Annotated in this window: 45 protein-coding genes and 1 pseudogene (2 of these 46 cut by a window edge); 37 read left to right on the forward strand and 9 right to left on the reverse strand. The window is 31.5% G+C overall.

The features are described from left to right. The 6 genes from CLOCEL_RS07555 to fucO all read left to right on the forward strand — a co-directional run. On the forward strand, nucleotides 1-645 hold the end of the coding sequence (locus tag CLOCEL_RS07555) for an L-fucose isomerase (RefSeq protein WP_010077550.1). The gene continues 1,149 nt to the left of window position 1, outside the view; the window shows 645 of its 1,794 coding nt (coding positions 1,150-1,794); the start codon falls outside the window, past its left edge; its stop codon occupies nucleotides 643-645. Between the two features lie 17 nt (nucleotides 646-662). After that, nucleotides 663-2,144 (forward strand): rhamnulokinase, encoded by a 1,482-nt coding sequence (locus CLOCEL_RS07560; protein ID WP_010077549.1) that lies wholly within the window; start codon nucleotides 663-665, stop codon nucleotides 2,142-2,144. 128 nt (nucleotides 2,145-2,272) lie between these two features. Then, nucleotides 2,273-2,710 carry an RbsD/FucU family protein gene (locus CLOCEL_RS07565; protein ID WP_010077548.1) on the forward strand — a complete coding sequence of 146 codons (438 nt, stop codon included), beginning with the start codon at nucleotides 2,273-2,275 and terminating at the stop codon, nucleotides 2,708-2,710. 396 nt (nucleotides 2,711-3,106) lie between these two features. Further along, nucleotides 3,107-3,793, forward strand: coding sequence for a class II aldolase/adducin family protein (locus tag CLOCEL_RS07570; RefSeq protein ID WP_010077546.1), 687 nt, complete (start codon nucleotides 3,107-3,109; stop codon nucleotides 3,791-3,793). 879 nt (nucleotides 3,794-4,672) lie between these two features. Next, nucleotides 4,673-5,287, forward strand: coding sequence for a response regulator (locus CLOCEL_RS07575; protein ID WP_010077545.1), 615 nt, complete (start codon nucleotides 4,673-4,675; stop codon nucleotides 5,285-5,287). Between the two features lie 935 nt (nucleotides 5,288-6,222). After that, complete coding sequence (gene fucO / locus CLOCEL_RS07580) at nucleotides 6,223-7,383, forward strand: lactaldehyde reductase (protein WP_010077544.1); 1,161 nt, start codon at nucleotides 6,223-6,225, stop codon at nucleotides 7,381-7,383. A 576-nt stretch (nucleotides 7,384-7,959) separates the two neighbouring features. Here fucO and CLOCEL_RS07585 read toward each other — a convergent pair. Then, nucleotides 7,960-9,012 carry an acyltransferase family protein gene (locus tag CLOCEL_RS07585; protein WP_010077542.1) on the reverse strand — a complete coding sequence of 351 codons (1,053 nt, stop codon included), beginning with the start codon at nucleotides 9,010-9,012 and terminating at the stop codon, nucleotides 7,960-7,962. Between the two features lie 327 nt (nucleotides 9,013-9,339). Here CLOCEL_RS07585 and CLOCEL_RS07590 point away from each other — a divergent pair, with 327 nt between their 5' ends. The 9 genes from CLOCEL_RS07590 to CLOCEL_RS07630 all read left to right on the forward strand — a co-directional run bounded on the left by CLOCEL_RS07590 (nucleotide 9,340) and on the right by CLOCEL_RS07630 (nucleotide 19,334). Further along, nucleotides 9,340-9,702, forward strand: a complete 363-nt coding sequence (locus tag CLOCEL_RS07590; RefSeq protein WP_010077541.1) for a hypothetical protein — start codon at nucleotides 9,340-9,342, stop codon at nucleotides 9,700-9,702. 349 nt (nucleotides 9,703-10,051) lie between these two features. Continuing rightward, entirely contained in the window at nucleotides 10,052-10,756 is a 705-nt protein-coding gene (locus CLOCEL_RS07595; RefSeq protein WP_010077540.1) for a response regulator transcription factor, read from the forward strand. Then, a complete protein-coding gene (locus CLOCEL_RS07600; protein WP_010077539.1) occupies nucleotides 10,740-12,131 on the forward strand; it encodes a HAMP domain-containing sensor histidine kinase in 1,392 nt (463 codons plus the stop codon). Before CLOCEL_RS07595 ends, CLOCEL_RS07600 begins: the two co-directional genes overlap by 17 nt. A 189-nt stretch (nucleotides 12,132-12,320) precedes the next feature. After that, the gene (locus tag CLOCEL_RS07605) at nucleotides 12,321-13,238 is read left to right on the forward strand and encodes an ABC transporter ATP-binding protein (RefSeq protein WP_010077538.1); all 918 of its coding nucleotides are present in this window, start codon (nucleotides 12,321-12,323) and stop codon (nucleotides 13,236-13,238) included. Beyond that, nucleotides 13,228-13,965: an ABC transporter permease gene (locus tag CLOCEL_RS07610; protein ID WP_010077537.1), complete on the forward strand. Its 738-nt coding sequence runs from the start codon at nucleotides 13,228-13,230 to the stop codon at nucleotides 13,963-13,965. Before CLOCEL_RS07605 ends, CLOCEL_RS07610 begins: the two co-directional genes overlap by 11 nt. 295 nt (nucleotides 13,966-14,260) lie before the next feature. Continuing rightward, nucleotides 14,261-14,875 (forward strand): HD domain-containing protein, encoded by a 615-nt coding sequence (locus CLOCEL_RS07615; RefSeq protein ID WP_010077536.1) that lies wholly within the window; start codon nucleotides 14,261-14,263, stop codon nucleotides 14,873-14,875. Nucleotides 14,876-15,123: 248 nt separating this feature from the next. Further along, nucleotides 15,124-16,122 carry a LacI family DNA-binding transcriptional regulator gene (locus tag CLOCEL_RS07620; protein WP_242655237.1) on the forward strand — a complete coding sequence of 333 codons (999 nt, stop codon included), beginning with the start codon at nucleotides 15,124-15,126 and terminating at the stop codon, nucleotides 16,120-16,122. A 159-nt stretch (nucleotides 16,123-16,281) separates the two neighbouring features. After that, complete coding sequence (gene kduI, locus CLOCEL_RS07625; protein ID WP_010077534.1) at nucleotides 16,282-17,112, forward strand: 5-dehydro-4-deoxy-D-glucuronate isomerase; 831 nt, start codon at nucleotides 16,282-16,284, stop codon at nucleotides 17,110-17,112. 317 nt (nucleotides 17,113-17,429) lie between these two features. Beyond that, nucleotides 17,430-19,334, forward strand: coding sequence for a heparinase II/III domain-containing protein (locus tag CLOCEL_RS07630; protein WP_010077533.1), 1,905 nt, complete (start codon nucleotides 17,430-17,432; stop codon nucleotides 19,332-19,334). 239 nt (nucleotides 19,335-19,573) lie between these two features. On the opposite strand, the gene cooS is transcribed toward CLOCEL_RS07630, so the two are convergent. Beyond that, on the reverse strand, nucleotides 19,574-21,493 hold the full coding sequence (gene cooS / locus CLOCEL_RS07635; RefSeq protein WP_010077532.1) for an anaerobic carbon-monoxide dehydrogenase catalytic subunit: 1,920 nt from the start codon (nucleotides 21,491-21,493) through the stop codon (nucleotides 19,574-19,576). 835 nt (nucleotides 21,494-22,328) lie between these two features. On the opposite strand from cooS, the gene CLOCEL_RS07640 reads away from it, so the two are divergent. The 8 genes from CLOCEL_RS07640 to CLOCEL_RS07675 all read left to right on the forward strand — a co-directional run bounded on the left by CLOCEL_RS07640 (nucleotide 22,329) and on the right by CLOCEL_RS07675 (nucleotide 31,696). Beyond that, nucleotides 22,329-23,225, forward strand: a complete 897-nt coding sequence (locus tag CLOCEL_RS07640; protein ID WP_010077529.1) for a ribokinase — start codon at nucleotides 22,329-22,331, stop codon at nucleotides 23,223-23,225. A 73-nt stretch (nucleotides 23,226-23,298) separates the two neighbouring features. Next, nucleotides 23,299-23,712, forward strand: coding sequence for a YgaP family membrane protein (locus CLOCEL_RS07645; protein ID WP_010077528.1), 414 nt, complete (start codon nucleotides 23,299-23,301; stop codon nucleotides 23,710-23,712). Nucleotides 23,713-24,232: 520 nt separating this feature from the next. Then, complete coding sequence (locus tag CLOCEL_RS07650; RefSeq protein WP_010077527.1) at nucleotides 24,233-24,916, forward strand: response regulator transcription factor; 684 nt, start codon at nucleotides 24,233-24,235, stop codon at nucleotides 24,914-24,916. Beyond that, complete coding sequence (locus CLOCEL_RS07655) at nucleotides 24,916-26,277, forward strand: sensor histidine kinase (protein ID WP_010077526.1); 1,362 nt, start codon at nucleotides 24,916-24,918, stop codon at nucleotides 26,275-26,277. The genes CLOCEL_RS07650 and CLOCEL_RS07655 overlap by 1 nt, the downstream gene beginning before the upstream one ends. 123 nt (nucleotides 26,278-26,400) lie before the next feature. Next, a complete protein-coding gene (locus CLOCEL_RS07660) occupies nucleotides 26,401-27,207 on the forward strand; it encodes a phosphotransferase (RefSeq protein ID WP_010077525.1) in 807 nt (268 codons plus the stop codon). Nucleotides 27,208-27,480: 273 nt separating this feature from the next. After that, on the forward strand, nucleotides 27,481-28,200 hold the full coding sequence (locus tag CLOCEL_RS07665) for a hypothetical protein (RefSeq protein WP_010077524.1): 720 nt from the start codon (nucleotides 27,481-27,483) through the stop codon (nucleotides 28,198-28,200). 187 nt (nucleotides 28,201-28,387) lie between these two features. Next, nucleotides 28,388-30,844 carry a heavy metal translocating P-type ATPase gene (locus CLOCEL_RS07670; RefSeq protein WP_010077523.1) on the forward strand — a complete coding sequence of 819 codons (2,457 nt, stop codon included), beginning with the start codon at nucleotides 28,388-28,390 and terminating at the stop codon, nucleotides 30,842-30,844. A 477-nt stretch (nucleotides 30,845-31,321) separates the two neighbouring features. Further along, nucleotides 31,322-31,696, forward strand: a complete 375-nt coding sequence (locus CLOCEL_RS07675) for a four-helix bundle copper-binding protein (RefSeq protein WP_010077522.1) — start codon at nucleotides 31,322-31,324, stop codon at nucleotides 31,694-31,696. A 266-nt stretch (nucleotides 31,697-31,962) separates the two neighbouring features. Here CLOCEL_RS07675 and CLOCEL_RS07680 read toward each other — a convergent pair. Then, a pseudogene (locus tag CLOCEL_RS07680) lies at nucleotides 31,963-33,393 on the reverse strand (urease accessory protein UreH domain-containing protein); the annotation flags it as partial. A 260-nt stretch (nucleotides 33,394-33,653) separates the two neighbouring features. On the opposite strand from CLOCEL_RS07680, the gene CLOCEL_RS07685 reads away from it, so the two are divergent. Further along, nucleotides 33,654-34,427, forward strand: a complete 774-nt coding sequence (locus CLOCEL_RS07685; protein WP_010077520.1) for a sirohydrochlorin cobaltochelatase — start codon at nucleotides 33,654-33,656, stop codon at nucleotides 34,425-34,427. Here CLOCEL_RS07685 and CLOCEL_RS22255 read toward each other — a convergent pair. The 3 genes from CLOCEL_RS22255 to CLOCEL_RS07695 all read right to left on the reverse strand — a co-directional run bounded on the left by CLOCEL_RS22255 (nucleotide 34,420) and on the right by CLOCEL_RS07695 (nucleotide 37,985). Continuing rightward, nucleotides 34,420-34,587: a methyl-accepting chemotaxis protein gene (locus CLOCEL_RS22255; protein WP_081446474.1), complete on the reverse strand. Its 168-nt coding sequence runs from the start codon at nucleotides 34,585-34,587 to the stop codon at nucleotides 34,420-34,422. The genes CLOCEL_RS07685 and CLOCEL_RS22255 overlap by 8 nt on opposite strands. A gap of 291 nt (nucleotides 34,588-34,878) precedes the next feature. Next, nucleotides 34,879-35,199, reverse strand: coding sequence for an MCP four helix bundle domain-containing protein (locus CLOCEL_RS07690; protein WP_081446449.1), 321 nt, complete (start codon nucleotides 35,197-35,199; stop codon nucleotides 34,879-34,881). Nucleotides 35,200-35,414: 215 nt separating this feature from the next. Further along, entirely contained in the window at nucleotides 35,415-37,985 is a 2,571-nt protein-coding gene (locus CLOCEL_RS07695; RefSeq protein ID WP_010077518.1) for a SpoIID/LytB domain-containing protein, read from the reverse strand. Nucleotides 37,986-38,666: 681 nt separating this feature from the next. On the opposite strand from CLOCEL_RS07695, the gene modA reads away from it, so the two are divergent. The 3 genes from modA (at nucleotide 38,667) to CLOCEL_RS07710 (ending at nucleotide 41,563) form a co-directional block, all read left to right on the forward strand. Beyond that, nucleotides 38,667-39,488, forward strand: a complete 822-nt coding sequence (modA, locus tag CLOCEL_RS07700; RefSeq protein ID WP_010077517.1) for a molybdate ABC transporter substrate-binding protein — start codon at nucleotides 38,667-38,669, stop codon at nucleotides 39,486-39,488. A 125-nt stretch (nucleotides 39,489-39,613) separates the two neighbouring features. Further along, nucleotides 39,614-40,276, forward strand: coding sequence for a molybdate ABC transporter permease subunit (modB, locus tag CLOCEL_RS07705; protein WP_013291675.1), 663 nt, complete (start codon nucleotides 39,614-39,616; stop codon nucleotides 40,274-40,276). Nucleotides 40,277-40,498: 222 nt separating this feature from the next. Continuing rightward, nucleotides 40,499-41,563: a sulfate/molybdate ABC transporter ATP-binding protein gene (locus CLOCEL_RS07710; protein WP_010077515.1), complete on the forward strand. Its 1,065-nt coding sequence runs from the start codon at nucleotides 40,499-40,501 to the stop codon at nucleotides 41,561-41,563. 236 nt (nucleotides 41,564-41,799) lie between these two features. On the opposite strand, the gene CLOCEL_RS07715 is transcribed toward CLOCEL_RS07710, so the two are convergent. Next, nucleotides 41,800-42,234, reverse strand: a complete 435-nt coding sequence (locus CLOCEL_RS07715; protein ID WP_010077514.1) for a MarR family winged helix-turn-helix transcriptional regulator — start codon at nucleotides 42,232-42,234, stop codon at nucleotides 41,800-41,802. Between the two features lie 442 nt (nucleotides 42,235-42,676). Between CLOCEL_RS07715 and CLOCEL_RS07720 the strand changes: the two genes are divergently transcribed. From CLOCEL_RS07720 to CLOCEL_RS07735, 4 genes are all read left to right on the forward strand, one after another. After that, a complete protein-coding gene (locus CLOCEL_RS07720) occupies nucleotides 42,677-43,630 on the forward strand; it encodes an L-lactate dehydrogenase (protein ID WP_013291676.1) in 954 nt (317 codons plus the stop codon). Nucleotides 43,631-43,817: 187 nt separating this feature from the next. Continuing rightward, entirely contained in the window at nucleotides 43,818-44,942 is a 1,125-nt protein-coding gene (locus tag CLOCEL_RS07725) for a ribose-phosphate pyrophosphokinase (protein WP_010077511.1), read from the forward strand. 328 nt (nucleotides 44,943-45,270) lie between these two features. Then, nucleotides 45,271-46,389, forward strand: coding sequence for a glutamate 5-kinase (gene proB / locus CLOCEL_RS07730; protein ID WP_010077510.1), 1,119 nt, complete (start codon nucleotides 45,271-45,273; stop codon nucleotides 46,387-46,389). A gap of 11 nt (nucleotides 46,390-46,400) precedes the next feature. After that, nucleotides 46,401-47,657: a glutamate-5-semialdehyde dehydrogenase gene (locus CLOCEL_RS07735; protein ID WP_013291677.1), complete on the forward strand. Its 1,257-nt coding sequence runs from the start codon at nucleotides 46,401-46,403 to the stop codon at nucleotides 47,655-47,657. An 87-nt stretch (nucleotides 47,658-47,744) separates the two neighbouring features. Here the strand turns inward: CLOCEL_RS07735 and CLOCEL_RS07740 are convergent, their stop codons facing one another. Beyond that, nucleotides 47,745-49,109: a D-alanyl-D-alanine carboxypeptidase family protein gene (locus tag CLOCEL_RS07740; RefSeq protein WP_010077508.1), complete on the reverse strand. Its 1,365-nt coding sequence runs from the start codon at nucleotides 49,107-49,109 to the stop codon at nucleotides 47,745-47,747. Nucleotides 49,110-49,255: 146 nt separating this feature from the next. Next, nucleotides 49,256-50,590, reverse strand: coding sequence for a D-alanyl-D-alanine carboxypeptidase family protein (locus CLOCEL_RS07745; RefSeq protein ID WP_010077507.1), 1,335 nt, complete (start codon nucleotides 50,588-50,590; stop codon nucleotides 49,256-49,258). Between the two features lie 361 nt (nucleotides 50,591-50,951). Here CLOCEL_RS07745 and CLOCEL_RS07750 point away from each other — a divergent pair, with 361 nt between their 5' ends. From CLOCEL_RS07750 to CLOCEL_RS07775, 6 genes are all read left to right on the forward strand, one after another. Then, nucleotides 50,952-51,878 (forward strand): S1 RNA-binding domain-containing protein, encoded by a 927-nt coding sequence (locus CLOCEL_RS07750; RefSeq protein ID WP_010077506.1) that lies wholly within the window; start codon nucleotides 50,952-50,954, stop codon nucleotides 51,876-51,878. Nucleotides 51,879-52,054: 176 nt separating this feature from the next. Then, a complete protein-coding gene (locus tag CLOCEL_RS07755; protein WP_010077505.1) occupies nucleotides 52,055-53,527 on the forward strand; it encodes a glycosyltransferase family 39 protein in 1,473 nt (490 codons plus the stop codon). Further along, a complete protein-coding gene (locus CLOCEL_RS07760) occupies nucleotides 53,524-53,886 on the forward strand; it encodes a GtrA family protein (RefSeq protein ID WP_242655238.1) in 363 nt (120 codons plus the stop codon). The genes CLOCEL_RS07755 and CLOCEL_RS07760 overlap by 4 nt, the downstream gene beginning before the upstream one ends. A gap of 1 nt (nucleotide 53,887) precedes the next feature. Further along, the gene (locus CLOCEL_RS07765; RefSeq protein WP_010077503.1) at nucleotides 53,888-54,835 is read left to right on the forward strand and encodes a glycosyltransferase family 2 protein; all 948 of its coding nucleotides are present in this window, start codon (nucleotides 53,888-53,890) and stop codon (nucleotides 54,833-54,835) included. A 182-nt stretch (nucleotides 54,836-55,017) separates the two neighbouring features. Beyond that, nucleotides 55,018-56,076, forward strand: a complete 1,059-nt coding sequence (locus CLOCEL_RS07770) for a glycoside hydrolase family 25 protein (protein WP_010077502.1) — start codon at nucleotides 55,018-55,020, stop codon at nucleotides 56,074-56,076. Between the two features lie 123 nt (nucleotides 56,077-56,199). After that, nucleotides 56,200-57,671, forward strand: partial view of a S8 family peptidase gene (locus CLOCEL_RS07775; protein ID WP_010077501.1) — the 5' portion only. The gene runs 409 nt beyond the window's last position; 1,472 of the gene's 1,881 nt are visible here — the first part of the coding sequence; the start codon lies at nucleotides 56,200-56,202; the stop codon falls past the right edge of the window.

A 57,671-nucleotide genomic window follows, 5' to 3' on the forward strand; every position in this document is an offset into this window, starting at 1 on the left:
CTTGAAGGTGTTGCAAAGGAATCAGATGGGTTCATTCATTTAATCAATTCAGGGGCTGCTTGTCTTGATGCTTGTGGAGAAGCTAAGGACGAAAACGGAAACGGAATAATGAAACCTTGGTATGACATTACAGATAAAGATCAAGATGCTATCTTAAAGGCAACTACTTGGAATGCAGCTGATAATGGTTACTTTAGAGGCGGTGGATATTCTTCAAGATTCTTAACAAACGCAGAAATGCCTGTAACAATGATGAGATTAAACCTAGTTAAAGGTTTAGGACCAGTGCTTCAATTAGTAGAAGGACACACTGTAAATCTTCCAGAAGAAGTTTCAGATAAACTTTGGAAGAGAACTGATTATACATGGCCATGTACATGGTTTGCGCCAAGATTAACAGGAACTGGAGCATTTAAATCAGCTTATGATGTTATGAATAACTGGGGAGCAAATCACGGAGCAATCTGTTATGGACACATTGGAGCAGATATTATAACTTTATGTTCTATCTTAAGAATACCAGTATCAATGCATAATGTACCAGAAGAAAAAGTATTTAGACCAGCAGCTTGGAATGCTTTTGGAATGGATAAAGAAGGACAAGATTACAGAGCTTGTGCAGCATACGGTCCAATGTATAAATAGGAGCAGTAGGTGTTGATATGAATGTAGCTAATTCAGAAAAAAAAGTATTGGCTTTTGACTTTGGAGCTTCCAGTGGAAGAGCTATTCTTGGAACCTTTAATGGAAAAACTATAGAAACAGAGGAGATTCATAGATTTTCCAATGATCCTGTAACGGTAAATGGTACTATGTATTGGGATATATTAAGGTTATTATTTGAGATAAAGCAAAGTCTAATAAAAGCAAAGCAATATGGAAGAATTCATAGCATAGGAATAGATACCTGGGGTGTTGATTTTGGACTTCTAGATAAAGAAGGAATGCTTTTAGAAAATCCTGTACATTACAGGGATAGTAGAACTAATGGAATGCTGGAAAAGAGCTTTGAAAAAATAAATAAAGAGGAATTTTATTCTATAACCGGCAATCAGTTTATGGAGATAAATACAGCTTTCCAACTTTTAGCCTTAAAGGAGAAGCGAGAGCATCTTCTTGAAAGAACTGAGACTATGCTTTTAACTCCAGACTTACTTAATTATTTCTTAACTGGAGAAAAGGTAACAGAATATTCCATTGCAACAACAACTCAACTTTTTGATGCAAAGGAAAGAACTTGGTCAAAGAAGGTTATAAAAGACTTAAACTTACCAGAAAAGATATTCACTAAAGTTGTGCCAAGTGGGACTGTGATTGGAACTTTGTCAGAAGCAATAAGAGAAGAACTTCAAATAGAAAATACAGATGTTGTTGCCGTTGCAGGTCATGACACACAATGTGCTTTAGTATCTGTACCAACAAATGAAAAGGATTTTGTATTCCTAAGCTGTGGAACTTGGTCTCTTCTCGGTACAGAACTGGATGAACCAATTATCGATGAAAAATCCAGTTCTTACAATATCACTAACGAAGGTGGATATGGCAATAAAATATCTTTTCTAAAAAATATCATTGGCTTATGGTTGGTACAAGAAAGTAGAAGACAGTGGATAAGAGAAGGAAAAGAGTTTAGCTTTGGAGAACTTGAAAAAATGGCTCAAGGCGCTAAGGCATTCCAATGCTTTATCGATCCTGATGATCCAATATTTGTACCAGCAGGAAACATACCAAAGAGAATTCAAGAATACTGCTTAAGGACTAATCAATATGTGCCAAAGAATGAAGCAGAAATAGTAAGGTGTATCAATGAAAGTCTTGCTTTTAAATATAGATATTCTTTAGAGGAATTAAAAGCCTGTACCCAAAAAGAATATAACACCATTTACATGGTTGGCGGTGGCATACAAAGTAAGTTATTATGTCAGTTAACTGCCAACGCATGTCAATGTAATGTTTCAGCAGGACCAATTGAGGCAACAGTCCTTGGTAATATGGCTATTCAATTAATGGCTAAGGGTGAGATAACGGATTTACAAGAAGCAAGAGAAGTTATAAAAACTTCTCAGGATATAGCTTATTACTCTTATGAAGAGTCAGAACTTTGGAATGAAATGTACAAAAAATTTAAGAGTTATTTAGAATGAAGTGTCAATGAATTTGAGAAGTATTTGGAATCAAGGATACAATGAATTTAAGAAATATAGTGTAGAAAAATAAATAAATTAACTCAGTGTACAAGTAAGTACACTAGATATTCTAAGGAGGTAATAGGATGTTAAAAGGAATACCACAAATTCTATCACCAGAACTATTAAAGGTTTTATGCGAAATGGGGCACAGCGACAGAATAGTTTTATCAGATGGTAACTTCCCTGCTGAGACTATGGGAAAAAACTCAATAGTGATTCGTTGTGATGGACATAATATACCAGACTTATTAGATGCAATTTTAACGGTCTTTCCACTGGATACCTATATAGATAAGCCAGTTAATCTAATGGAAGTTGTACCAGGAGATCATGTAGAAACACCTATTTGGGACACTTATAAAGAAATCGTTAAAAAACATGATTCTCGTGGGGCAGAGGCTGTAGGAAATATAGAAAGATTTGCTTTCTATGAGGAAGCTAAGACAGCTTATGCAATCATAGCAACAGGAGAAAAAGCATTGTATGGAAACATAATGCTTCAAAAGGGCGTTGTAGTTTAAAGATTGGAGTATGGAAACAGGTGATAGACTTTTTATTTAATTTTTTTATAGAAACATTCTCACCGTGGTTAGCAGGCACTATATTTGGTACTTTCTTTAAAAAAGATAGATGATAAAATTAATAATAAGTTATTAAGAATGGTATTTCGCTGTACTATGCTTGTACTTTTGCTAATTTTTGCTTTGATAGTAGCAGTTGTTATTGTTTTGTTAGTTTGTTTTATTTTAATAAAATTAAATATTGTATAGAAAAAAAGTCAAACGCACAATTTTCTTATTTTGAGAATTACGCAATAGTTATTAGTAAGATATATGTATAAATAGTATACGAAGAAAGGAAGTGAATTTTAGTGAGGGGTTGGTGTTTGTAATACACTCGCTCACTAAAGATAATTTATGAATTATATGGAGATAAGAGAACAAATCTGTGACATATGCCATAAGATGTGGCAATTAGGCTGGGTAGCAGCTAACGATGGTAATGTATCTGTAAAACTTGAGGATGGTACATTTTTAGCAACACCAACAGGAATAAGTAAATGCTTTATAACACCAGAAAAGTTAGTTCATATAAATGCTGATGGAGAAGTTCTTGATGGGCCAGAAGGAGCAAAACCTTCTTCAGAAATAAAAATGCATTTAAGATGTTACAAAGAAAGAGAAGATGTAGGAGCAGTTGTACACGCTCATCCACCAACAGCAACTGGATATGCAGTAGCTCACGTGGACTTAGATCGTTACACTATGATTGAAACTGTAATAGCAATTGGTTCTATTCCAGTAACACCATATGGAACACCATCAACTTATGAAGTTCCAGATTCAATAGCGCCATATTTGCAAGAGCATGACGTATTGCTATTAGCTAACCATGGAGCTTTAACCGTTGGTTCTGACTTAATCACTGCATATTACAGAATGGAAACTCTAGAATTGTATGCAAAGATAAGCTTAACTGCTCATCTACTAGGTGGGGAAAAAGAAATTTCAAAGGAAAACATAGATACTCTAGTTGGTATGAGACCTAAGTATGGAGTAACTGGAAAACACCCAGGATTTAAACGTTACAGAAAAGAAAAATAATTTGATTTCTGTTATGGAATGAAAAACGATATTAGGTCAGTGGTATAAAATAAATAGAAAAATTACAAAAAACAGCTTCTCAACTTATGAGACTTTCTAACTATAATATAGAATTTTAAATGTAATTTCCTCATAAAAACTTCTTCTTAGTGATAATAAGGATAATGATTATCACAAGAAGAAGTTTTTTTCATATGTAACATGTTAAAAGAATTATTTAAATGATAAAAATTTCCCTCTCAAAATGGAAAAGTCAAAAAAATTCTCAGCAATTACAAATATATGGGAATGACATATCTAATATAATGAGAGTACATAAGTAACTTTACTATCAACTTAAGTTAAATTTAAATTTTTTTAATAAATCAGAACAGGAATTGAAAAATCCATATAAAAAACAGTAGAATTGTATCGACATTTAAAGGGAATATACGTTGTAGAATTTTTAACTGATTTTGAACCTTTGTGAAAACAAGTTTTTTTAATTATATTTAAGAACATTTTTTCTAAAAGCACATAGTATAATTAAAGAGATAGTAGATATTAAAAAATAGTAAGAAGAAAAAGCAAGTATGTTTTATCGTTGGTAGCTAAATCATGCTAAATTGGTGGTAAAATGAAAAAATCTACAAAAAAATTTCTAGTGTAGATTATTTTTTGTTAGAAGGTTGTATACGTTTACTTAATTTGCATAAGTCCAAATTTAACTTGGTTTATCTATATAATGTCACTACATTAAACTATATCTCTTTATAATGATTTGACTTATTTTAGTAATTTTATTTAATTTATACTTTCAAGGAGAATTTGAAGTAAATTACTTTAGAAGTCTTAGAAACAAATTAACGGTAGTAACAATAAAGAGTAAGGGGGAGCCAAATGAATATAGTTATTGTAGATGATCATCCTGTGGTAAGGAAAGGGATTAAATTTATATTGGCCAATGAAAAAAATATTGAAGAAGTTAAAGAGGCTTCAAATATTGAAGAAGCGTTAAACATAATAAAAAATGAAGAGATAGAGATAGCTATAATTGATTTAGTCTTAAATAAGGAAGATGGTTTGGATATTATTGCAAAAGCAAAAGAACTTGGTTTAGGAACTAAGTTTATATTATTAAGTTCTTCTATTTCACAAGAGGATTTTAAAAGAGCATCCAAGTTAGGAGTAGATGGATATATACTAAAGGAAGCTTTTGTTGAAGATATTTTATATGCAATAAGTATAATCAGTAGAGGAATGAAGTATTATTATTCAGAAGTTCTAAAACAAAATGGTCAATTGGATCAAAATAGCATGATTAATCAATTAACCGAAAGAGAAAAGGATGTATTAACGGAAATTAGAAAAGGCTTGAGTAATGAAGAAATAGCTAAGGTTCTATATATATCAGAGCACACGGTAAAAAAACATGTCAGCAATATTTTATCTAAATTTAACCTAAGTAATCGAACTCAAGTAGCTTTTATGGTAAATAATAAGCTCAGTGGGTAGCAAATATGGGAATGTTAAGAATCAGGGCTTGCAGGCCCTTTTTTTTATGCTTTTAACCTTTAAAATACACATCTATGGTACAAAAGGAGTAGATGCTATGTAAAAAAGTATTAGATGAAATAAACAAAACTTATCAATTGAAACTAAACTTTTGAGGTGCGTAAATAACCTAAGTTGTAAGTATAATTAGTATATAGAAAGTATTAGTGATATTATTTCATCACAGTTTAATACAGGAAGTATTGTAAATATGAAAATATAAGCTCAGGATAAATAAATGTAAGATACTGCTACATTTAAGCTCTGAAGGGTAACAATGCTCTGTTTTAAGTATATTATAAGTTTTAAATAGACTATTTCACAAGTTTTTAAAGATACATAATTATTACTATAAAGGAGGGCTGAGAATTTGAGAAAGAAGTTATTAGGTTCACCAGCTGATAGAACTTAGGATTCTTCAGCTGACAGAATATAGCCTTCTACACAAGTAAAATTGCAAATGGAATAATACTCTAAATTTATTATTTTAGTAAAAGTGTGTAAAGAATCAAATTAATAATAAGAAGCGAAACTTATCTATATTATTATAATACTCTAATTTATTAATAAAGTTCGAGAAAAGATAAATTCTTTTTTCGAGCTTTATTATTTTAGTAAGGCTATATTGCTACATATATATTAGGAAGAAAAATTATGAGAAAATGTATTATCCAATAGATAATGGTAAACGTTTGTAGTATAATAATCTTAGGCTAAAGTGTTACAGTTTCTTTTGAAGCTGGAGTACTTTAGCCTAAATAATATATATATTGCAATAAAGAAACTACTTTAATTTTAACTATGCTATAGAAACTTGAGGTAGGGACTTAAATGAAATTTATATATAAAGATTTTTAATTTTTATTATAATACATATATTAAGGAGTGTTTTTATTATGGCAAACCGTATCGTATTAAATGAAACTTCATACTTTGGCGCAGGAGCTATCAGTGTAATTCCACAAGAGGTTACTGACAGACAATTTAAGAAAGCTTTTGTAGTAACTGATAAGGAATTACTAAAATTCAATGTAGCTCAAAAGGTTACAAATGTACTTGGAGATGCAGGGATTCCTTATGAAATATATGACAATGTAAAACCAAATCCAACTATTGAAAATGTACTTACAGGTGTTAAAGCTTACGCAGTATCTGGAGCAGATTTTATTCTTGCAATAGGTGGAGGGTCTTCTATCGATACTGCAAAGGGTATCGGAATCGTTACAAACAATCCTGATTTTGCAGATGTTAAATCTTTAGAAGGTGTAGCAGCAACAAAAAATAAATCAGTTCCAATAATAGCAGTTCCAACAACAGCAGGGACTGCAGCTGAAGTTACTATAAACTATGTAATAACTGATGAAGATGCAGTTAAGAAGATGGTTTGCGTAGATCCTAAGGATATTCCAGTTTTAGCTATAGTAGATCCAGAAATGATGACTTCAATGCCAAAGGGCTTAACAGCAGCAACTGGTATGGATGCTTTAACTCACGCTATTGAAGGTTACATAACTAAAGGTGCTTGGGTTATGACTGATATGTTTGAATTAAAGGCTATCGAACTTATAGCTAAGAATCTTCCAACAGCAGTTTTTGAACCAAATAACATAGAAGCAAGAGATGGAATGGCAACAGCTCAATACATAGCAGGAATGGGCTTCTCAAATGTTGGTCTTGGAATAGTTCACTCAATGGCTCATCAATTAGGTGCAGTTTATGATACACCTCATGGAGTTGCTAATGCGCTTTTATTACCATATGTTATGGAATATAATGCACCAGCTACAGGGGAAAAATACAAAGAAATCGCTCGCCAAATGGGTGTAGCAAATGTAGATAATATGTCTGCAGAAGAATATAGACAAGCAGCTGTAGATGCAGTTGTTACTTTATCAAAGAACATTGGAATACCACAAAAGCTAGTTGAAATTGGAGCAAAGGAAGAAGACTTACAAAGACTTGCTGAAATGGCATATGCAGATGTATGTACTCCAGGAAATCCAAGAGATACTAGTGTTGAAGAAATATTAGAAATATACAAAAAAGCTTTTAAATAAATCTAATAATGAAAAAGTTTATGCTTTAAAACCATCTTCTATTGGGATAAGTTATTCTAGAATAAGTTTAGATCCTCAAGAAATAGCAGTTGGATTTCTTGAAGATTATTCTAAATGGAGTTTTAAAAAAGGTGATTCTTATTTAAACTGTGACACAATAGTCATTGACGGTAATTTTAATGATCATTATAAAGAAAAATTTAAAGCAGATAAATTTCAACTTATCATAGACAATAATACAGGAATTCTATTAAACCTTAGAAAATATAATAGTGCAACAAATGAAGATTTTTCAACTATGGAAGTTACAGAATTAAACTTTAAAGATAAAATAGATGATTCTGAATTTGTTAAAAATAAAGATGGTTTTACAGAAATTAAAATGCAGGCAAATTAAATTGTAAATTTTAAAACTCAAGGTAATAAAACATAACTAGTTCTTATTTAGGTTATATTAATGGTAGCTTGCTGTCATAAAGGATAAAAACTAAATATCAACTATAAAGAGAAGTTGACGAAGAAAGAAGAAAATAGAACAGTTAAAAAAAATAATTGCATTGGTGAAAACCGGTGCAATTATTTTTTATTGCTGCCTTTAAAGATCCATTGTAAAGTATTTCTTTCTATAAACAGAAATGTAACTAATAAAGGTAATAGGACACCGCTGAGTATATAAATGTAAATAAACCAACTATAAAATATCTCTTTGAAGTTATAATTAGTGATATGCAATATATTACGCATAATATATGCAAGAGTTTTTGTAGAAACAGAAAATGACCAAGGATGTAATAAAAGTATCATTAGTGAATTAGCTCCAGCATATTTAAAAATCCTAGTAAATATCGGAACATTTTTATAACTTAAAAGCTGTGCTATTTGAATTGTAATATAAATCCCGCTTATTGCAGTAGGGTAAAAAATAAGTATATTATTAAAATAACGGCCCATCATATCTATCCGACCATTGAAATGTAAACCTGAGATGAAGATTAAAATTGACAATACTAATAATATAATATTCTTTTTAGCTGAAATGTAGTTTTCAATTTTTCTATAATAAAAACCTAAAAAGCAAAAGAACATAGTTATTGGGATCAGATCTATGCCCCATGGTAAATTTAATGGGATATAGTGTTTTTTAATAATGATACTGCCTACCATTGCGAGAAACGTGAAAACCAAAAGTTGCTTATGGATAGAAAACTTATGAAGCCTAGAAAGAATAAAAGAAAACACTACTAGAGTAGCAAATAAACACGGTAAGAACCACATTGGAGTATTAAATGTATTGAAGCCTTTACCATTAGATTTAAGTATTGCTATAATACTTGCTTTAGGAGAAGTTGGTATAGCAGCAAATTTTGAACCATACCAGAACGCAAATAAACATCCAGCAATATAAGGAATGACAATACTTTTAAATCTTGAAATAATAAAAATCCTTTGGTTGGATTTATACTTGGAATAGTTGTATAAATATCCAGAAGTAAAAAAGAAAAGTGGCATATGGAAAGAATATATTGTTTTAATTAACAATGGATTTTTTAAGGAAGCATGCCCAATAACCACCAATATAATGCCTAATGCTTTAAGCATATCGATATAGGAAATTCTTGTATTATTCAAAGTAAACACCTCAATCTAAATATGGTAAATATTATGATGATATTATAGCAAAATTATTAAATTTTTTAAATAACATTAAATGAAAGAGGTTATGATAAGCACTGATGTATTTAATACTCTAAAAACTAGTATTTCTTAATTTAGTACAAAAAATAGATGGAAGTTACAGAAGTAAACTTTAAAGATAAAATAGATCATGCTGGTTTTGTTAGAAATAAAACTGGTTTTACAGAAATTGAAACGTAGAAACGTTAAGGTTATATATATAATAAAGAACAATTGTATTATAATACAATTTAGATAACGATGAATTGGAGGTGAAATGCTATGAATGAATATACAATAGAAGAATTGGGAGAAGCACTACAAGTTGTAGCTTCAACTATCAGTAACTGTGAAAAAATGCAGCTAAAATTTGCTGAGGGTACCTCACAGCACACACTCCTTAAGAACAGGATAAAGGCATTGTATATTTCAAAGGCATTGATAACAGATGAAGGTATTACTAGTAAATACACAAAAGAAGAATTAACAGAAGCGTTACCCCCAGTATCTTCAATTATAAGTAAAAGTGAAAAGGCACAGCTAAAGTTTGCCGAGGGTACTTCTCATCATACTCGCCTTAAGAAGATAATAAAGGCTATGTATATTTCAAAAGCATTGATAGAAGATGAAATTAACTTGTTTTGAGAAATGAACAAGTTGAAATTTTAAGTCAAAGGAAATAAATGTTGACGCACTGCGTCAAAAATTAACTTGGACTCATTATAGGTTGTTAATTTAAGTTTGTCATAAGGCAAAAAGAGAATTCTATATAAAATAATGTATAAAATATTCATAGTCACTCATTGCGTGACCAATTGAGTTGGACTCACTATAGAATGTTTATAGTACCGAAAAAGAGAATGTTGAAATACAGTTAGTTAAATACATAGGAATAAGATAAATATAAACGAATTATTCAGAGCATAATCGGTAGTATATAATAATGTCATAGAAATTTTGTATTACTCTAAGTGAGAGGAATGAAAACATAAATATGAACTACAAAATTTTAATTGCAGAAGACGATAAAGATATTATAGATCTTTTAAAATTATATCTTGAAAATGAAAAATTTCAGGTTTTGTCTGCCATTAACGGGGAAGAGGCCTTAGAAATTGTTGAAAATAATGAAATTCATCTAGCTATTCTTGACATAATGATGCCAAAATTAAACGGTTTTGAATTAACAAAAAAAATTAGAGAGATAAGTAATATGCCTATTCTAATCCTATCGGCTAAAAATTTGGACAGTGATAAGATTTTAGGACTTGATTTAGGTGCCGATGATTATCTTACAAAGCCATTTAATCCTTTGGAAATTATTGCAAGAGTAAAGTCGTCTATTAGAAGATGCTATAATCTTAAAGCTGATGAAGTAGCATCGGAAAAAGAAAATATTTTAACAGTAGGTGAATTATCGCTTAATACAGAATCCTTTATGTTAACAAAAGGTGGCAATGAAATATCAATTACGCCTACGGAATATCGAATATTAGCGCTATTAATGAAATCTCCAGGGAGAGTATATACAAAAATGCAGATTTACGAATTAATTAAAGGCGAATATTTTGAAAGTGATGAAAATACAATTATGGTACATATATCAAAATTAAGAGATAAAATAGAGGATGATTCTAAAAACCCGTTATATATTAAAACTATAAGGGGGTTAGGATATAAAATTGAAAAACAAAAATAAGAACAAGAGAGGTAGCTTATTTTCACTTTTATTAAAGAATTATTTGGCATTTTCTGTTATGAATATAGCAATCTTTGTCTTAGTAATTATTTTTGAGGTGATAATTGTATATGAAGATAATATAATAATTCAACCTAAAATATCTGAGCAGCAAGCATTACTTGAAAATCTTGAGTTTGATAAAATAAATATTAATACACTTGTTGGAAATGATGGATGGATTGAGATACTAGATAGCAATAATAAAGTTATTTATCAAAAAGGTAATGATGTGCAACAATTACCAATTCATACTGATAAAGAACTGAAAACTATTCCTAATGAATCTGATAACTATGAGGTGAAAAAGCATTCCTTTGTGGATAAAAAAGGTGATACATACACGTTAATTTTACATATAAAGAAATTAAGTGACCAAGAAGCAACGTACTTATTACGAAAATATTTTATAATTTTCATTTCTTTGTTGCTAGCTTTATATATAACCTGTATAAATATCTTTGTACTATTATTAAATAAGAAGGTTAAAAAACCCCTTAGTAAGTTAGAAGATGCTATGCAAGCTTTTGCAAATGGAGAACGGAATCAAATAATCATGTATAAAGGACCAGCTGAGTTTGTGAAGATATGTGACAGCTTTAATTTAATGGCTACTGAACTGAAAGAAAGCGAAGAAGCACAAAAAAGGCTTGCTATTGAAAAGCAAAAAATGCTTGCAGATATCTCCCATGATTTAAAAACACCAATCACAAATATTCAAGGCTATGCAAAGGCATTATCTGATGGAATCATTCCAAAGGATGATTATGATAAATATCTCAAAATAATTTATCAAAAATCTAATACCTTAACTGAATTAATTAATATTTTCTATGAATACAGCAAAATAGAACATCCGGATTTTAAAATGATTATGGAGCAAGAAAGCTTCAGTGAATTTTTAAGAACATATATAGCTGAAAAATATGAACATATATGCGATCTTGGTTTTGAACTAGAAATTCTTATACCAGAAGATAAAATGTATTATTCTTTTGATGCAATACAACTTCAAAGAGCTTTTGATAATATCATTTCAAATTCACTAAAACACAATCCTAGTGGTACTGTAATTAATATTGCGTTGGAAGAACAAGGGGAATGTTACAAAATTAACATTGCGGATAATGGTATCGGAATAAGTGATGAAATTGCTAAAAATATATTTGAACCTTTTGTGGTAGGGGATGAATCAAGAAATTCAAAACAAGGCTCTGGGCTTGGGCTTGCAATAACAAAAAAAATAATTGAAAAGCACGGTGGGAATATACGTATCATACCATCTTCAGAAACAAAGTTCAAAACTGAATTTGAAATATTGCTTCCGAAAAATTAAATATAGTAACTATGCTGTAGCCTATAAACTGGCTGCAGTATTTTTTTAGGAAGTTTCAAGAAATAATTAATCAAAATGCTCGTCTGTTTTTTTACTTTCTTAACAAATCTTAAGGTTATATAAAGATGAAATTAAGGTGTGTATATTATTATAAGGCTATGAAAGACATAACATTAGGGAGGAAAATCAATGGAATATGCATTAGAGCTTAAAGGGCTTACTAAAAAAATTAAGGATAAAACAATTGTAAATAAATTATCCTTTGGAGTCAAAAAAGGTGAAGTGTTTGGGTTTTTAGGACCCAATGGTGCAGGAAAGACAACAACAATACGTATGATAGTAGGGCTTATAGGTATAACAGAAGGAGATGTACTAGTTGAAGGCAAAAGCATGAAAACTAATAAGATAGAAGGGCTTAAACAGATAGGTGCAATAGTTGAAAATCCAGAACTCTACCCATACTTAACAGCAATACAAAATCTAAGATATTTTTCTAGGATGTATGATAATGTTAGTGAAGAGAGAATTATGAAAGTAGTAAAACTAGTAAAGCTTGAAAATGCTTTAAATCAGAAGGTTGGAACATATTCACTAGGTATGAGACAACGACTAGGAATTGCAGTAGCCTTGCTTCATAATCCGAAGATTCTTATCCTAGATGAACCTACAAATGGACTAGATCCAGCAGGGATAAAAGAATTAAGGGAATATTTAAAAGAACTGGCACACAAAGATAATATAGCGGTAGTGGTGTCAAGTCACATGCTTTCGGAAGTAGAACTTATGTGTGATAGGGTTGGAATTGTCCAAAAGGGAGAACTTGTTAAAACAGTAGACCTTAATAATAGAGAAACATCATATACTTGGCTTAAAATAGAAGCAGATAATTTAGAAGTTGCAAAAGTTTTGTTAAAAGAAAAGATAAAAGGGATAGACGTAGAAATAGAGGATCAGATTTTAAAGGTTAAGACTGAAAAGAAAGACGTACCTATGATTCTAAAAGTATTGCTTTATAATGACATAGAGGTTTATAACGCAAGCTTTGGTAAGGAATCATTAGAAAATATATTTTTAGATCTTACAGGAGGTGCAGTTTATGGTCGTTAAATTAATAGGGAATGAATTTAGAAAATATCTATATGAAAAGAAAATTTATATATTCTTAGGTATAAATACTTTCATAACAATTATGATGTATATAGTGAATGCTTTTTATAGCCAAACAAAACCAGAAAGTGGAGTAGATTTTGCATTTAGCGCTTTAAATGGATTGAGACTGTTAATACTCATATTTAGTATAATTTATGCAGGAGAAATACTTCCACGAGAGTTTTCACAGGGAACCATAAAGCAATTAATGATAAAGCCTCATAGCAGAACAAAAATTTTATTTTCAAAATATATCACAGTATTTCTTTTAGCAATTGCACAATATCTAGGAGTGTTTATAGCTGCTTTAGCACTGGGAACAGCTAGTTTTGGGTTTTATGATAAGGGCACACAATTAGCACATTTGATTTCTACATTTGTAAATGGGTCTATATTACCTTTAGTATTTTTAGTAACAATAGCATTTATGCTATCGGTGTTAACAAAATCATCAGCAATAGCTATATCATTTGGAATAGGTCTTCAAACCATAGGCCAGCTGATAGGAGCGTTAATTCAAAGTAAAATACAATGGTTTTCAAAATTTTATTTATTTTCTGTTATGGATTTTAATAATTTACCAGCTCATGCTACAAAAGCTTCTTCTACAATAGTACTAATAACTTATTTTATTATTTTCATGATAATTACATTTACTTATTTCAATAAAAAAGATATTGTATAATATCAATAAGTTCAGTCTGACTAAGGTGTCATAAGTATAATGGCAGTAAAAAATAAGCTATTAATTTAAAAAAATCCTATTCCTACTATTCACATATAGGTAGAAATAGGATCTTTTTTTAGTTGATTCAGATTCATGTATTTCTTCAGAAATTTCAGAGCAGTTTTGAAGCTAAAGAGAAAATATAATAAATAAGGGTTATAATATAGTTATAAAATTTTAATATTAATGTAAAATTATCTATAAGAATAATCAAGTAGGGTGATTTAATGAAAATACAAAAAGGAGTGATATCATGAGCAACAAATACCCAAGCAAAGCCATAGCCCAAGAAACTTTAAAGGAAGCAGAAAAACTAAACAAAGGACAATGGGTACAACACGCAGAATACGTAGCCTTAGCTTGCAAAAATATAGCAGAGCACTGTGAAGGTTTAGACAGCGAAAAAGCCTATGTGTTAGGATTACTACACGATATTGGTAGACGAGTTGGAATAGTAAAAGAAAAACACACAATTGCAGGCTATGATTATTGCATCAGCCAAGGTTGGGATGATGTAGCTAAAATATGCATCACCCATTCATATAGTATACAGGATATAAAATCCGTTGTTGGGGAAATGGATATGAGTAAAGAAGAATACGATTTTATCGAAAATTATCTAGATTCTATAGTTTACGATGATTATGATTTACTGGTTCAACTTTGTGATGCCTTAGCTTTGCCAACAGGATTTTGCTTAATGGAACAAAGGTTAGTAGATATAGCTCGCAGATATGGTTTTAACCAATACACTCTTCTAAGATGGGAAGAGCTTTTTAAGATAAAAGAATATTTTGAAGATAAAATAGGAAGTTCAATTTATCAAGTATTACCTGGTGCAGCTGAGAATACCTTTGGATTAAAATAGAATGAAAATATAGTCACTATATTATATTTTTGGATTATAAGATTTGTAGTTGCTACAAGGGGATTAGCATTAAAAAGCTGATTGATTGAATATACTATATATTTTTGGTATGATTTTATCATATATAAGTTAAGCTAATGAAACTTCATCAAAACTTTATGGACATATGACAAAATTAATATAAACTATGAAGAATCTTTGTGAAAATTTATATATAGCTACAAAAAAATCAATAAAAGCAGTAAAGGGTGAAGTATTTGGCTACTATAAAGGATGTTGCGAAATATTGTGGTGTCTCTGCAATGACTGTTTCAAGAGCACTAAATAATAGCACTGAGATATCCCAAGAAACGAAAGAGAGAATATTAAAGGCTTGCCAAGAACTTGGCTACAAGCCTAATAATGCTGCGAGAAGCTTGATTACGAAGAAAACAAAGATGGTTGGACTAATAATTCCTGATATCACAAATCAGTACTACGCTAATATAAGCAAGGGTGTCAGTTCTTATATTGAAGCCCTTGGATATGGATTGGTATTATGTAATAGCGACAGAAAAAAAACTAATGAACAAGGGTATTTAGATTTTCTTACTGAAGGAAGATGTGATGGGATAATAATTCTGCCTGTTAATCCACAAAAGGAAGATTATGAGCAGATAGCAAAGATAACTCCAATGGTTATGGCGGACAATTATGCTGAAGGTCTAGATGTGAGTTTTATTTCTAGCGATAACTATTATGGAGGTACAAAGATTGTTGAACATCTTATAAAGCAAGGATATAGAAGGATAGGTATTATACTCGGTGGAGAAAGGTCAACAGCTTCTAACGAAAGGTTTAGGGCATATAAAACAGTTCTTAAAAATAATAATATAGAATTTGATGAGAATATTGTGATATACAGCAATGCTACCTTTGAAGAGGGCTTTATTTTAGCAGAAAAGTTACTTGAAAAAGGGGTTGATTGTATTTTTGCAATTAATGATACTGTGGCAATGGGAGTAATTAAATATTGCTATCTAAAGGGCATTAAAATCTCTGAGGACGTGGGTATAGCTGGCTATGATAATATTGAACAAAGTTCGATGCTTCCAATTCCCTTAACTACTGTTGATCAAAATGGGAAGTTATTAGGGCAAATGGCAGCAGGGCTGTTGATGGATCAACTTAATGGAGAAACGGTGAAAAATAAAGTTATAACTCTTGAACCAAAGCTTGTAATAAGAAAATCTTGCAGGGAAATATAATGTGGTTGACTACTAGGTATATACAATATATAATGGAATCAAAAATTGTTAGCGTTAACGACAAAATATAAAATTCCGTTAATGTTAACAATATATTTTTTTGAGAATGTGTTAACGTTAACGATATTATAAAGTATATTGGAAAGAGTGGGGAAAAGTATGGATGTTAGGTATTCAAGTCATTATGAAGATGTAAAAAAATATGATACATCAGATTTAAGAAGGCATTTTTTAATTGAAGACCTTTTTGTAAAAGGTGAAATGAAAATGGTGTATAGCCATATTGATAGAATAATTATTGCGGGTGCAACTCCAACGGATAAAGCGATTTCTTTAGCAGCAAGTAAAGAACTAGGTTGTGATTATTTCCTTGAAAGAAGAGAAATGGGTGTTATCAATATAGGAGGACCTGGAGTTGTAATTCTTGATGGAGAAAAATATCAGTTAAATTCAAGGGATGGTCTTTATGTTGGTATGGGAATCAAAGAAGTGAGCTTTGAAAGTCTTGATTCTAATAAGCCAGCTAAATTTTATATAAATAGTGGTACTGCACATAAAGCTTATCCAACAGTTAAGATTGATTTAGAGAAAGCTAACAAGGTTAAAGCAGGTACTGATGAAGAATGTAACAAAAGAACAATAAATCAATATGTTCATCCTGCAGTTTGCGAAAGTTGCCAATTAGTTATGGGAATGACTATTTTAGAACCAGGCAGCAACTGGAACACAATGCCTTGTCATACTCATGATAGAAGAATGGAAGTTTATTTATATTTTGATATGGATGATGATTCTGTGGTGTTCCATCTAATGGGAAGACCAGATGAAACAAGACATATAGTAATGAAGAATGAACAAGCAGTAATTTCTCCAAGTTGGTCAATTCATTCTGGGGTTGGAACAAAAAACTATACCTTTATATGGGGTATGGTGGGAGAAAATCAAACCTTTACGGATATGGATGGAGTGCCTACAAATCAGTTAAAATAATAAAGCATTACAACTAAATATACAAGTTTTGAAGCGTTAGTAGGAATGTTGAAAGAGTGGAATTTATATTGGTAGTAATTACCTTAAAAATATCCTGCCATGATTTTTCTGTTACCAGTTGAATTCGATGCTCTTACATATAGATTTTTACAGTTACCTTCATGAAATTATATGATTGGTAATTTCAATAAAGTGAAAAGTTTATATCATAAATCAACTAGTACAAAAAGTTATTCCAAGATGTTTACAAGCGATTGCAGTTTTTTCGAAATAATAAATGATTTTATAATAATTATAGACTTGTTGTAGGAGGATATATGATTAATTTACGTGAGATAAAGAAAGCTTTAATTTATGGTAATGACAATGATTATGTTTTATTTCCAGAGGTACGTGAAAAATCCGTTATGGATTTTATTATGAATAGTGAGAAACATAAGACACAGATTGAGGAAATAAGGTTAAACTCAAATTTGGCATTAAAAGAACCATCACCAATTATAAATTTTAAGATATTTAAAGAGTTTGAGGATACTGGGAATAGGTTGCATTTTGAAAATGCTTACTTTAAAAGAAGAAGGCAATTATTTTCATTAATATTAGATTATATAATGAAAAAAAATCAAGCCTATATATTTATCATAGAAGAAAAATTGTGGGAATGGTGCGATCTTTATAGTTGGGAATTACCTGCTCATTTTGATATATCAAAAGAGAATATTGAAGAAGGTGGGGAGTTACCAGATACAACAGTAGCTTTATTTGCAGCAGAAAATGCTTTCTTTTTTGCTGAGATATTATCCTTAATAGGTGATGAATTAGATGAATTTTTAGTATTCAGATTAAAGAAAGAAATATTTAGAAGGGTAATTAATCCTTTTAAAAACAGGAATTATTGGTGGGAAACTGCCGAAATGAATTGGGCATCAGTTTGTGCTGGAGCAGTTGGAGCTACGGCTATTTATTTAGTCGAAGATATTGATGAACTTTCGTTCATAGTAGATAGAGTTATAAAAAGCTTTGATTCTTATCTTAATAGCTTTGACGAAGATGGTATAACAGCAGAAGGATTAACTTATTGGAGTTATGGCTTTAGCTTTTATGTATTCTTCGCTGAATTATTAAAAGATAGGACTAGTGGAAAAATATCTTTAATTAAAGATAATGAGAAGATAAAACATATTGCTAGACTTCCTCAGATCTTGCAATTTCCTTCAAGAGATTTTGTTAATTTCTCTGATGCAGACAGTGAAAAATGGCAAGGAGATTGTGGATTGTTTGCAAAGCTTGAGGCTGAATTAGATATAGAAGGCTATAACTATGAGAATAGTACCAGTTTATATTCTGATCATGCTTTTAGATGGGCGTCTATGGTGAGAAAGATTTTCTGGTATTGCGATACTTATAAAGATAGCAAAGGTCCCACAGCATTAAAAAAAGTTACCATGAGCAATAACGGAAAAAGTAACAAGGAAGAGGATCATGTTTTAAATAAAGATAATTATTTAACAGGTAGTTTTTATTTTAAAGAATCTCAATGGCTTGTTGATAGAAGAAATATAAATGGTAATTTTGTAGCTTTTGCAGCTAAGGGTGGAAATAATGATGAACCACATAATCATAATGATTTAGGACATTTTATTCTTCATTATAAAAATGAAAATATTTTTATGGATTTAGGTTCACCAGAATACTTAAAGGAATATTTTAATGATAAAACAAGATATGACTTCCTAACAGCTTCATCCTTGGGACATTCTGTACCAGTGATTAATGATAGCGAGCAAAAGTATGGTAGATTGTCATTCTCAAAAGTAATAGATTATAAGACCACAGATTCTAAGATACTTTTTAAATTGGATTTAACAAGAGCATATAGGATAAAAACTCTTGTGAATTTTGAAAGAGAATTTATTTGGGATTATAAATTGCTAGAGCTTACTATTAATGATAGCTTTAATCTTAACAAAGCAAATAATATCATTAAAGAAGCCTTTATTACGAAAGTTAAGCCAGAATTAATTGAAAAGGGAAAAGTTAGAATCAATGCTGACAATTCTATAGTAGAAATGCTTTATCCTGAAAATTTACAGTGTATTATTGAAGAATGTAATTTCAAGAATCACAGTGGAGAAGAAACTACTGTATATAGAACTTCATTTTTAGCTGAAGCAAGTTATATTGAAGCCTATAGTTTTAAAATTAGATTAATGGACAAATAATCAAGCTTATAAACACAGACAATTTATTTGTTCAAATATTTTTGAATTAAGCCTGGCTAGAGCAGAATGGAATATTTAGAATAATAAAGTCCTCAGTTTTTTAGAACTGAGGACTCTATTAAATTTAACTGAAGTCAATAAGTTTACCGAACACAATAAGGTACTTAACATAATAAGCTTATTTGGTAAGCTTTTATCTGTATCTTTATCTTGATATGTGGTTTATTTAATCTAATAAGTTAATTCAATCCAAGAGCTTTTCTCTTTTCAATAATATGAGCTTCAATGTTTTTGGCTACTTGAACAGGATCATCACCAAGGGCTATGTTTCCGCCAGTTACACCCTTTGCTTTTTCAGTTAATAAAGCTACAAGTTCTGGAGCTCCAGTCATAAACGGTACTGGAGATAAATGAGTATAAGTACCGTAAGCTAAGGCGAAGACTCCATCTATAGTTGCCTTTTGTTCCATCCATTCTGGTGCTGTAACGGCTATTGGAAGGTCAGGAACATCTACATTCAAATGTTCAGCCAGTGCAGTTACAAGCATTGAGATTCTTCCAGTATCAGTGCAAGTACCAAAGCTTAATACTGGAGGGATTTTTAACAGATTACATACAGCTTTTAAGCCTTCTCCAGCTATTTCATTAGCAGCTTCAAGGGTACAAAGACCTGCAACCTCTAGAGCATGGTTTCCGCAACCACCAGCAACAACTAGGATATCTTTTTTAATCAGTTCTTTTGTTAGATTTACTGTAACCCAATCTTGAGGTCCATTTCTTAGAGTGGAGCAATTTGCAAGGGCTACAACTCCTTTGATTTTTCCTTCTGATATAACTTGAACAAGAGGATCAAGCTTGTTGCCAAGAGCTCCTAGAACTGCTTCTGTGGAGAAACCAGTTATTGCCTTTTGTATTTTTTGAGGAACCTTTGGAACTATCTTTCTTTCCTTTCTCTTTTTAAAGTTTTCAATAGCAAGATTAATCAATTCGTCTGCCATTTGATCAACCTCTGTTGGGTCGTAAGGTATTTTATATTTAATTCCTGGAAGATCGATAATAGTGCTTACGGCAACTAAAGTTATTTGATATTTTTCAGCGTACATATCTATAGCAGGTGGAGAACAGTTTTCTTCCATAGCAAAGACGTCCACGGTGCCTGTAGCTAATAGTGGTTCTATTGTAAGCCAATTGCCCATATGTCCTACAAACACATCGTCAACTTCAAATCTTTGAAGTAATTCTTGACCTGTTTCTATCGAACCAACAATTCTAAGTCCTTTTGCCCCAGCAGCCTTTGCCATATCTTGAACTTCTTTTGTTCTAGCTTTTAAAAGTGTAGCAACTCCTGGCCAAGGTTGGTGTCCATTGAAAACTACATTTATGTAGTCTGGATCCATTATGCCAAGGTCCATGTTAGCTTCATGTGGTTTTGGTGTTCCAAATAAAATATCTTGAACCATTTCTAAACCAATCTGGCTATTATAGATGGTTGCTATTCCAAGTCTCAAGGCTTTCATAGCTAAGGATACATGGTTGCCGTCAACATTAGTTAAGCAGCTGGCAATGCAGTTTTGTTCTTCGTGGATAGTGCCACAAGGATATATATCTATTTCCTTCCAACGTTCTATACGTTTTTTAGGAGCAAAGGCTTCAACCATTACATTTTTTTCTTCAATACCGATATGTTGTTGGCCTTCAAGGAAAATCGCAAGTTCACGAGCCATTTGATTTACATCTTGACTTGTGCTTATACCTACTTTTTCGCACATCCAAGTAAGTTTGCCAACGTCGGTGATTTGGAATGGAGTTTTCCCTTCTGCTGTTGCTTTTAGAGTACGGAAAGCTTCATAGGCATGATGACTATATGTACCTGCGCCCATTACATTTTGCATTAAGAAATTTCTCATTGCCATGGCATCGTTGCCGATTCCACAAACCCCTTTGTCTTGACCAGTTTTTTCACTGATTCTACATGGACCATTAGAGCAGAGCTGACAGCTTAATCCTTCGAGACAGAATTTACATCTTATTTTTTCTTGTAAGGCATATCTATCGAATACATTAGACATTCCGTCTTCCCGGATTCTCTTAAGCATTTCCTCAACAGAATCGTGATAGCTAACTCTTCCTTCTGTTTTTTCTAATATAGTTTCACTCATAAAGTCACTTCCTTAAGTTTATTTATTAATAATTTCCCCAAGGGGGGAGGCATTTATGTATTTATGCGAATTATTTATCTTTTGATAAAGGTAGCATTTTTAAATAGCAAGTTTTTATACTAAAAATGCTATCTCTTAAATGGCTCTATCACTGGGTTTAAAGGTGTTTTTGGGGCGAGGTAGCAAGTTTTAAAAATATAAAGACCCTATCTTTAGAAAAAAGGAATATAAATTCTCCCTATATATACATATAATTTATTATTTTATGCTACTTTTGCTACCTATAGCTATAAATGGCTCAACCAAGCCATTTGTTAGGTAGCATTTTGGGTAGCATTTTTATTTTAAATTTGCTACCCAAAATGCTATTTATAGGTTTTTCATTAAATGCTTTTAGATAATATAATTACAAGGAAGGGATTCTCGATATTGGGGAATTGGAGTAGTAATTTTTATAATATATATGGATGCAAGGAAGGGAGCTTTAATATCTGAGAATTGTATTACTGTCTTTTTTTAAATATACAGAGTTGCAGAGAAATATGGTAAAGCTATATTATTTAAAAGTAGGATATATAGATACCAGAGCCATAACTGAAAATATTCAAAAATATTTTGATGATATTACAAAGAAACAAACTGTTAACTTAAAATGAGTGTATGGGCATTTAGATAAGTTTTTGATATATTAGATGAGAGATGAATGTGGGTGGCTTGAAGATAAGAATATATATAGGGTTCTGATAGTCTATTGGGCGAGAGATGAAAGAGGATGGCTGGGAGAATCGGTAATCTATATAAGAGAAATATATATAGTTCTAATGGAGGTACATAGATGAAAATAATAAATTTTGGTTCGTTAAATATAGATAAGGTGTACAATGTAAATAATTTTGTAAAGGCTGGTGAAACTATAGCCTCAAATTCTATGAAGCTGTTTCCAGGAGGCAAGGGTTTAAATCAAACTATTGCTATTGCTAGAGCTGGAGGCGAGGTTTATCATGCAGGAGCTATAGGATATGATGGAGCTTTACTGGAGGAGTGTTTAAAAGTTGACAAGGTAAAGGTTGATTATCTTCAAAGACTGGAGGAGCCAAGTGGTCACGCTATTATTCAAGTTACTGACAAAGGGGAAAATGCAATAATCGTTGATAGTGGTGCTAATGGAAAGATAGACAATGAATATGTGGATAAAGTATTGATGAATTTTAATAAGGAAGATCTTTTACTAATACAAAATGAAATAAGCAATGTAGGATATATTATTAAAAAAGCAGATGAATTAGGTTTAACCATAGTATTTAATCCCTCACCAATTACAAAGGCTATGGTTTCTTATCCACTGGATTTAGTGGATATTTTTATATTAAATGAAGTGGAGGGTGAAGCTTTAACGAAGAAGCAAAAGCCTGTAGAGATAGTTGAAAGGTTAGTTCAATTGTATCCAAAGGCAAAAATTATTTTAACTTTAGGGGAGAAGGGCTCTGTATATAAAGGGGGAGATGAGCACAACCAGTTCGGAATTTATAAAAATAAAGTAGTGGATACTACAGCAGCAGGAGATACCTTCTGTGGTTATTTCATAACCTGTTTGTCAAAAAATATAGAGACTGCTTTGGCCATGAAGTATGCCAGTGCTGCTAGTTCAATTAGTATATCAAGAGAAGGTGCAACCACATCCATTCCATATATGTCTGAAGTACAAGAGTTTATCGATAATTGTGGAAATTAAGGTATGAGTTAATATCAATTTTGGAAACCCTAATAAAAGCATTGATAAACTTAAACAGATAAGGAGTGCTATTATGAGGATGCGTATATTACCACCTACAGCTCAAAGAGTAAAAATCTATACAAGTAGGAAGTGTAACGAAAGAATAAGGCAAAGAACTGAGGACAATATAAATTATTACAAGCATAAAGGAAGAAAAGTTATTAATTCTAGGATTGAACAGTTAGATGAAGAATGGGATATTGAGAGAGTTTTAGAAACTAACGCAGCCACACTTATTATTGCCAGCAGTATTTTAGGGTTAGCTACTAAAAAGAAATGTTGGTTCATGGTTACAGGAGCAGTTGGAGGTTTTCTTTTGCAGCATGCACTACAGGGGTGGTGTCCGCCAGTTCCGATCTTTAGAAGCTTAGGAATTAGAACTGCTGACGAAATTGGTGAAGAAAAGTTTTATTATAAGAATAAATGTAACAGGTTTCTTTTTTAGTATTTCAAATATTCTACATTATGATTTGACAGGAAAGCTATTAAATCATAATGTAATTTTTTTATACCTATGTTGCAATAAAATTTCTTCATAAACTCTTTGATTTCAATAGTATCAGGTTATTTTTAGATGTATGAAACATATATATCAGGGAACTTGTATAAATTGATTTATTTGATGGGACACTTAAATTTTAGTGGCGGATAATTAGGAAAAGTTTTTAAATTTCGGTACAGGAAAATTAAGGGTCTTCATTATTTATTCATATTGAAATGCTATGCTTAAAAGATAATGTATTGCGAAAACTACTTAATTAGGGTAATCACATTGTATTTGTAATTTATTTGGAAAACCATAAATAGGATTTATAAATACGTCCATTAAAAATCTGTATTGGTTTTACTAGGGCTACATAGATTTTAATGTAGAAACATTATTGGAACTTATACATTAAGAAGTGTTGGATAATTTTTTAAATTGTAGTATTACTTAATTGTAGTAAGCTGTTAGGAGGGAAAATATGAATGGCATCCTTATAATTGAAGATGAAAAAAGTGTCTTAGAGGTTACTAAAGCTTATTTAGAAAGAGAAGGCTATAGAGTATATTGCGCTGAAAATGGCTTAGAGGGAATCAAATTATTTAAAAAAAATGATATTCAGTTAGTGATTTTAGATCTAATGCTTCCTGATATTGAAGGAGAAGAAGTTTGCAAAATTCTTCGAAAGATATCTGAGGTATATATTTTTATGCTTACAGCAAAAGCTTCCTTAAGTGATAAAATAGAAGGTCTTAATATCGGAGCAGATGAGTATCTTATAAAGCCTCTAAGTCCTAGAGAATTAACGGCAAGAGTTAATGCGTTATTTAGAAGAATTGGAGTTGAAGAACCTAAAGCTCTTTCCTTTAGTAATAGTCATCTAGTAATTAATAAAACTGATAGGTCTGTAAAAATAGATGGAATAGAAGTAAGTTTAACCCCTAATGAGTTTGATATTTTATATCTTCTTGCAGCAAATAGAGGGAGAGCTTTTACCAGGGAAGATATAATTGAAAGGGTTTTTACCATGGATTTTGAGGGTTCTGATAGAACCATTGATGCGCATATAAAAAATTTACGTAAGAAAATAGAAGAGAATAGTAAGGAACCTAGGTATATACTGACAGTTACAAGGATAGGATATAAATTTGGTGGTGAAAATTAATGCAAAGCATCAGAAAAAGATTAAATGTCATTATTGTGATATGTGCAATAATTGCTTTAGTTATATCAGCTTTTTTCGTTAATATAGCTGTTAACAAAACATTTAATAATTATATGAATGACATACAAGAAAAGAGGAATATTAGATTAGTTGAGTACTTTCAGCAGATATATCAAAGAGATGGAAAATGGACAGAAAGTTCAGGAAAAGAAATGCTTCACGAAGCCTATATGAGCAATTACTGTTTATCTCTTCTTGATAAGAATAGAAATATAATATGGGAAATGGATCCTAATGATATTGAACATGCAGACCATGTGATGTTAAGCACAAGTGAAGGAGTTTATACCACTAATACCTTAGCAATAGAAATTAATGGAGAGGCTCAAGGATATTTAATTATTGGACAGTATTCACCTATACTGCTTTCTGAGGAAGATGTTAATTTTAAATTAACCATAAACAAGAGCATTATAATAAGTGTTATAGCTGCAATAATTATAATAACAATAATAAGTCTTCTAGTAGCAAAACAGTTTTCTGCCCCTATAAAAGCTGTAGCTGATAGGTCTATTCAGTTATCGAAAGGGGACTATCAAGCACAATTAAATATAACTACGGATATTTATGAAATTAAGGATTTAATAGATAATATTAATGACCTTGGTAGTAAGCTTTCCAGCCAAGAAATGTTGAGAAAACGTTTGGTATCAGATATATCCCATGAAATAAGAACTCCTTTAAATATTCTTCAAAATAACCTAGAGGCTATGATTGATGGAATCAAGCCTGTTACAGAGGAAGGGTTAATTGCATTAAATGAAGAGGTAATTAGATTTGGAAAGCTTTTAAATAATTTAAACTCCCTTAAGCAAGTTGATGAGGAAGTAGATCTGCATTTTCAAATGGTTGACCTTGGAGAGTTACTTAGTTATGTTTGTAGAGATTTTACTCTAACTGCTGAGGAAAAGGAGATAGACTTCCAAATAGATATACAAGAGGAAAACTTAATAATTTTAGGAGACGAAGATAAGTTAAAACAAGTTTTTATAAATCTCTTGTCTAATAGTATAAAGTTTACTCCGAAAAATGGAACTGTAAGGGTAACACTAAAAGAAGAGATTGGTTTTGGCATAGTAGAAGTTGTGGATACTGGCATTGGCATAGATACAGAGGATTTACCTTTTATTTTTGAACATCTATATAGAGGAGATAAGAGTAGACATAAGATTGAAGGTAGTGGTATTGGCCTTGCAATAGTAAAGAGAATATTAAGCCTTCATTCAGCAGAGATAAAAGTGAGAAGTGAAAAAAATAAAGGTACGGTTTTTGCTATTTATTTTAAAAAAGAGATAATTTAAAATAGAGAACCAATATATGCACAGCATGTGTAATGTTTTGTAAGTTATGTTATAATAAGCATCGAGAAAAACTATAATCTAATGAACAATAGTAATTTATGATGATGTAAGAGAGGATGAGTAATGGAAAACTCACTGGGAAAACTAATTGGTAGTGGTGGTACTGCAGATGTCTATGAATGGACAAATAATGAAGTTATTAAGGTTTTTAAACCTTATGTTCATACTGAAGTCATAGAAAATGAAGAATATATTGGAAGAATGTTAAACGAGACAAAATTAGGTATACCTAGATACATTAAAACAATAGAGTTAAACAACACGTTAGCAATAGTATATGAACGTGCATATGGGAGAACACTGGCAGAAATTTTAATAGAAACCACTGATAAATCAAATATAGCAGCAAATTTTGCGAGAGTACATTATGAAATTAACCAATGCTATATAGATAATTTACCTACACAGAATAGTATGTTTCATTGGCGGATTTCAAGAATGAGAAACAACTTAGAAAAAGATATTAAAAAGGTGGAAGAGTTAATTAATAGTATACCTATTGAAAATAAACTTTGCCATGGAGACTTTCATCCCTTAAATATCCTTGTAGATTGTGATAAATATATTATACTTGACTGGAATGGCTGCTGCTCAGGAAACCCAATGCTAGATGTTGGTTGGAGTTATTTAACACTAAATTCACCCTCCATTGAGGCAATATATGGAGAAAATATGGCGAATATAACTAAGGAATTTTCAAATGAATACTTAAAATATTATTGCCAATACGCAAATATTGATAAGCATGAAATACTGAAATACTTACCACTTGCTGCTATTCGTAGGCTAGATGATAATCTATCATGTGAAACTGACAATTCAAAATACGAAAATAATTGGTTAAAGAATGTGATTTTTGAAAATTTATAAATGGGTAGCATTAAGGCATATTTTAAGACACTTATCCACTGTATACTATTTTATAATCATAATATTAGTACATAATGTTCTTTTATTGAGCATTATAGGTGGATATATTTCAACACTATATTAAAATATAGACTTTGTTTAATATCAAAAATGATTTTAAGTTTCTTCATATTAACTACACAATATTTAGATAATATATAAGTGTTTCAATTTGAAGACCTACGAGGATTTCTATTGAAACAACTAATTTGTATTAAAAGGAGTTGTAACTATATGAAAAAAACAAAGAAAATCGTTGCGCTAATATTTTCAGCAGTTTTAGCTATATCCGTTACAGGGTGCAGTAGAAGTAAAACAGGAAGTGAAAAAGCTGACAATGCCCTTAACGCTTTCAATGAAATTACTAAAGCATATCCAGAAAATATGAGTTTTCATAATGCATTACAGCATTGGGGTTTTAGCGTTGATACAGGAGAAAAATTTGAGTGGAGCAAAGATATGTCAGCAAATAAAGCAGACTTTGCAATGGTAATGTTAGCAGATCCACTTGTTGAGGCTGGCCTTGATATAGAGAAACTTGATAAAGAACAATGGCTTTACGAACCAGCTGGTAAAGGTGAAAAAGGAGAAGACTTGCCAAATAGGTTAATTAAGCCGTATAATGTAAGTGATAAAAAGCAAAATTCAAATGGAGCATCAGATGCTATGAGAAGAGTTCTTAAAGCAGATAATGAAATGATAGACTATCATGAGGAGCAAAAGCATTATTCTTTAACTTTAGGAGAAGGTAATCAAGTTCAATGGACTGAAGAACTTGGATTAAACAATGCGGATATGATTTTTGCCTTAGAAGCAGCACCTTTAGTAGAAGCTGGTTTAGATATAACAAAGCTTGAAGGAACAGGCTGGGTATTTAAAGAAGCCACTGAAGATGATATGGGGATGGGCAAGACTCCAGACCAGATAGTTAAAATATTTGACATAAAAAAATAAATTTTTTTATAGAATACCCACCCCCTCGGGGTGGGTGAGAATAAAATTTTATAAAAGAAATGAAATATTTTTTATTAAAGAGGTGAGGAAGTTAAGTAAAATTTTCATAGATTACCACCCCCAAGGTGTGGGGTGAATAAAGTTTTACAAAAGAAATAAAATATTTTTTATTAGAGAGGTGAAGATATTGGATAAAAGTTTTAAGATAGAAGGCATGACCTGCGCTGCTTGTGCAAAAGCGGTAGAACGAGTATCAAAAAAATTGCCTGGTGTTACTGAAGCTAGTGTAAATTTTGCAACGGAAAAACTCAATATTAGCTTTGAGGATTCAAAGGTATCAGTTCCAGATATCCAAGCAGCTATTGAGAAAGCAGGTTATAAGGCGATAATTGAGTCAAAAAAGAAAACCTTAAATATTGAAGGAATGACTTGCGCAGCTTGTGCTAAAAATATTGAAAGAGTTACAAAAAAACTCGATGGAGTTATTGAATCAGAAGTGAATTTCGCTACAGAGAAATTAAACATAAGCTATGACTCTTCAAAGGTAAGAGTTTCTGAGATAAAGAAAGTTATAGAAAAAGCTGGATACAAGGCCATAGAAGAAGAAACTTCTGTGGATACAGATAAAGAGAGAAAAGAAAAAGAGATAAAACTTTTATGGAGAAAATTTGTTATGGCAGCAGTTTTCACTGTGCCACTACTTATTATAACTATGGGTCATATGTTTGGTTATCTTATTGGGTTTAACCTTCCACAATTTATTGATCCAATGATAAATCCAAAAACTTTTGCAATAGTTCAAATTGTATTGTGTTTACCAGTTATGGTGGCAGGCTATAAATTTTTCACAGTAGGTTTTAAGTCTCTGATTAGAAGAAGTCCTAATATGGATTCGCTAATTGCAATGGGGACTTCCGCTGCTTTCTTCTATGGTATTTATGCTACCTTTGAGATATTTAGAGGCAATATAGATTATGCTTATGATTTGTATTTTGAATCAGCGGCAGTTATTATAACATTAATTTCTCTTGGAAAATATCTAGAGGCAGTGACAAAAGGCAAAACCTCTGAGGCTATAAAAACCCTTATGGGACTTGCTCCAAAAACAGCTATTGTGCTTAGAGATGGAAAAGAAATTGAAACTGCTATTGAAGAAGTTGAAGTTGGCGATATTATCATAGTGAAACCAGGGGAAAGGATGCCTGTAGATGGTGAAGTAATAGAAGGTATCACCTCTGTAGATGAATCTATGCTTACAGGAGAAAGTATACCTGTAGAAAAGACCATAGGTGATAAGATAATAGGAGCAAGTATCAATAAAAATGGAACTATAAAATATAAAGCTACAAAGGTTGGTAAGGATACAGCTTTAGCTCAAATTATAAAATTAGTTGAAGATGCCCAAGGTTCAAAGGCTCCAATTGCCAAAATGGCTGATATAATTTCAGGATACTTTGTACCAGTGGTTATGGCTATAGCTCTTCTTTCAGCTCTAGGATGGTACTTTATAGGTGAAGAAACAGGAATTTTTGCTTTAACAATATTTATATCCGTTCTTGTAATTGCTTGCCCTTGTGCTTTAGGATTGGCTACACCAACAGCTATTATGGTGGGTACTGGTAAGGGTGCAGAATATGGGGTTCTAATAAAGAGTGGAATAGCCCTTGAAACATCTCACAAAATAAATACAATAGTCTTTGATAAAACTGGAACAATTACCGAGGGTAAGCCAGTTGTAACAGATGTAATTACTGCTGAGAATATCGATGAAAAATATTTATTACAATTAGCTGCTTCAGCAGAAAAGGGTTCAGAGCATCCTTTAGGAGAAGCAATTGTAAAAGGTGCAGAAGAAATGGGCTTAGAAATTTTAAAGCTAGATTTCTTTAAAGCTATACCAGGACACGGAATCGAAGTTAAGATAGATGGAAAAGATATTTTACTTGGAAATAGAAAGCTTATGGTTGATAGAAATATTTCTTTTGATAATTTAGAAGAAAAATCTCATAGTCTTGCAAATGAAGGTAAGACACCAATGTATGTAGCTATTGATAATAAAATTGCTGGTATAGTTGCTGTTGCCGATACTGTTAAGGAAAATAGTAAGAAAGCAATTGAGAAGCTTCATAAGATGGGGATAGAGGTAGCTATGCTTACTGGTGACAATAAAAAAACCGCTGAAGCTATTGCAAAACAAGTTGGTATCGATAGGATTCTTGCCGAAGTTCTTCCTCAAGATAAGGCTAATGAAGTTAAAAAGATTCAAGGCGAAGGAAAAAAAGTTGCAATGGTAGGTGATGGTATAAACGATGCGCCAGCTCTTGCACAAGCAGATATAGGCATCGCTATTGGTTCAGGAACAGATGTGGCTATGGAATCAGCGGATATAGTTCTTATGAGAAGTGATTTAATGGATGTGCCAACAGCTATTGAGTTAAGTAAAAAAACAATTCTAAATATTAAAGAAAACTTGGCTTGGGCTTTTGGTTATAATATATTAGGAATTCCAGTAGCCATGGGAATACTATATATCTTTGGAGGACCTCTATTAAACCCAATTATCGCAGCAGCTGCTATGAGTTTTAGTTCAGTTTCTGTATTGTTAAATGCTTTAAGATTAAAAGGCTTTAAGCCAGCAAAATAAAAAAAATAGATATGTTCTGATTAAAAGCCTATATTGCTTTTACCAATGTGGTAGGAATTCAATATAAAAATATTATTCAATGCTATTAATAAGGATAAGAAATCTTTCTAGGGATTTTTTATCCTTAATTTTTTTGTGCAAATGGATTAATCTAACGAAGTGCAGTAAAACTTTCTATAGCAGTAAAGAATTAATTTCTATTGTATATATGTTTCAATAAAGATTCTACACATAGATTATTGATATTTCAATAATCATATAGACTTTTGATGTAGCTTCAATAATGAAACATATATATAAGATTCATTTGAGTTTCTACATTTAATTTAAATACCGTAATCAAAATAAAGGTATTTTCTTTATTAGGTCATATATATAACGGTGGTGGTTTTAATTGTCAATTTTACTAGAGGATAATTGGCTTTGAAATGCAGATAATATATCTTGGATTAAATAATATTTTAGGAGGAAACAACTATGCAAATAACAATGAACATGCCAACGATGTCACTAATGGCAAATGGAAACCCACATCAAGAATGTATTGATGCATGTATGAAATGCACTCAAATATGCCAAGAATGTATTACCTTATGTCTTCAAGAAGCAGATTTGTTAAGATCAAGAGCAAATTGTATTAAAACTCTTCAAGATTGCGCTGAAATTTGCTCTACAGCAGCTTGTTTTATGTCTAGGGGAAGTGGAAGCATAAGAGAAATATGTGATACTTGCGCTACAATTTGCGAAAGATGTGCTACAGAATGTAGTATATTTAAGGATGCTCATTGTCAATCTTGTGCAGATACCTGTTCTATGTGTGCTGATATGTGCAGAGACATGGCTAATATGTAGAACAAAAGTAGAAGGTATGGCAATAGTTACAAAGAGTTCGTTGCAAACCTCTCTGAGAAATAAAAAAAGAGCGGATTAAAGCAAAACCATTTTGTTAATTAAATGACTTTGCCACTTTGATCCGTTCTTTTTATTAAGTAATACTTATATTTAACTTTACAACCATTTGAAGAGGCGCTTCTTGCTATTTAATTTTGCAGCAGCTTTAAGTGGTGCTTACTACTATTAAACCTTGTAATAGCAGGAAGAGGTATTTCCTATTATTCAACTTGACAACAACTTGGTGTTTTATTACCTGCTACAGTAGTCGAAGTTGTTGAAGTTGAAGAAGTATTTGATTCAGCGGTAGTGTCTAGATTATCAACAACCTTGATAACTCCGCTTATCATACCCATCCAGCAGCTAAAGTTTATATCTTCGTTGCCTGGGGTGAATTCTATAACGTTCTCACCTTTTTGCAATTTCTTTTGTAGATTTAATGCCTTAGAAACAACAGCATTATTACAAGAGTTTAATTGCTCGCCTTTTATTATCCATTTTACAGGTATTCCTTTTTGAATATAGAGAACATTAGGGCTATAACCTCTATTATTTGCAGTCATAGTAATTGTTTGTACTCCATTCTCTACTACTGCTGAATTATTTTTATTGGTATTACTATTATTGTTACTGCCACTTTTCTTTGAAGAGTCCGTTGAGTTTTCCTTTGATGAAGCTACAGAACTCGTAGTTGATTTCATTGGATGTATATTTACACCAGCAAGAATTAAGCCTCTGCTTCCCATAATAAGACCTAAAGCCATTACAAGAACTCCGCTGAACTTAAGTATATTCTTTGTATAGTTCTTGCTTAATAACCCAGATAAAGCTCCAAAGGTCAACATAAGAGGTACAGTTCCAATGGAGAACAAGAACATTGATAAAGCACCTTTAGAGGCACTACCTGAGGCTAAGGCAAAAAGCTGCATAGTTTGAAGAGGTCCGCATGGCATAAGTCCATTTAAAATTCCTACTACAAAGGAAGATTTAAATTTATGTTTAAATTTACAAGCTGAGTAAGGTAGTTTTAGATTGATTTTTCTAAATAGACTAAAGCCAGTCATATTTAATCCCATTATAAGCATAAATACTCCTGCAAGTATCTGCATAACAGCTTGTGCAGTAAGTGATAATGAAAAAACAGAGCCAAGAGCACCAACTATTCCTCCAAGAAGGGTGTAAGAAATAACTCTTCCAAGGTTATATAGTAGAGCTGGTTTAATTGCATCAAATTTACTTTGACTTTCCTTTCCTAAGCTTTGTGAAAGCATGATTCCACCGCACATACCAACACAGTGAATAGAAGTCAGAACCCCTACCATAAAGATTACAGCATAGGAACCAGCATTAAGCTTTTCTTCCATATCAAAACCGCTAGTATTAAATCCAAGGATTACGATAGCAGCCACAATGATTAAGATACCTATAAAGGTGAAACTTTTCGGTTTTTGTACAGTATAGCCAGCTTTTTCTATAGCTTCACAAATTTTTTCACCATTGCAATAAGAATCATCATACAGAACTTCTACTATTTGTTTACTATAATCGGCTTTGGCATTTTCTACACCAGTTAATTTTTTAATTGATTTTTCTACTCGGTTTTCACAAGAGGTACAGGTCATATTATATACGTTGAATCTTTTCTTCTGAATACTCATAAAATTCCTCCTAGAGAGTTTTAAATCTATACATAAAGAAATTATACAAAGTAGTTATGTTGATAATATGAAGATAAAATAGAACTTTTAATTATATAAGTTGCAATAATAACTCTACATTTGATTGATATTCAATAACCTAGAAGATAACTAGTTTTGGTGTAGAAACTTAATTGCAATATATATAATAAAAATATAAATTTTTAGATAAGATTTTAGAGTATAATAATATAAATAATAATTTAGGAGTACATAAAGCTATGAATAATAAGAAAAAAAATGCAATTCTCATTGTAAGCTCTGGAACAAGCAATGTTGAGGCAAGGAAAAATAGTATAGAACCATTGGAAAATAGAATATCAGAAAAATTTAATAATTATCAGGTTAAAAGGGCATTTACCTCTTTCAAGATCATAAAGAGAATTAAAGATAATGAAGGAATTGATATTGATTCTCCTAGAGAAGCCTTAGAAAGACTTTTAGCAGAAGGGTTTAAGGAGGTTTTTATTCAGCCACTACATATAATACCAGGCAGTGAATATGAAAAGCTTTTAGCGGAGGCGGAAGATTATAATTCAAGGTTTGAGAAGTTAGAAGTTGGAAGACCACTTTTATATGAGAATAAAGACTATAGCTTAGTTGCTGAAATTTTGAAGAATCACTTTCAAAAATTTAATGATCATAAGGCGGTAGTGATGGTTGGACATGGAAGTGATCATCAAGCTCAAGAAAGTTATTTAACCCTTCAAAAGCATTTAGACAAAGCTTTCTTTAAAGGTTACGTTGGAACAATAAAAGGGAAGCCAGGAATAATGGATGTAATAGAAAGTCTAAAGAAAAATCAAATCCAAGAGGTTATTTTGATGCCCTTTATGCTTGTAGCGGGAAATCATGCCCTTGAAGATATAATTTCTGAAAGGGATAATTCCTGGAAATCAATACTAATAAAAAATGGCATTAACGTCACCATTTATCTTAAAGGTATTGGTGAGATTAGAGAATTTCAAGATATATATATAGATAAAATTAAATAATCTCTTTAGTAGCACTATTGGTCTCATAAGATAACTTTCTGATTTCCTCTGCTACGACGTTAAAGCCTTTGCCTGATTCCCCTGCACGAGCTGCTTCAATGGCAGCATTAAGAGTTAAAAGATTTGTTTGTTCTGAGATGGCAGTTATTATTTGAGTAATTTCTCCAACTTTTTAGAGAATTGATCTAGTTCTTTTATCATTGTTAATACTTTCTTCGAAGAAGAAGCGATGTCTGTTATAGAAGAAACAACTTCAGAGATTTTCTTAGCTTCGTCTTCAGTAGCATCCTTTATAATTCCTTGAAGCTTACCAACAAATAAGTCAAAATTTTTACTAAGTTCACCTATTTCATCTTTACTTTCATAACCTATTCTTTAAGTTAAGTCACCACCATTATTGGAGATTTCCTTTAACTTTGAAGTAACTCTTCTAACTGGAACTGTGATTGAGCTAGTTACAACTATTGATAATATTAAAAGCATTAAAAGTTTCAAAAAAAGTTTCGAAACTCTCGTTATATTTGTATTCAGATAATTTTCCAGTAGCTTCCGTTACACGAGTTTTAATGGCATCTTGTATTGGTTGTTTTACAGTATCATCATTACCTGCATCAAGTAGAGCGTTTGATTTAGAACGAATATACTCTATATCTGATTTTATATCTTGTAATTTAACTATTGGGATTAATCTAGAATCATTTAATTCCATAAGTTTAGAATTAACTACTGATACTTGATTAATAGCAGAAATATCGATTATTAAAAGAAATATAAGAAAGCTTAATGATTAAGTACGAGTCTCATGTTTTTAAATAAGTTTATGCTATTGCCTCTTAGGCTAAAATCTAATTTGCAATACATTGCCGATAAAAAGCGACAAGACTTAAGGGTAACGTTAATTGTAATGTTTGGTAACTTTTCTTCCAAAAGCTTAGCTATGTAATAATAAAGCTGTCTCCATAAAGATGATTCATGGAGACAGGCTTATTAATAGTATATAGTTTTGATTTCAGCAATGCTTATCAAAGCATTATTCATAGCATTAAAGGTAGTGACATCCACAGAACCAGTTGCCTTTAAGCTTACAGATTTTTGGAAGTTTATAACAGCTGAGTAGGTTTTTGAACCATATATTCCGTCTATAACTCCAGGAGAGTACCCAAGGGTTGTTAATCCACTTTGGATTGTTGCCACATCTGTTCCTCTCATTCCATACGAAATTGGGAGAGTTGAAACAACCATTGGAGCTGATGCTACGTCTATACTAAAGGTTTTTACAGAATCGAATGAATTTTTCGATATATTACTCTTTACATATAAATTTATGGTATACTTTCCTGCTACTGTTGGTGTAAAGGAGAACTGAGAAGCAGAAGCTATACTTTGCTCAGAAATAACAGTGCCATTTAAAGCTATTTGATATTTGAAACTGTAGCCATATCCATTTATTCCAAGAAGATCAGATGAAATAGTAATAGGGTGATTTTTGTACATTTTTCCAATAGTTTTTGCAGAAGCTATTTCCATCTCATCGTAGGAAGTAAAGGTTAGTGTCTCAGTATCATTGAATTCTTTTGTGGATGCAAGGTCTTTTAAATATACACTTACGTTGTACACACCACTTTTTGAAGGAACATAGCTTAGGGTATTTGAAGTACTGAAATTATTAGAAAATACTATTAAGTCATTGTTTGTTATCACATATTTATATAGATATCTTCCAGAACCTAAAGTGGCAGTGCTAGTGAAATCTATTTGTTGTCCAGTAATAACAGCCCCGTTACCAGATTGTGAAACTGAAACTTCAGGAACAGAGAATACTGTGAAACTCATAGTTCTTGAATCATCAAAGCTATTTATTGATTCAGGATGTTTTGAGTAAATCTTTAGTGTGTAGGTGCCTGGTGAAGTTGCTGTATATACAAAACTGTTTGTAGTTCCAAAAGTCCCAGAAGAAACAATATTAGAATCTTTGATTACATCAAATTTATATAAGCCATTAAGGGTACTAAAGGCTTCAAAAGAAACTGTTTCTCCAAGGAGAATTTGGGAAGCGCTTTGATTTACTGAGCTTATTAAACTTTCAGGCCTATTAATTACGTTAAGGATTTTCGATTGTTTTTCATCATAGGTCAATAAAGAAAGCTTGTCCTTAATGTGGGAAATTACTTCATAGTTTCCAGGTTCTGAAGCTTGGTAAGCTAGAGTGGAAGTTTCAGTAAAGTCCGTAGTTTTAACTTCAATACCGTCCTTAAGGATTTGATATTTATACAGATACTCACCAGAGCCACCAGTACCTATAGTAGAAATATTTACTGTGTCCATGGTATACATTTCAGTTTGGTTTAAAGTAAAACTAGAAATCGAAGCCTTTGGAGTAAGATTTTCAAGATAGCTTCCATCATAATAAAATTTAAGAATTTGTTCGTATGTTTGTCCGCTTGCTGCTCTATTTTTAGCACCAATTTGACTCATACCAAGGCCATGACCATAGCCTTTACCAGAAAATGTATAAGTTCCTGTTGTAGAGTTATATTGAACAGTATACATACTGCTTGGTAAACCAAGGAAAGTTCTTGCTTTATCTTTTGTAACAGTTTTGGTTTTGGTAACACCAAGATTATCACGATAAATTATATTAATGGATGCTACTCTACTACTGGTAAACCGTGTGATTGATGATAAATCCAGTTGCATAAATGTATCTGTAGAAAGAAGCCAACCTCTTGCTTTCAATGTAGAATCTATTTGAGTATTTGTGAATACTCTGTTGCCATTTGGCCAAGGATCAGCCTCAGAGCTATCTACTTTAGCTTTGAAATATGGATAGTAACTTCCCCAAACGTTTACACCTTCCTCTGTATAACCACCATGCCATGCAGAATATAAAGCTTCAACAAGCTTGTCATTATAAAGAAGAACAACAAATCTTGTTTCATCTACAGCTCTTATTACGTTTTTAAGATTTTCATCAAAGCCTTTATAAACTTGGTACGAAATTGTATCGTCAAAATCATAACCTTTTGAAGCTTCCGCACCTAATTTGAATAAAGCGTAATTTCGTGCTGCCACAGCTTGAGCTTTTAATGCTTCAATAGGAAAATAATCAGACATTTCATAACCTACAACACCTTTAAGGTAGGTTTCTATATCTAGAGAATTTATAGGTAATATTTTCCCAGAGGTAACCTTAAATAGAAAATCCCCATAATATTTATAGGTTGTTGTACCACTGGTAAGAGCAATAAAGTCTGAGGAAGTCTTTGGTTGGAGCTGAACTTCTAAATAATCCTTTCCATTGACATTTATAAGCCCATTAGAAATCTTAAAAGTTAGTAATGTACCTGTAGGTTGATTAATACCATTAAGGGTATAATCTCCATTTAAAACGGCAGCTAAGTTTGTTGAGGACATACTTACCAATCCAACTTTTACACTCTTAAATATAGAAGCATTGGTGTAAGCTTGTACACTCTTTACGCTTACAAAGGACATAAAGGATAGCATAACAATAAAAGCTGTTACAAAAGACCATAGTCTTCGTGTTTTGTGTCTCATTTTAATCCCCCTTAGTTTTAATCATCTTGAAAATAGCAACTAATTTAGTAGTTATAAATTGTTATATATTTGCTTATGATTTAATTCTTACTAACTCTATAGAGCTAATAGATATTTTGAATATCGAAGTATTTTGAATTTTTCAAGAGGAATTTCTGTTGGGTATATAGTTAAAAAAAAGGATAAATAGAAAGAGTATGAAGAAAGATATACTGATTTTAAGGATATCAGCATATCTTTGGGTCTTATAGATTAGAATTTATCATTTTCACCCTTTAGTAAGTTATATCTACTAGGGTGCTGAAAGGCTAAAAATAAATTATCAATCTTAAATACTTTATAAAAAAAATGTATATATACGCATTTATAATTTGTTTTTATAAGAGACTCCATAAATAACCTCAAAAAAGGCGGTGTATTTTGGCGAATTATCAATAGAAAATAAAAATTCATAACAGATTGATAAAAAATGATTGATTTTATTAGTGAATCAACTTATAATTAACACAATAAACTTATAAATTGATAAAAATATAATAATGATGATTTTTAAATATGAAAATATATATGGTTCAATAAAGTTGCTTCACAATTTATCAAGTTTTATGACTATTACACAGAATGTTAAATAGGATTTTATTATAGGGATGTATATAGAATAAATTTTAGGGAGGGTTTTATATGAAGAGTATGAAAAAAATTATGAAAATTTTATTAATTACAGTTATATTTTTAATGACTGTTGGATGTGGAGAAACAAAAACAACTAAGAACACAACTGTTGAAGCTACAAAGGAGGAAGGAAAAAATGTGAATTTAACTATTTCTGCTGCTGCAAGTTTAAAGGATTCAATGGAAGAATTAAAGACTACATATGAAAGTGAAAACAAGGGGACTACAATTACATATAATTTTGCTGGTTCTGGCTCTCTTCAAAAGCAAATAGAGGAAGGGGCAGAGGTTGATTTATTTATTTCTGCAGCTCCAAAACAAATGAATGGATTAAAGGACAAAGGATTAATAGCTGAAGAAACAAATGTAAATCTATTGGGTAACAATATGGTACTAGTTGTTCCAAAGGATAGTAAGTTAGAGATTTCGGAATTTAAGGATTTAACAAAGGATACGCTAAAAAAGATAGCCTTAGGGGAACCTTCCAGTGTGCCCGTTGGACAATATGCAGAAGAAGTGTTTAAGAACCTAGGAATATTAGAACAAGTTAAGCAAAAAGCTATATATGCAAAGGATGTAAAAGAAGTATTGACCTGGACAGAAAGTTCTAATGTAGATGCAGGTATAGTGTACGAAACAGATGCAAAGACTTCTGATAAGGTGAAAGTTATTGCTACAGCGCCAGTGGATAAGTATACAAAGATAATTTATCCTGCTGCAGTTTTAAAGGCAAGTAAAAACTTTGAAGAAGCTAAAAGTTTTTTAGATTTCCTAAAAGGAGACAAGGCTAAAGAAACCTTCGAAAAATATGGCTTTACCTTTATGCCGTAAAAGCTTTATAAAACCAAAGCTTATAGATAACATGAAAAGCTCTTTTCTGAGGACCACGGTGAATTTGAACTTTATAAAACTAAAGTTTATAGATAACTCTCTAAAGGAAAATAGGAGGTGATGGCTTGAATTTTGATTTTACTCCATTATGGATTTCGGGAAGGACTGCTCTTGTGGCTACGATTATATGCTTTTTTCTTGGCACTATTACTGCATGGATTCTTACGTTGAAAAAGGGAAAAGTTCAGGTGATTTTTGATGGATTATTTATTTTACCAATGGTATTGCCTCCTACAGTCCTAGGGTTCTTTTTATTATTAATCTTTGGAAAAAATGGACCTATAGGTAAGCTTTTATTTTATTTAGGAATAAATGTGATTTTTTCTTGGCCTGCAACGGTTTTGGCAGCCTTTGTAGTTGCATTTCCTTTGATGTACAAAACTGCTAGGGGTGCTTTTGAACAAATTGATAGCAATTTATTAAATGCAGCCAGAACCTTAGGTGTTAGTGAATGGAGGATCTTTTGGACAATCACACTTCCTTTAGCGTGGCATGGTATAGCCTCGGGTACTGTATTAGCTTTTACAAGAGCAATTGGTGAATTTGGAGCTACTTTAATGATAGCAGGTAATATTCCAGGCAAAACTCAAACAATCCCCATAGCTATTTTTTTTGCAGTAGAGGGTGGTGATATGAATAAAGCTTTAACCTGGGTTGTTATAATATTTGTTATCTCACTTACAGTAATTTTAGTTACAAACTTTTGGACAAACCAGAAGAAGGATTAGGAGGTCCCCGAAATTTATTAAAGAGTTGGAGGATATGGACAATCTACAAGCTAGAATAAGGTGTAAAAAGTAACTGAAATTTATTTAGAGCAATGTAGAATATAGATAATCCATAAGCTAAAACAGGGATTAAAAGTAGTTATTAGGTGCAGTTTTTAATAAAAAGAGAATTCTGTTGAATTCACAGATACACATTAAAGATAAATTTGAGGTGTGGATACTATGTATTTATCAGTTGATATAAAAAAGAAATTACAGAAGTTTTCCCTAAATATAAATTTTGAACTTACTGGAGGAACCCTAGCTTTATTAGGTGAGTCGGGTTGTGGAAAAACTATTACTTTGCGTTGTATAGCAGGTCTTGTAAAGCCTGATGAAGGTAGAATTATTTTAAATGATAGAGTTTTATTTGACTCTGAAAAAGGGATAAATCTATCAATTCAAAAAAGAAAAGTTGGATTCCTTTTTCAAAACTATGCACTTTTTCCTCATATGACTGTTGAAGAGAATATTGGATATGGTTTAAAGGGGTTAAATAAAGTTGAAAAAAATAAAATAATTGATGCTGTGTTGGAAATAACACAACTTTCAGAACTAAAAAAAAGCTATCCACATCAAATATCAGGAGGACAACAGCAGAGAATAGCCTTAGCCAGAGCATTAGCAGTAAACCCAGAGATTTTGATGCTTGATGAACCTTTTTCAGCTTTAGACAATCATCTAAGAAATCTTATGATAAAACATATGAAAGAAATTTTAGAGAATTATAATGGGCCTACAATATTTGTAACTCATAATATGGAGGAAGCTTATTCTCTTTGTACAGATACGGTTATTATAGAAAAGGGAAGAAGTATTCAGCAAGGAACCACGAAAGATATATTTAGAAAACCTAATTCAGTAACCAGTGCTAAGGTTACTGGTTGTAAAAATATATCTAATGTACAAAGGCTTTCGGATAATACTTTAATGGCGACACAATGGAATTGTAAGATTAATTTTAGAGAACCAATAAATCAGCAAATAAAACATATAGCTATTAGAGCTCATTATATTTACTTTCAAGAAGAAGTAACTATAGAAAATTCTTATCAGTGTTGGCCTGTTTTCACCAGTGAAAAGCCTTTTGGAACTATAGTATATTTAAAATTACATGAGAAGCCAATAGACTCCGAAGACTATAATCTTCAATGGGATATAACCTCAAAGGAATGGGACCGTATCAAAGATAAGCCCTTGCCTTGGAAAATAGGCTTTGACGAAAAGGATTTAATTTTAATAGAATAAAAACCATATTAATATCTAAATAATCAAGAATTTCAAGGGTCAGAAGTGTTGATTACTTTACATTTCTCTTCCTTATAATTAAGAAGTAAGAAAAGAACAAAATAAAAAGATAAGTTATTTCATAAACTAAGATTTTAGAATATGAGATAACTTATTTTAACATCTGTATATAAATTTTAAGCCTAGCACTAATCTAAGAATTGATTAAAAGAGAATAAACTATTTATAGCAACAAATTACTTTATATTACAATCATAAATTACTTTATACAGTAACTTATGTAGCATTATAGCTTCTTCTCCAGATAAACTAGAACTACAGAATAGCTTTTCTGGAATATCAACTGCAGCATCTCTTAATTCAAGACCTTCTTTAGTGAGGGATACATAAACATTTCTCTCATCAGCTTCACTTCTAGCTCTCTTTAAAAGATTCTGCGCTTCTAACCTTTTCAATAGCGGAGTTAAGGTTCCAGAGTCTAGAAGCAATCTTTCGCCTAAGTGTTTTACGGTTATATTATCTTCTTCCCATAATGCTAAAAGCACTATATATTGAGTATAAGTAATACCTAGTGGATCTAATAGGGGTTTATATTTTTTTATTATTTCTTTTGAAGATGCATATAGAGCAAAACAAATTTGATTGTCTAACTTTAATGATTCATAACTCATTTATAATTACTCCTTACTTCTATTTATATATGTTCCATTAAAGTTACTTCATAACTTATAGTAAATTCTCACTATTAAATAAAGCTTTAACGGTAGTTTTGTTTTTTTGGAACTTATATATTATAAAATTTATTATTTGTGTTCAAGGTTTAAATAATTCAAATTAAATTGTGAACAATTTAATTATGTGGTCATTAGTACACTTTGTCAATAGCTTCAATATAAAAATTAATTAGTAAAATTTTTATATTTCCATTCACATTATATTGGTACCTATGTTATAATAAATTAAAAGTATACCTTAAAAGGATACTTTATAAAGATAAGAAAATTTAATTAGAATAACCAAATTAACATGTTAAATTATATAATTTATAAATAATTCTGAAGATAAAATGGTTAAACCTTAAATGGATATAAAGGTTTGAGGAGGGAAATGATTATGAGAAATAAAACTAAAGTATCAATAATTGGAGCAGGATTTGTAGGTTCTACTACTGCATATGCAATACTTATGGATAAATTATCAGATGAGATTGTATTAGTAGATATAAATAATGATAAAGCAGAAGCAGAGGCTTTAGATCTTAGTCATAGCGCACCTTTTATAGGAGATATTAAAATAACTTTCGGAGATTATAAAGCTACAGAGGGTTCAGATATAGTTATAATAACAGCAGGGGCACAGCCTAAATATGGAGAAACAAGACTAGATGTAGTACAGAAATCTATTAAAATGTACCAAGATATGATTCCTAAAATAGTTCAATATAATAAAGATGCTATCTTATTAGTAGTAGGAAACCCTGTAGATATTTTAACTTATTATACTTACAAAGTAAGCGGATTCCCTAAAGAAAGAGTAATTGGTTCAGGCACAGTTCTTGATTCTTCAAGATTTAGATACTTACTAGCAAAGCATATGGGGGTTAAATATAGCGAGATTCAAGGAATGGTCATTGGAGAACATGGAGATAGTCAAGTGCCTTTATGGAGTAACGTTACTGCCTATGGAATTAATGTTGAAGAGTATGCTTGTGCTAATAATGTTTGCTTAACACAAGAAGATAAAGAAACAATCCATAAAGCTACTGTTGACGGTGCTTTTGAAGTAATTAGAGGTAAGGGTTATACAAATTTTGCTGTAGCTAGTGCTATAGCTAGAATTGTAAAAGCTATCTTTGAAGATGAGAATTCAGTGCTTCCAGTTGGAGCTTTATATCAAGGGCAATATGGTATAGATGATGTTTATATGGCTGCACCTGCTTTAGTAGGTTGGGAAGGCGTGAGAAGTATAATAAATGTTAAGCTTTCAGAAGAGGAGGAAGAAGGACTTAGAAAATCAGCTAAGGCGTTAGATGATATCCTTAGAAATGAGATTAAAATAAAAAAATAGATAATGATTTTATGTTTTAGCTTAGGGAATTTTGTCTGTTTATCAATTTGTAAATGATTTTGAGACAAATTATCTAAGTTAAAACTATTTTTTTTGTAGAAAACAAATTAATTATGGAAAAAAAATTGTCGTTATAGTACAATAATTTAGGACTAAAGTATTAATTAAAAGTGTACTGGAGGTAACAATGGAAGAAAATACATTTATACCTTATGGAAAATTAGGTATCGTAGCGTTAGAAAGTTGTACAGAACTAGCTGGGAGAATCGATTCGCATCTTGTGAGGATGAATAAAGAACATCCAACTAATTCAGCGGATACTTACATTATTGAATCAAAAGAAAGCAGATTTTCTAATGGTGAAGGAAAAATTGCTATAGAAGAAACTGTAAGAGGTAAAGATCTTTATATTATGTGTGATACAGGAAATTATAGTTGCACATATGAGATGTATGGTTTTACAAACCATAAAAGTCCTGATGACCATTTCCAAGACATCAAAAGAGTATTATCAGCTATAAGTGGAAAAGCAAGAAGAATAACTGTAGTAATGCCGTTGTTATATGCAAGTAGACAACACAGAAAAAGAGGAAGAGAGTCTCTTGATTGTGCCCTTGCACTTCAAGAATTAGAAAGTCTTGGAGTACAAGATATAATAACCTTTGATGTTCATGATCCAACAGTACAAAATGCAGTACCGATGATATCATTTGACAACATATATCCTACATATGAGACTATAAAAACTTTTATGGAAACAGAAAAAGATATTGCTGTTGATAAAAATAAAATGCTTGTTATTAGCCCTGATAGTGGAGCGATGGACAGAGCTATTTACTACTCAAGCGTATTGGGATTAGATATTGGACTTTTCTATAAGAGAAGAGATCATTCTAAGGTGGTAAAAGGCAAGAATCCTATAGTTAACCATGAATATATAGGAAGAGATGTTGAAGGACAAGATATCTTAATAGTAGATGATATGATATCTTCTGGAGAATCTATATTTGATATTATAACAGAGCTTAAAAAACGTAAAGCTAACAAAATATTTGTAGCTACTACCTTCTCATTATTTACAGAAGGAATTGCTAAGTTCCAAAAATTTTATGATGAGGGTCTTTTGAGCAAAGTTTATTCAACAAACCTTACTTATGTGCCAAAGGAAGCTATAGAATCAGAGTGGTATAAGGTTGTTGATATGTCAGAGTCTATTGCAAATATAATATATAATTTAAATTATGATAAATCAATAAGAGGAATTCTTAGAAATACAGAGAATATAAAGAGCTTAATAGAAGCTAGTAAATAATATAGGGTATAAAGACTACTATTATGATATATAGAAGATTAGTATCTTCAGATTATAAGCTTTGATAAAAGTATAAAATAGATAATTAGTCACAAATCCTATAAGCAGAGGTAATTCTAAAGATTATATTAAATCTTTAGAAACCTCTGCTTTTTTATTTTGTAATATATATCGACATTTTACATTATATTTTTTAATTCATTAATGATTTGTTGTAGAATTAAAAAAATTGTTAATGGATATATGAATAAAGCGACGAAGTTGCATTGAATAATAAATATTAATATGCTACGATATCTAGTAATAGGCTATTATAGGAGTGGAGAAGTTGGAAAATATTAATAACATAAAGAGGGTAGTAGTTAAGGTTGGAACTTCCAGCTTAACTTATAAAAATGGAAGATTAAACTTAAGGAAAATGGAAAAATTGGTGAGACAATTAGTCGATATCAGTAACGCCGGAATAGAAGTAGTTTTAGTAACTTCAGGTGCGGTAGGAGCAGGGATAGGTGTACTTGGTCTTAAAGAAAAGCCAAAAACTCTTCCAGAAAAACAAGCATGCGCTGCTGTAGGACAATTATCACTTTTACATATGTATCAAAAGATGTTTTCAGAGTATGGTAAGCATACTGGGCAAGTATTATTGACTAGAGATGATATAAGTGATAGAAAGAGGTATTTAAATGCTAGAAATACTTTCTTTTCACTTTTAGACTTAGGAGTAATTCCTATAGTAAATGAAAATGATGCTATCGCTGTTGAAGAGCTTAAATTAAAATTTGGAGATAATGATACATTATCTGCTATGGTTGCTTCGTTAGTTGAAGCAGATCTTCTTGCTATACTTAGTGATATAGATGGTTTATACGATTCAAATCCTAACCAAAATCCTGAGGCAAAATTGATACCTTCTGTTCATAAAATAACAAAGGAAATAGAGGCTATGGCTGGTGGTGCTGGAAGTAGTTTTGGTACTGGTGGTATGGCTACAAAAATAAAAGCTGCAAAAATAGCTACTGCTGCAGGGGTTTCTATGGTTATTTTAAATGGAGCTTCTGAAGATATAATAAATAGATTTTTAGAGGGAGAAACTGTGGGAACCTTATTCCATGGTACTGAAAGCCCGCTTCAAAGCAAAAAGCATTGGATAGCTTATGAAGCTGTACCACATGGAGTCTTATATGTTGATAATGGTGCTGAGAATGCTTTGAAAAATAACAAAAGTTTATTGCCAAAGGGAATTACAAAGGTTTCAGGAGTCTTTAATGATGGAGATCCTATAGAAATACTTAATGAGGATGGACAAAGCCTTGCAAAAGGTTTAACTAGTTATAATTCCTTTGAGATAAAACAGATTATGGGACTTGAAACTAGTGAAATTGAAGGAGTTTTAGGTCATAAAGATTATGATGTGGTAGTTCATAAAAATAATATGGTTTTAATTTAGTAAGGAGGGCTATGGTTTTGGATTACAGAGAATATTTAATTGAGAAAACTAAGGATGCCAAAGAAGCTGCAAGAACAATGGCTGTTCTTAGTACTGATGAAAAGAACAGTGGTCTTTTAAATATGGCAAAAGCCTTAAGAGAAAAATCTAGTGACATAATTGAAGAGAATAAAAAAGACTTGACAGCAGGTGAGGCAAAGGGCTTATCAAAAGCTATGTTAGAGAGACTTTTATTAAATGAAGCTAGAATCGAAGATATGGCTAAAGGAATAGAGAATATTGTTTCACTTCCAGATCCAATAGGAGAAGCAGTGAGAGGCTTTAATACAAAGAAAGGTCTTAATATAACACAGATTACAGTTCCACTTGGCGTTATAGGTATAATATATGAATCAAGACCAAATGTAACAGCAGATGCTTCTGCACTTTGTATAAAGAGCGGAAACGTTTGTGTATTAAGAGGTGGCTCAGAAGCTATAAACTCCAATAGAAAAATTGTTGAAGTTCTAAGTAATGCTTCTGAAGCTGCAGGACTTCCAAAGGGCGTTATAACTTTAATTGATGTGACAGACAGAGAAGCTGTAAATGCTTTAATGAAGCTTAACGGTTATATAGATGTGCTTATTCCAAGAGGAGGAGCAGGACTCATAAAAAATGTAGTAGAAAATTCTACTGTACCTGTAATAGAAACAGGAGCTGGAAACTGTCATGTATTTGTAGATGAAAGTGCTAACTTCAAAATGGCTGAGGATATAATAATCAATGCAAAGGTTCAAAGACCTTCTGTATGTAATTCTATAGAAACTATTTTAATACATGAAAAAATAGCACAGGAATTTTTACCTTTAATAAAAACTTCTCTTGAAAACAATAAAGTTGAGATAAGAGGCTGTGAAAAGACTCAAGGGATTATCGGAGGCAAAGCTGCTGAAGAATTAGACTGGGCTACTGAGTACAATGATTTGATTCTTGCTGTGAAAGTAGTTTCTAACATGGAAGAGGCCATGGACCATATCTATAAATATGGAACTAAGCATTCAGAAGCTATAGTTACAGAAAACTACGCTAATGCTCAGAAATTCCAAAGAAGTGTAGATGCGGCGGCAGTTTATGTTAATGCATCAACAAGGTTCACTGATGGAGGTGAGTTTGGTTTTGGTGCAGAAATAGGAATTTCAACTCAAAAGCTTCATGCTAGAGGCCCAATGGCTCTTAAAGAGCTTACTTCCACTAAGTATTTAGTAAATGGCAATGGTCAAATAAGATAATAAAAGTATCAATGGATTTTAGTTTAACCTTTAATCTATTGATACTTTTTTATACTTTTAAAAAAATTTGAGATTATAGTCTAGATTTTATAGTGATTTATTTTTAGTGTTTCTTTTAACTTTTCTATTTCTATGAACAATTACACCTAGGGTAATTACTGCAACGGATAAAGAGGCTACAGCAGTATATATATATATTGAATTAGATGTAGATTTTGAAAGACTTGGTAGTACCGTTTTTGTTAATGTTTTCATTACAGAACTATTTATATTGGTATATATAGGAATATTAGTGGTGCGTTCTCTTTCTTGTATTGTAACAGTTCCTATGATATTTTTTTCATCATCTTTGAAAAGATCTATATCGTAATTATATTTGACATTTAAGCTACTAAGGTTAAACGCATTGCTGTATATAGATGCATCCTCTGCTAAATACACAGGTACATCAATAGTTTTAGTTTTACCCCAGGTTATATATTCTTTATATTCAACTGGTATTGTTGTAAGCAGTGAATCCTTTGAATATGAGGTAACCTTTCCTGTTGCTGGTTCAGTAGTTGTTAATAAGCTTCTTTGGGCTTGGTAGCTGTAGTTTATTATATTTTTCATATCAGTATAAATAGTTTGATTTAAGTAAGAAGTTTCACAATTTAAAACTATTCCAACGATTTGCCTTCCATTTCTTTCGAATACTGATAAAAGACATCTTCCTGCTTTATCTGTAAAACCAGATTTTACTCCAACACAGCTAGGGTCGTAGAAATCAGTACCTTGTTGCAAAAATTTATTAGGGTTTCCAACTTGAACTGAAGTAAGACCAGGAAAATCAATATTAGTAGGGTTTGGCAATTGCCATACAGCTCTAATATTTGGATATTTTGCAGCTTCCCTTGCCATTATTGATAAATCGTATGCCGTTGTTAAATGTTCATTTGTATTATCATCTAAACCGTTGGTAGTTACAAAATTAGTACTGTTCATTCCAAGAACTTTTGCTTCGCTATTCATAAGAGCTACGAACTCTTTGTTGCTATCTGAACCTTTTGTAGGATAGTTTGTTGCTACAAGTTCAGTCATATCATTAGCAGAATATAACATCATAGCCTTTAGTGCAGCAGAAACAGGAATTTGTTGACCAATAGGAATATCTACTATATCCATGTTAATAGATGAAGGGTCTTGGATTTTTGCCGTCTGAGTATATGTAACCATGTCATCTATTTTAAAGAGTTTTTCCACCAATATAGCAGTCATTACTTTTGTTACACTTGCAGGATAAACTCTTGCATCAGGATCTTTGGCATAGATTACTTCACCAGTGCTTGCGTCAACTGTTATTGCATATTTTCCTACAATCTGTGGTTCAGGAATTGGTTCAGCAAAAGTTGTTTTTGAAAATGACAATAGCATTGTAGATGCCATTAATAAAGATAATAATTGTTTTTTCATGTTTAATTCTCCATTTTATAATGATTATATATTAGCATAAATATAACCTTCCTTGAGCTTGGGTTAAGCTCCTATAAGCAATTTTATAGATAGGAAGGCTAAAAATTTACTAGTACAAGCCTACGGTTATATAATATTAATGTAATTTATAGCTTATACTTATTTCCTTTTATTTTTTTCTTTCTTAAAACTATCATAAGACTTAACATAACAAGCACTAGAAAACCAGCACCAAGAGCGATAACACCATATAGCAAACTATAACTATTTGAATCAAGCTCTCTCATAGCTTTACTGTTTAAGTTAGTGTAAAGATTTACTGCATATGAGTTTTCTCTTTGCTTTAATGTAAGAGTACCTAAGATATTTTTATCTTCATTGCTAAAAATGTTAATATCATAATCATAGGTAAGTTTTATATCTTTTGAATTAATTTCATTAGTATAAGTTGATAAATCATCATCAAGTATTACTGGGACCTCAATAGTTTTTCTAGGTCCAAAGGTTTTAAATACCTTATATTCCACTGGTACTGTTAAGACCGTTGTATCTTTTTTATAGCTAGTGTTGACTCCAGTAGCTGGATCTGTGGCTTCAAGAACTTTCTTTTCAGCACTATAACTGTAATCAATTATTTGTTTCATATCATTAAAGGCAACTAAGTCATTAGGTGAAAGCTGCGAATTTAATACTACTCCTATAATTTGTCTGTTATCTCTTTCAAAAATAGATAGCAAACATCTTCCTGCTTTATCCGTATAGCCTGTTTTACTACCTATGCAGGTTGGGTCGTGAAGTTCAAAGTTCGGATAAACAAATTGGTTGGTGTTACCTATTTCGAAAGAAGCTAGTCCTGGAATAGCGATAATCGTAGATTTTAGGGGCCAGATCTCCCTTGTCCAAGGATTTTTAGCAACTTCTCTACCTAAAATTGTTAAGTCATAAGCTGTAGTTAAATGTTCGTTAGTATTATCATCTAAGCCATTAGAAGTTACAAAATGAGTATTAACCATTCCAAGACGCTGAGCTTCAGCATTCATCATAGCTATAAATTCTGTATTATCATTACTATTTCTTTTAGGTATATTAGTAGCAACCATTTCTGTCATGTCATTGGCAGAAGCTAATAGCATCGTTTTCAATGCTGTATCTGCAGAAATTTGTTGACCAACAGGGACTGAGAGCCTGTCTGTATTTATAGCTGAAGAAGGTTGCACCTTAGCGTTGGCAGTGTATGTAAGAAGATCCTCTTTACTTAAGTTTTTTTCCAGTAAAATTGCTGACATTAGTTTTGTTATACTAGCAGGATAAGCTTTTGCATCAGCATTTTTTGCATAAATAATCTCGCCAGTGTTAACATCTAGAGTTATAGCATATTGTCCAACTATATTCGGTTCTGGTAACGGTTCAGAGAAAACTTTTGTGGACAATGTTAACGATATAGCTAGGGTTGCCATCGTAGTTAAAATTGTTTTTTTCATAGTCAAATCTCCGTCTAAATAAATATTCATTAGGCAGTCAGGTAGTATTAATAAAACTGCCTTAATGTATCGTCAATATTTTTAGTATAACATTAGATATAAAGCCTTACAACTTAAAAAAGCATGTAACTGAGGGTTTTAATCTCATATTTTACTGAAAGATTTTAAGAAAATCTTTGATATAATAGGAATGAAAAAAAGTTTTGTGTTATATAAATATAAAACTAATGAAATTATAGTAATAAAGGGGTAAAATAAAATTAAGAAGAAAAATAAAAATTCATATCAAGAAATAATTAAGGGCTGATTTTAAGCTCTTAACTGAAGAAGTAACAAGTTTTTGCAAAAGGAGTAGGTACATATGACAGACAATAATTCAATGAAGGACTTTATGGACCAAATCGATAATTCCATGAAGAGAATAGTCAAAGGTCAAATGGTTGAAGGTGAAGTAGTATCTGTAACTGAAGAAGATGTGCTAGTAAGTATAGGTCACATGAAGGATGGAATAATTCCTAAGGAAAAAGCTACTTTTGATATGTCTAAGAGCTTAAAAGAACAATTTAATTTAGGTGACATCATCAAAGCTTATGTTGAAGTTGAAGATGACGGAGAAGGTAAAATTCTTTTATCTAAGGTAAAGCTCGATAGAGAAAGCAGTTGGGATGAACTTCAAAGATTACATAACACTCAAGAAATATTTGAAGTGACTGTTAAAGAAGCTGTAAAAGGTGGAGCAACTACTGAACTTTACGGTGTAAGAGCATTTATTCCAGCATCTCAATTGTCAATGAGTTACGTTGAAGATATAAGTGCTTTTGTAAATAAAGTGCTTAAAGTTAAATTGATAGAATTAAATAAAGATAACAGAAGAGTTATTCTTTCAGCAAAAGAAGTGGAAAGAGATGAACTTTCCAAAAAAATGGATAACCTATGGGAATCCATAGATGATAAATATAGAGTAGGCGACATTGTAGAGACTAAGGTAGTGAAACTTTTAAAATTTGGTGCTATAGTAAAGCTTGAAGAAGGGGTAGAAGGTTTAGTCCACAACTCTCAAATAAGCGATGATAGAGTAATGAATCCAGGCGATTATTTAAAAGAAGGCCAGGATATAAAGGTTAAAATTTTAACTATAGATAAGGTGCAAAAGAAAATTTCTCTTAGCTACAAAGAGGCAGTGGCTAAGGAACAAAGTACTGAGTTCCGTAAGTATGCTAAAAATGAAGACTTTGGAACAACTCTTGGAGATATGTTCGGAGATAAATTTAAAGATATTTTCAAATAAATATATTAAATAAAAAGTAACTATAAAGGAGCCATTCTAGAATTATAAGAAGGGCTTCTTTGTTTTTTAGATCGATAAAATATATTATATATGTCGGTTCACAATAACTGATACCTATGATATAATATTAAGAATTATTAGTAAAAAGTGTAATGACAAAAGGGGTCAGTAAGTTTATGGAGAAAGCTTTCAATAAAATTTTAAGGGTTGCTATGCTGATATTCTCTATTTTAATCGCATTAGCCAGTGCAATATCTGCAATAGTAGTAGCAATTAATATTAAGCTACCAGTCGAGAAGTCAAGTTTCCCAGTGTTTATATTAAATATATTCCTAGTGTTTTTTAGTTTTTATGGAATTTATATCTTTTATAAAAAAAGATCTATCCTAAAAGCGAAATTAGAAAAAATACATACAGGCAAGCTGCTCTTAGCTGCTATTCTTTTAGGATTTATTCTCAGGTTGCTATGGATATTCTCAGTACCTACAGTACCGACCTCAGATTTTGCAATGATGTTTGAAGGTGGCAAAGATGTTTTGGCGGGGGAGTACTATATTTTTAAGGGTACTAGCTATTTTGCACGATTTGCCCACGATATTATAACAGTAATGTATTTTGCTTTTTTTTATAAAATATCAGAAAGTCCGTTAATATTAATCAAGATATTTAATGTGTTATTTCAAACCTTAAGTATCTACAGTATGTATTTATTAGTAAAGGAACTTTATAGTGAAAAGGAAGGAACTATTGCAGCACTTTTACTGGCTATATTTCCTCCATTTATAATGTACTGTAGTGAAACAATGTCAGAAAATATGGCAATACCTCTATACATTCTCAGTTGCTATTTTTTCATTAAAAGTTTGAACAAAAGTTTCGGTAATATTATAATTAGTGGTACTCTCCTTTCTATAGCATCTATGTTTAGAAAGGTTGGAGAGGTGTTTTTAATAGCCTATATACTATATTTAATTATATATAAGATAAAAGAGAAACCTGTAAAAGTGGTATTATCGTCAATAACTATGATTGTCACTTTTATAATTCCTATGTATATAGCAAGTTCTATACTTTTAAGTAATGGGATAATTGAAAATCATATTTGGAATTCAAAAGAACCAAATATCACTTCCGTTTTAAAAGGAACTAATTTTGAGAGTCATGGAGGATGGAATTCAGAAGATGCAGCACTTCCAGAGCGTTGTGATTATGATTATGATAAAATAAATTCTGAGGCAAAAAAAATAATAAAGGAAAGATTAACAAAGAGCTCTCCTTTTGAACTTGTGAAACATTATACAGTAAAACTCTTTGGCCAGTGGTCAATGGGAGATTTTGATGCCTCCAGTTGGACCATTTCTAATGCTACAGATAATACTATATCTATAGGCATAAAGAAGTTGTTTAGAAGTTTTTTTGTATTAAGTGGATTATTTTATAGTATGTTGTTAATACTCACTTATGGTGGGGTAAAAACTAAAGGAAGTTTTAAGGATCATAGATTAAACCTATTTTATATACTATTAGGCGGCTTTGTATTACTTTATACTATAAGTGAGATGCAAGGAAGATATAGCTTTGTTCTATCTTGGGTATTTGTAATCTTTGCTATTGAAGGGATAAAGGGTGGTTTGAAATGGTCCAAATGATGAAATTTGCTCTTGTTGGAGTATCAAATACAGCTATATCACTGATAGTTTATAATATATTAGTGGTTCTTGGAGTAAATTATATGCTTGCAAACATAATAGGGTATTGTGTGGGCGTTATTAATAGTTTTATTTGGAATAAAAATTGGGTGTTTAAATCTAATGAAAATTCCTCAGCTATCATTTTTAAATTTGTAGCGGTAAACATTTTAACATTAGTTGTTACAACAATGTTTTTATATATATTTGTAGATATCCTTGGATATTCTAAGTTTATTTCTCAGATTTTTTCCACAGTTGTTGGAATGGGGATAAACTATTTATTAAATAAGATATGGACCTTCAAGGAGGTAAAATAGTTTGGACAACCTATTGATTTCAGTAGTCATACCAATGTATTTTGAAGAGTTAGTCGCAGAAGAATGTTACAATAGACTTACAAAGGTTATGCAGGACAATAATTATAATTATGAATTGATATTTATAAATGATGGAAGTAGAGATAAGACCATAGATATTCTAAAGCGGATAGCCAGAGCAGATGCCAAGGTAAAAGTTATAGATTTTTCTAGAAATTTTGGGCATCAGACAGCAGTTACTGCGGGAATAGATTATTCTAAGGGCGATGCAGTAGTAATTATCGATGCAGATTTGCAAGATCCACCAGAATTAATATATGATATGGTGAAGTTGTGGCAACAAGGCTTTGATGTGGTCTATGCAAAAAGAAAAAAACGAAAGGGAGAAACTTTCTTTAAACTTACAACAGCAAAATATTTCTATAAATTTTTAGCCTATATGTCAGACATAGAAATCCCTAAGAATACTGGTGATTTTAGATTAATAGATAGAAAAGTTGCAGATGCTTTTTCTTCTATGAAAGAGAGAAATCGATTCGTACGAGGTATGATATCTTGGGTAGGTTACAATCAAACCTATGTAGAGTATGAGAGAGATGAAAGATTTGCAGGGGAAACCAAGTATCCATTAAAGAAAATGATAAACTTTGCAGCAGATGGAATTATAGCCTTCTCTTCGAAACCGTTAAAACTCATAATGTCTATTGGGTTTATTGCTGTAATAATTTCTTTCATCGTTTTAATATATTCCCTTGTATATAGATTTAGTGGTCATGATATAGAGAGAGGATGGACATCAATTATGGTGGCGATAACTTTCTTTAGTGGAGTACAGATGCTATCATTAGGAGTGGTTGGCCAATATATCGCGAGAATTTATGATGAATCAAAGAGTAGACCACTATATTTGATTAAAGAAAAGATAAATTTTGATGAGAATGATAAGTAATAATATGTTTTAAACACAATAAAATATAAATGTAGAAGCTATAAAAGCTATGGGATATGGTAACTAATCTAGGTTACCATTATCACATAGCTTTTTTGTAACACAAAAACTAAACAATAATAATACAATGATAGTGATAAAGCGTTTTTGTGGATGCTGAAAAAATTTCATTGGAGGGTGCTATGCAAGCAAACAACCCTAATAGCCTATTAGGTGTGGATTTAAATGAGTTTAATAAAGATGTAAATCTACAAGTGCTAGCTAGGCGCTTTGGTTTTATTTACTTAAGAGCCTGTAGTTATGGTAGCGGCAGACTTGTAGTTGATAAAAAGTTTGCCGAATATGCTAAAGAATGTAGAGATAATGGAATACCTGCAGGTGGATACATTTATTCTATGCCATCAAGTGACTTAACTACAGCAGACGAACAGTGTGATACCTTTATAGAAATTTTACAGACTGGTTTCGGTAATAATGACTATGGTGACTTGTTTCCAGTTTTGGATGTAGAAGGTCCAATAGAGAATCTTATACCAACCACGGATTTGATAGATTGGATTGAAAGGTTCAAGAAGAGGTTTGAAAGAAAAACGAGAAGACGACTTATGTTATATGTAGGGGAATACTTTGTGGGTTTGTATGACAATTTCTATTATCCAGGAAGAGGGTTTCCTTTATCTGTAATGCCCCTTTGGATAGCTAAATATAGACTAGCCAATGTTAATGATCCTATACCAAGTAATGTGGGAGGCTGGACTAGGTGGAGAGTATGGCAATATTCTGAGACTGGTTCTGTACCAGGGGCTAGATATCCAGTAGATTTAAATTATGGTCCAGATAATATAGATTATTTAATTCAGCCGGATATAGTTTCTGGGCTAACTGCTACAAGAAGAGGAAATAATATTTATGTAAGATGGAACGCAAATAAAGATTTAGATTTAGCTGGTTACAATTTGTTTATAAATCGGAACTATGTAACCACCTTAGGAAAAACTTCTACTTCGTATAATATACCACTAAGAAAATATAATTATCTAAAAACCCCTTATATAGTAGCCATCGAGGCTTTTGATAGAGATGGAGAGGTATCAAAACGACGTGCCAGTGTAACTATACAAAGAACAAGGAATGAAGAGTTCTATGAAGAAGTGGAAGTTAAGGAGAAATATAATGTCTATATAAGATATCCTGAAGGTTTTAATCCAGAGGAATTGTATTTTGACGAAGTTGATTCATAAAAGAATGGGTTTAGATACGAAATATATAAAGCTATAATACTATATAAAAAAACCTCCTAATTTGGAAATTGAAATTTAGGAGGTTTTTTATGAAATATTAATTCAGTATCTAAGGAGTATACTGTGGCTAGTTTTCGAGATTGTAATTTATACTATGATTCTAAGGTTGGAAACTATTTAATTGAGTACAAAGGCAATTTTGATGAGCAAATAAAAAAGTTGGATTATGCTTGTGGACAAATAGTTACTGAGATTATAGCTATAGTAGCTGTAGCGGAGAAAGATATTAGGAGACTTCTACGAGATGTACCATCTATTCGATATATTGATTTTAGAAATATGTATGTACTTCAGGATATCTCCCCTTCTTTTGTAAATACAATTAATGTTATAAAAAATAATCCGTATATTAATCTTACTGGGAAAGGTGTCTTAATAGGGTTACTAGATACAGGAATAGATTATCTAAATGAAGAGTTTATTAGAGAAGATGGAACTTCACGGATAATTAGTATATGGGACCAAAGCATACGAAGTGACAAAAATGAAGAATTATATATGGGAACTTTATATTCTAATGAACAAATAAATGCAGCCATTAATGCTTCTAAAAATAAGCAAGATCCTTATTTAGTAGTGCCATCAAAGGATGAAAGGGGCCATGGTACATCTCTAGCGGGAATTATAGGCGCAAGGGGTTATAGTAGTGATTTCCAAGGAATAGCTCATGATAGTGATTTTGTGGTGGTAAAACTTTTTGAATCTACTAACTTTAAGGAAACCTTAAAAGAAAATGGAGTAAAGGATACTCCAGTATATAACGCTTCAGAAATTGTTAGTGCAGTTGACCATTTACGTAAAACTTCATTAATCCTGAGAAGACCAATGGTTATATGTTTAAGCATTGGTAGTACTGAAGGAAGTCATAGTGGAGGAAGTTTAATTTCTAGATATATAGCTTCTATTGGAAGCGTAAGAGGAATCTGCATAGTAGCAGGTGGAGGAAACGAAGGAGCATCTCAAGGACATGCATCAGGATTTATCAAAGGTGTAGGGGATATGCAAGTTGTGGAATTAAAAATACCTACAGAGATGAAACGATTTTCTTTTTATATATGGGTACGCAAACCTAATAGAATATCAATAAATGTTATATCTCCTACAGGAGAGACTTCACAGCTTGTTGAATCTAAAAAAGATAAAGTACAGGTATTTAATTTTCTTTTTGTAAGAACCGTTATGACTGTAAAATATCATACCCCAGAATATTTTACAGGTAATGAAAATATAGAAGTTATATTTAACAATATAAAACCTGGAATATGGACTTTTCAACTTATTGGAGTCTATGTAACTAGTGGTAGGTTTGATATATGGCTCCCGCCCAAAGATACTTTGCCAGAGGATACCATATTTCTAAGTGCAGATCCTTTTAATACTTTAACTACTCCATCTATGGCTAATAATGTTGTAACTGCAGCCTATGTTGGAGAAGATGGTTCCTTTATTTCTTCTTCAGGAAGAGGCTTTGATCTAAGTTCTAATGTAAATCCCAATATTGCAGCAGTAGGAGAAAATCTGCTTACTACAAAGCC

Source organism: Clostridium cellulovorans 743B, from assembly GCF_000145275.1.
Taxonomy (GTDB): domain Bacteria; phylum Bacillota; class Clostridia; order Clostridiales; family Clostridiaceae; genus Clostridium_K; species Clostridium_K cellulovorans.

Coding starts and splice junctions, on each gene's coding strand:
- modA (WP_010077517.1), top strand. CDS start 38,667: ATGAAGAGTATGAAAAAAATTATGAAAATTTTATTAATTACAGTTATA.
- CLOCEL_RS07665 (WP_010077524.1), top strand. CDS start 27,481: ATGAAAAAAACAAAGAAAATCGTTGCGCTAATATTTTCAGCAGTTTTA.
- fucO (WP_010077544.1), top strand. CDS start 6,223: ATGGCAAACCGTATCGTATTAAATGAAACTTCATACTTTGGCGCAGGA.
- CLOCEL_RS07745 (WP_010077507.1), bottom strand. CDS start 50,590: ATGAAAAAAACAATTTTAACTACGATGGCAACCCTAGCTATATCGTTA.
- CLOCEL_RS07710 (WP_010077515.1), top strand. CDS start 40,499: ATGTATTTATCAGTTGATATAAAAAAGAAATTACAGAAGTTTTCCCTA.
- CLOCEL_RS07755 (WP_010077505.1), top strand. CDS start 52,055: ATGGAGAAAGCTTTCAATAAAATTTTAAGGGTTGCTATGCTGATATTC.
- CLOCEL_RS07660 (WP_010077525.1), top strand. CDS start 26,401: ATGGAAAACTCACTGGGAAAACTAATTGGTAGTGGTGGTACTGCAGAT.
- CLOCEL_RS07645 (WP_010077528.1), top strand. CDS start 23,299: ATGAGGATGCGTATATTACCACCTACAGCTCAAAGAGTAAAAATCTAT.
- kduI (WP_010077534.1), top strand. CDS start 16,282: ATGGATGTTAGGTATTCAAGTCATTATGAAGATGTAAAAAAATATGAT.
- CLOCEL_RS07630 (WP_010077533.1), top strand. CDS start 17,430: ATGATTAATTTACGTGAGATAAAGAAAGCTTTAATTTATGGTAATGAC.
- CLOCEL_RS07770 (WP_010077502.1), top strand. CDS start 55,018: ATGCAAGCAAACAACCCTAATAGCCTATTAGGTGTGGATTTAAATGAG.
- CLOCEL_RS07615 (WP_010077536.1), top strand. CDS start 14,261: ATGAGCAACAAATACCCAAGCAAAGCCATAGCCCAAGAAACTTTAAAG.
- CLOCEL_RS07740 (WP_010077508.1), bottom strand. CDS start 49,109: ATGAAAAAACAATTATTATCTTTATTAATGGCATCTACAATGCTATTG.
- CLOCEL_RS07715 (WP_010077514.1), bottom strand. CDS start 42,234: ATGAGTTATGAATCATTAAAGTTAGACAATCAAATTTGTTTTGCTCTA.
- CLOCEL_RS07735 (WP_013291677.1), top strand. CDS start 46,401: ATGGTTTTGGATTACAGAGAATATTTAATTGAGAAAACTAAGGATGCC.
- CLOCEL_RS07595 (WP_010077540.1), top strand. CDS start 10,052: ATGAACTACAAAATTTTAATTGCAGAAGACGATAAAGATATTATAGAT.
- CLOCEL_RS07760 (WP_242655238.1), top strand. CDS start 53,524: ATGATGAAATTTGCTCTTGTTGGAGTATCAAATACAGCTATATCACTG.
- CLOCEL_RS07640 (WP_010077529.1), top strand. CDS start 22,329: ATGAAAATAATAAATTTTGGTTCGTTAAATATAGATAAGGTGTACAAT.
- CLOCEL_RS07605 (WP_010077538.1), top strand. CDS start 12,321: ATGGAATATGCATTAGAGCTTAAAGGGCTTACTAAAAAAATTAAGGAT.
- CLOCEL_RS07565 (WP_010077548.1), top strand. CDS start 2,273: ATGTTAAAAGGAATACCACAAATTCTATCACCAGAACTATTAAAGGTT.
- CLOCEL_RS07655 (WP_010077526.1), top strand. CDS start 24,916: ATGCAAAGCATCAGAAAAAGATTAAATGTCATTATTGTGATATGTGCA.
- CLOCEL_RS07675 (WP_010077522.1), top strand. CDS start 31,322: ATGCAAATAACAATGAACATGCCAACGATGTCACTAATGGCAAATGGA.
- cooS (WP_010077532.1), bottom strand. CDS start 21,493: ATGAGTGAAACTATATTAGAAAAAACAGAAGGAAGAGTTAGCTATCAC.
- CLOCEL_RS07590 (WP_010077541.1), top strand. CDS start 9,340: ATGAATGAATATACAATAGAAGAATTGGGAGAAGCACTACAAGTTGTA.
- CLOCEL_RS07570 (WP_010077546.1), top strand. CDS start 3,107: ATGAATTATATGGAGATAAGAGAACAAATCTGTGACATATGCCATAAG.
- CLOCEL_RS07750 (WP_010077506.1), top strand. CDS start 50,952: ATGACAGACAATAATTCAATGAAGGACTTTATGGACCAAATCGATAAT.
- CLOCEL_RS07685 (WP_010077520.1), top strand. CDS start 33,654: ATGAATAATAAGAAAAAAAATGCAATTCTCATTGTAAGCTCTGGAACA.
- CLOCEL_RS07610 (WP_010077537.1), top strand. CDS start 13,228: ATGGTCGTTAAATTAATAGGGAATGAATTTAGAAAATATCTATATGAA.
- CLOCEL_RS07560 (WP_010077549.1), top strand. CDS start 663: ATGAATGTAGCTAATTCAGAAAAAAAAGTATTGGCTTTTGACTTTGGA.
- CLOCEL_RS07720 (WP_013291676.1), top strand. CDS start 42,677: ATGAGAAATAAAACTAAAGTATCAATAATTGGAGCAGGATTTGTAGGT.
- CLOCEL_RS07725 (WP_010077511.1), top strand. CDS start 43,818: ATGGAAGAAAATACATTTATACCTTATGGAAAATTAGGTATCGTAGCG.
- CLOCEL_RS07575 (WP_010077545.1), top strand. CDS start 4,673: ATGAATATAGTTATTGTAGATGATCATCCTGTGGTAAGGAAAGGGATT.
- CLOCEL_RS07650 (WP_010077527.1), top strand. CDS start 24,233: ATGAATGGCATCCTTATAATTGAAGATGAAAAAAGTGTCTTAGAGGTT.
- CLOCEL_RS07695 (WP_010077518.1), bottom strand. CDS start 37,985: ATGAGACACAAAACACGAAGACTATGGTCTTTTGTAACAGCTTTTATT.